General features: G+C 51.6%; 54 protein-coding genes (2 of these 54 cut by a window edge). 31 read left to right on the top strand and 23 right to left on the bottom strand.

Annotation, left to right across the window (positions count from 1 at the left end; all coding sequences use genetic code 11):
* Window positions 1–657: the 5' portion of a PTS fructose transporter subunit EIIC gene (locus FQ015_RS16140; protein ID WP_160524263.1), read on the bottom strand. 423 nt of this gene lie to the left of the window's left edge; the window shows 657 of its 1,080 coding nt (coding positions 1–657); its start codon is at window positions 655–657; its stop codon lies off the left edge, out of view.
* A 308-nt stretch (window positions 658–965) separates the two neighbouring features.
* On the opposite strand from FQ015_RS16140, the gene ptsP reads away from it, so the two are divergent.
* From ptsP to FQ015_RS16120, 4 genes are all read left to right on the top strand, one after another.
* A complete protein-coding gene (ptsP, locus tag FQ015_RS16135; protein ID WP_160524262.1) occupies window positions 966–3,467 on the top strand; it encodes a phosphoenolpyruvate--protein phosphotransferase in 2,502 nt (833 codons plus the stop codon).
* 11 nt (window positions 3,468–3,478) lie between these two features.
* Complete coding sequence (gene fsa, locus FQ015_RS16130; RefSeq protein ID WP_000424845.1) at window positions 3,479–4,141, top strand: fructose-6-phosphate aldolase; 663 nt, start codon at window positions 3,479–3,481, stop codon at window positions 4,139–4,141.
* A 10-nt stretch (window positions 4,142–4,151) separates the two neighbouring features.
* Window positions 4,152–5,255 carry a bifunctional L-1,2-propanediol dehydrogenase/glycerol dehydrogenase gene (gene gldA, locus FQ015_RS16125; RefSeq protein WP_160524261.1) on the top strand — a complete coding sequence of 368 codons (1,104 nt, stop codon included), beginning with the start codon at window positions 4,152–4,154 and terminating at the stop codon, window positions 5,253–5,255.
* Between the two features lie 271 nt (window positions 5,256–5,526).
* A complete protein-coding gene (locus FQ015_RS16120) occupies window positions 5,527–6,144 on the top strand; it encodes a DUF1287 domain-containing protein (protein WP_032185645.1) in 618 nt (205 codons plus the stop codon).
* Window positions 6,145–6,168: 24 nt separating this feature from the next.
* Here the strand turns inward: FQ015_RS16120 and yijE are convergent, their stop codons facing one another.
* The 4 genes from yijE to FQ015_RS16100 form a co-directional block, all read right to left on the bottom strand.
* Window positions 6,169–7,074, bottom strand: a complete 906-nt coding sequence (gene yijE, locus FQ015_RS16115; protein WP_001271249.1) for a cystine transporter YijE — start codon at window positions 7,072–7,074, stop codon at window positions 6,169–6,171.
* Between the two features lie 93 nt (window positions 7,075–7,167).
* Complete coding sequence (gene katG, locus FQ015_RS16110; RefSeq protein WP_001296626.1) at window positions 7,168–9,348, bottom strand: catalase/peroxidase HPI; 2,181 nt, start codon at window positions 9,346–9,348, stop codon at window positions 7,168–7,170.
* Between the two features lie 327 nt (window positions 9,349–9,675).
* On the bottom strand, window positions 9,676–10,566 hold the full coding sequence (gene metF / locus FQ015_RS16105) for a methylenetetrahydrofolate reductase (RefSeq protein WP_000007523.1): 891 nt from the start codon (window positions 10,564–10,566) through the stop codon (window positions 9,676–9,678).
* A 382-nt stretch (window positions 10,567–10,948) separates the two neighbouring features.
* On the bottom strand, window positions 10,949–12,502 hold the full coding sequence (locus tag FQ015_RS16100; protein ID WP_160524260.1) for a bifunctional metallophosphatase/5'-nucleotidase: 1,554 nt from the start codon (window positions 12,500–12,502) through the stop codon (window positions 10,949–10,951).
* Window positions 12,503–12,634: 132 nt separating this feature from the next.
* On the opposite strand from FQ015_RS16100, the gene FQ015_RS16095 reads away from it, so the two are divergent.
* Window positions 12,635–13,765 carry a hypothetical protein gene (locus tag FQ015_RS16095; RefSeq protein ID WP_039021495.1) on the top strand — a complete coding sequence of 377 codons (1,131 nt, stop codon included), beginning with the start codon at window positions 12,635–12,637 and terminating at the stop codon, window positions 13,763–13,765.
* On the opposite strand, the gene metL is transcribed toward FQ015_RS16095, so the two are convergent.
* Together metL and metB are read right to left on the bottom strand one after the other, a co-directional pair.
* Entirely contained in the window at window positions 13,729–16,161 is a 2,433-nt protein-coding gene (gene metL / locus FQ015_RS16090; RefSeq protein ID WP_160524259.1) for a bifunctional aspartate kinase/homoserine dehydrogenase II, read from the bottom strand. The two genes, FQ015_RS16095 and metL, sit on opposite strands and share 37 nt — an antisense overlap.
* A 2-nt stretch (window positions 16,162–16,163) precedes the next feature.
* Window positions 16,164–17,324, bottom strand: a complete 1,161-nt coding sequence (gene metB, locus FQ015_RS16085; protein ID WP_001295694.1) for a cystathionine gamma-synthase — start codon at window positions 17,322–17,324, stop codon at window positions 16,164–16,166.
* Between the two features lie 276 nt (window positions 17,325–17,600).
* On the opposite strand from metB, the gene metJ reads away from it, so the two are divergent.
* Entirely contained in the window at window positions 17,601–17,918 is a 318-nt protein-coding gene (gene metJ / locus FQ015_RS16080; protein ID WP_000852812.1) for a met regulon transcriptional regulator MetJ, read from the top strand.
* Window positions 17,919–17,977: 59 nt separating this feature from the next.
* A complete protein-coding gene (locus FQ015_RS16075; protein ID WP_105288456.1) occupies window positions 17,978–18,586 on the top strand; it encodes a YiiX family permuted papain-like enzyme in 609 nt (202 codons plus the stop codon).
* A 61-nt stretch (window positions 18,587–18,647) separates the two neighbouring features.
* Here FQ015_RS16075 and rpmE read toward each other — a convergent pair whose 3' ends face one another.
* Complete coding sequence (gene rpmE, locus FQ015_RS16070; RefSeq protein WP_000710769.1) at window positions 18,648–18,860, bottom strand: 50S ribosomal protein L31; 213 nt, start codon at window positions 18,858–18,860, stop codon at window positions 18,648–18,650.
* A gap of 202 nt (window positions 18,861–19,062) precedes the next feature.
* On the opposite strand from rpmE, the gene priA reads away from it, so the two are divergent.
* The 8 genes from priA (at window position 19,063) to FQ015_RS16030 (ending at window position 27,991) form a co-directional block, all read left to right on the top strand.
* Window positions 19,063–21,261: a primosomal protein N' gene (gene priA, locus FQ015_RS16065; protein WP_160524258.1), complete on the top strand. Its 2,199-nt coding sequence runs from the start codon at window positions 19,063–19,065 to the stop codon at window positions 21,259–21,261.
* Window positions 21,262–21,416: 155 nt separating this feature from the next.
* Window positions 21,417–22,442: a DNA-binding transcriptional regulator CytR gene (cytR, locus tag FQ015_RS16060; protein ID WP_000644900.1), complete on the top strand. Its 1,026-nt coding sequence runs from the start codon at window positions 21,417–21,419 to the stop codon at window positions 22,440–22,442.
* A gap of 91 nt (window positions 22,443–22,533) precedes the next feature.
* Window positions 22,534–23,481 (top strand): cell division protein FtsN, encoded by a 948-nt coding sequence (gene ftsN / locus FQ015_RS16055; RefSeq protein ID WP_001355352.1) that lies wholly within the window; start codon window positions 22,534–22,536, stop codon window positions 23,479–23,481.
* A gap of 92 nt (window positions 23,482–23,573) precedes the next feature.
* The gene (hslV, locus tag FQ015_RS16050; protein ID WP_000208242.1) at window positions 23,574–24,104 is read left to right on the top strand and encodes an ATP-dependent protease subunit HslV; all 531 of its coding nucleotides are present in this window, start codon (window positions 23,574–23,576) and stop codon (window positions 24,102–24,104) included.
* Between the two features lie 9 nt (window positions 24,105–24,113).
* Window positions 24,114–25,445: an HslU--HslV peptidase ATPase subunit gene (hslU, locus tag FQ015_RS16045; protein ID WP_001293344.1), complete on the top strand. Its 1,332-nt coding sequence runs from the start codon at window positions 24,114–24,116 to the stop codon at window positions 25,443–25,445.
* Between the two features lie 66 nt (window positions 25,446–25,511).
* On the top strand, window positions 25,512–26,438 hold the full coding sequence (menA, locus tag FQ015_RS16040) for a 1,4-dihydroxy-2-naphthoate polyprenyltransferase (protein ID WP_000139496.1): 927 nt from the start codon (window positions 25,512–25,514) through the stop codon (window positions 26,436–26,438).
* Between the two features lie 92 nt (window positions 26,439–26,530).
* Window positions 26,531–27,016 (top strand): ribonuclease E activity regulator RraA, encoded by a 486-nt coding sequence (gene rraA / locus FQ015_RS16035; RefSeq protein WP_000872908.1) that lies wholly within the window; start codon window positions 26,531–26,533, stop codon window positions 27,014–27,016.
* Window positions 27,017–27,364: 348 nt separating this feature from the next.
* On the top strand, window positions 27,365–27,991 hold the full coding sequence (locus FQ015_RS16030; RefSeq protein WP_123057342.1) for a hypothetical protein: 627 nt from the start codon (window positions 27,365–27,367) through the stop codon (window positions 27,989–27,991).
* A 38-nt stretch (window positions 27,992–28,029) separates the two neighbouring features.
* Here the strand turns inward: FQ015_RS16030 and zapB are convergent, their stop codons facing one another.
* Window positions 28,030–28,275, bottom strand: a complete 246-nt coding sequence (gene zapB / locus FQ015_RS16025) for a septal ring assembly protein ZapB (protein WP_001296623.1) — start codon at window positions 28,273–28,275, stop codon at window positions 28,030–28,032.
* Between the two features lie 424 nt (window positions 28,276–28,699).
* On the opposite strand from zapB, the gene glpF reads away from it, so the two are divergent.
* The 4 genes from glpF (at window position 28,700) to fpr (ending at window position 33,160) form a co-directional block, all read left to right on the top strand.
* The gene (gene glpF, locus FQ015_RS16020) at window positions 28,700–29,545 is read left to right on the top strand and encodes a glycerol uptake facilitator protein GlpF (RefSeq protein ID WP_000084268.1); all 846 of its coding nucleotides are present in this window, start codon (window positions 28,700–28,702) and stop codon (window positions 29,543–29,545) included.
* A gap of 22 nt (window positions 29,546–29,567) precedes the next feature.
* Entirely contained in the window at window positions 29,568–31,076 is a 1,509-nt protein-coding gene (gene glpK / locus FQ015_RS16015; protein WP_000136788.1) for a glycerol kinase GlpK, read from the top strand.
* Between the two features lie 230 nt (window positions 31,077–31,306).
* Entirely contained in the window at window positions 31,307–32,317 is a 1,011-nt protein-coding gene (gene glpX / locus FQ015_RS16010; protein WP_001250644.1) for a class II fructose-bisphosphatase, read from the top strand.
* Between the two features lie 96 nt (window positions 32,318–32,413).
* Complete coding sequence (gene fpr / locus FQ015_RS16005; protein ID WP_000796321.1) at window positions 32,414–33,160, top strand: ferredoxin--NADP(+) reductase; 747 nt, start codon at window positions 32,414–32,416, stop codon at window positions 33,158–33,160.
* A 4-nt stretch (window positions 33,161–33,164) separates the two neighbouring features.
* Here the strand turns inward: fpr and uspD are convergent, their stop codons facing one another.
* The 3 genes from uspD to FQ015_RS15990 form a co-directional block, all read right to left on the bottom strand.
* Complete coding sequence (gene uspD / locus FQ015_RS16000; protein ID WP_000323553.1) at window positions 33,165–33,593, bottom strand: universal stress protein UspD; 429 nt, start codon at window positions 33,591–33,593, stop codon at window positions 33,165–33,167.
* A 26-nt stretch (window positions 33,594–33,619) separates the two neighbouring features.
* On the bottom strand, window positions 33,620–33,919 hold the full coding sequence (locus tag FQ015_RS15995) for a DUF406 domain-containing protein (protein ID WP_000655986.1): 300 nt from the start codon (window positions 33,917–33,919) through the stop codon (window positions 33,620–33,622).
* A gap of 211 nt (window positions 33,920–34,130) precedes the next feature.
* On the bottom strand, window positions 34,131–34,571 hold the full coding sequence (locus FQ015_RS15990) for a DUF805 domain-containing protein (RefSeq protein WP_000155257.1): 441 nt from the start codon (window positions 34,569–34,571) through the stop codon (window positions 34,131–34,133).
* A gap of 100 nt (window positions 34,572–34,671) precedes the next feature.
* Between FQ015_RS15990 and FQ015_RS15985 the strand changes: the two genes are divergently transcribed.
* Window positions 34,672–35,271: a YiiQ family protein gene (locus FQ015_RS15985; RefSeq protein WP_000802214.1), complete on the top strand. Its 600-nt coding sequence runs from the start codon at window positions 34,672–34,674 to the stop codon at window positions 35,269–35,271.
* Window positions 35,272–35,378: 107 nt separating this feature from the next.
* The gene (gene tpiA, locus FQ015_RS15980; RefSeq protein WP_160524257.1) at window positions 35,379–36,146 is read left to right on the top strand and encodes a triose-phosphate isomerase; all 768 of its coding nucleotides are present in this window, start codon (window positions 35,379–35,381) and stop codon (window positions 36,144–36,146) included.
* 54 nt (window positions 36,147–36,200) lie between these two features.
* Here tpiA and cdh read toward each other — a convergent pair whose 3' ends face one another.
* The 5 genes from cdh to cpxP form a co-directional block, all read right to left on the bottom strand.
* Window positions 36,201–36,956 carry a CDP-diacylglycerol diphosphatase gene (gene cdh / locus FQ015_RS15975; protein WP_001355351.1) on the bottom strand — a complete coding sequence of 252 codons (756 nt, stop codon included), beginning with the start codon at window positions 36,954–36,956 and terminating at the stop codon, window positions 36,201–36,203.
* Window positions 36,957–37,061: 105 nt separating this feature from the next.
* A complete protein-coding gene (sbp, locus tag FQ015_RS15970) occupies window positions 37,062–38,051 on the bottom strand; it encodes a sulfate/thiosulfate ABC transporter substrate-binding protein Sbp (protein WP_001045689.1) in 990 nt (329 codons plus the stop codon).
* 319 nt (window positions 38,052–38,370) lie between these two features.
* Window positions 38,371–39,333 carry a 6-phosphofructokinase gene (gene pfkA, locus FQ015_RS15965; protein WP_001355350.1) on the bottom strand — a complete coding sequence of 321 codons (963 nt, stop codon included), beginning with the start codon at window positions 39,331–39,333 and terminating at the stop codon, window positions 38,371–38,373.
* Between the two features lie 180 nt (window positions 39,334–39,513).
* A complete protein-coding gene (fieF, locus tag FQ015_RS15960) occupies window positions 39,514–40,416 on the bottom strand; it encodes a CDF family cation-efflux transporter FieF (RefSeq protein WP_160524256.1) in 903 nt (300 codons plus the stop codon).
* Window positions 40,417–40,564: 148 nt separating this feature from the next.
* Window positions 40,565–41,065, bottom strand: a complete 501-nt coding sequence (gene cpxP, locus FQ015_RS15955) for a cell-envelope stress modulator CpxP (RefSeq protein WP_001223800.1) — start codon at window positions 41,063–41,065, stop codon at window positions 40,565–40,567.
* Window positions 41,066–41,214: 149 nt separating this feature from the next.
* Between cpxP and cpxR the strand changes: the two genes are divergently transcribed.
* Together cpxR and cpxA are read left to right on the top strand one after the other, a co-directional pair.
* Window positions 41,215–41,913: an envelope stress response regulator transcription factor CpxR gene (cpxR, locus tag FQ015_RS15950; RefSeq protein WP_001033722.1), complete on the top strand. Its 699-nt coding sequence runs from the start codon at window positions 41,215–41,217 to the stop codon at window positions 41,911–41,913.
* A complete protein-coding gene (gene cpxA, locus FQ015_RS15945) occupies window positions 41,910–43,283 on the top strand; it encodes an envelope stress sensor histidine kinase CpxA (protein WP_000580416.1) in 1,374 nt (457 codons plus the stop codon). Before cpxR ends, cpxA begins: the two co-directional genes overlap by 4 nt.
* A 104-nt stretch (window positions 43,284–43,387) precedes the next feature.
* On the opposite strand, the gene yiiM is transcribed toward cpxA, so the two are convergent.
* From yiiM to sodA, 3 genes are all read right to left on the bottom strand, one after another.
* Window positions 43,388–44,062 carry a 6-hydroxyaminopurine reductase gene (yiiM, locus tag FQ015_RS15940; protein WP_088542127.1) on the bottom strand — a complete coding sequence of 225 codons (675 nt, stop codon included), beginning with the start codon at window positions 44,060–44,062 and terminating at the stop codon, window positions 43,388–43,390.
* 148 nt (window positions 44,063–44,210) lie between these two features.
* Window positions 44,211–45,194 carry a 2-keto-3-deoxygluconate transporter gene (gene kdgT, locus FQ015_RS15935; protein WP_001166064.1) on the bottom strand — a complete coding sequence of 328 codons (984 nt, stop codon included), beginning with the start codon at window positions 45,192–45,194 and terminating at the stop codon, window positions 44,211–44,213.
* Window positions 45,195–45,453: 259 nt separating this feature from the next.
* Window positions 45,454–46,074 (bottom strand): superoxide dismutase [Mn], encoded by a 621-nt coding sequence (sodA, locus tag FQ015_RS15930; protein WP_160524255.1) that lies wholly within the window; start codon window positions 46,072–46,074, stop codon window positions 45,454–45,456.
* 284 nt (window positions 46,075–46,358) lie between these two features.
* On the opposite strand from sodA, the gene rhaT reads away from it, so the two are divergent.
* Window positions 46,359–47,393 (top strand): L-rhamnose/proton symporter RhaT, encoded by a 1,035-nt coding sequence (rhaT, locus tag FQ015_RS15925; RefSeq protein ID WP_000063508.1) that lies wholly within the window; start codon window positions 46,359–46,361, stop codon window positions 47,391–47,393.
* Here the strand turns inward: rhaT and rhaR are convergent.
* Both rhaR and rhaS read right to left on the bottom strand, forming a co-directional pair.
* Window positions 47,390–48,238 carry an HTH-type transcriptional activator RhaR gene (gene rhaR, locus FQ015_RS15920; protein ID WP_024180124.1) on the bottom strand — a complete coding sequence of 283 codons (849 nt, stop codon included), beginning with the start codon at window positions 48,236–48,238 and terminating at the stop codon, window positions 47,390–47,392. The genes rhaT and rhaR overlap by 4 nt on opposite strands.
* Before the next feature lie 73 nt (window positions 48,239–48,311).
* Window positions 48,312–49,148 (bottom strand): HTH-type transcriptional activator RhaS, encoded by an 837-nt coding sequence (gene rhaS / locus FQ015_RS15915; protein ID WP_160524254.1) that lies wholly within the window; start codon window positions 49,146–49,148, stop codon window positions 48,312–48,314.
* Between the two features lie 287 nt (window positions 49,149–49,435).
* On the opposite strand from rhaS, the gene rhaB reads away from it, so the two are divergent.
* The 4 genes from rhaB to rhaM all read left to right on the top strand — a co-directional run bounded on the left by rhaB (window position 49,436) and on the right by rhaM (window position 53,392).
* Complete coding sequence (gene rhaB / locus FQ015_RS15910; protein ID WP_039021502.1) at window positions 49,436–50,905, top strand: rhamnulokinase; 1,470 nt, start codon at window positions 49,436–49,438, stop codon at window positions 50,903–50,905.
* A complete protein-coding gene (gene rhaA / locus FQ015_RS15905) occupies window positions 50,902–52,161 on the top strand; it encodes an L-rhamnose isomerase (RefSeq protein WP_001330206.1) in 1,260 nt (419 codons plus the stop codon). The genes rhaB and rhaA overlap by 4 nt, the downstream gene beginning before the upstream one ends.
* Before the next feature lie 82 nt (window positions 52,162–52,243).
* Window positions 52,244–53,068 carry a rhamnulose-1-phosphate aldolase gene (gene rhaD / locus FQ015_RS15900; RefSeq protein ID WP_032304219.1) on the top strand — a complete coding sequence of 275 codons (825 nt, stop codon included), beginning with the start codon at window positions 52,244–52,246 and terminating at the stop codon, window positions 53,066–53,068.
* Window positions 53,069–53,077: 9 nt separating this feature from the next.
* Window positions 53,078–53,392, top strand: a complete 315-nt coding sequence (gene rhaM, locus FQ015_RS15895; RefSeq protein ID WP_000619493.1) for an L-rhamnose mutarotase — start codon at window positions 53,078–53,080, stop codon at window positions 53,390–53,392.
* Window positions 53,393–53,432: 40 nt separating this feature from the next.
* Here the strand turns inward: rhaM and FQ015_RS15890 are convergent, their stop codons facing one another.
* Window positions 53,433–54,827 (bottom strand): carbohydrate porin, encoded by a 1,395-nt coding sequence (locus FQ015_RS15890; RefSeq protein WP_039021503.1) that lies wholly within the window; start codon window positions 54,825–54,827, stop codon window positions 53,433–53,435.
* Between the two features lie 476 nt (window positions 54,828–55,303).
* Between FQ015_RS15890 and FQ015_RS15885 the strand changes: the two genes are divergently transcribed.
* The 3 genes in view from FQ015_RS15885 to FQ015_RS15875 are tightly spaced (at most 10 nt apart) and all read left to right on the top strand, a layout consistent with a single transcriptional unit that may run on beyond the window.
* Complete coding sequence (locus FQ015_RS15885) at window positions 55,304–55,750, top strand: PTS fructose transporter subunit IIA (RefSeq protein WP_039021504.1); 447 nt, start codon at window positions 55,304–55,306, stop codon at window positions 55,748–55,750.
* Between the two features lie 10 nt (window positions 55,751–55,760).
* Window positions 55,761–57,212 (top strand): PTS fructose-like transporter subunit IIBC, encoded by a 1,452-nt coding sequence (locus FQ015_RS15880; RefSeq protein ID WP_021574865.1) that lies wholly within the window; start codon window positions 55,761–55,763, stop codon window positions 57,210–57,212.
* Window positions 57,202–57,671, top strand: partial view of an aminopeptidase gene (locus FQ015_RS15875; protein WP_039021505.1) — the start only. The gene runs 601 nt beyond the window's last position; the window shows 470 of its 1,071 coding nt (coding positions 1–470); it begins with the start codon at window positions 57,202–57,204; its stop codon lies beyond the right edge, outside the window. Before FQ015_RS15880 ends, FQ015_RS15875 begins: the two co-directional genes overlap by 11 nt.

The raw sequence follows: 57,671 nt of genomic DNA, 5'->3' as shown, positions 1-57,671 counted from the left end.
GGCAATAGCCACCACGGTATAAACACCCTGAGCAACGCAAATCAGCATGAAGGCATAGGCCACTTTGTTAACCGGACCGCCCATATCGAACGCCAGCATCAGCCCCATGATCACCGCCAGCATAACAATGCTGCCCTGCTGCATCCCCTGTAGCCACTGAGTCAGGCTGTTGGTCAACGCACCCACCGGCTCGCCCAGTCCCCACATCATGACACCAGCGGTAATCAGTGTGCCGACGATCGGAATGATGAAGATTGGCATCACCGAGCGCAGAACTTTATGCACCGGAATTTTCTTCAGGTAATGCACCACGATGCCGCCGATAATCCCGGCGATCAGTGCACCAAAGAAGCCCGCACCAAAGCTGTTACCAACCCAGGCACCGATAGCGCACGGGGCCAGCGCAGAGCGTTCTGCAATGGAATAACCGATGTAAGCGGCGAGGAAAGGCACCATCAGCGTCAAACCTGCAACGCCGATATCAAACAGTTTTTTCAGATTCGGATCGGCTACGGCGTCCGGCACTGCGCCTTTGCCATACAACATGACGGAAACCGCCAGCAAAATACCGCCCGATACCACGAAGGGAATCATGTGTGAAACGCCCGTCATTAAATGCTGACGGGTATTTTTCAGGATCTGCACCAACTCATTCATAAGCTGCTCCCGGGCTTGTGAAAGCCCATGTCCATATTTTTGATGGAGGAAACAATAGGCAATCGCAGGCGGAGCAAACAGTGGATAAAAAGGCCATTTACTGGACTTTTGTAATATCAGTACAAAAATGCGATCCGCCTCATAACTTGCGATAACCCGGAAGCATGCCGCAGAACGGCGTCTTGTGAGACGCGTCGCAAATTGACGGTTACATTACATTTGTCCAGCTTTTGGCAGATTTGTCACATGGCAGGCCGTTGCCGTGCGCTCTTATCCTGTAAACAGAAAACCGTACCGGGAGAGAGGCAATGGCCCTGATTGTGGAATTTATTTGTGAGCTACCTAACGGCGTACATGCGCGTCCGGCAAGCCACGTTGAAACGCTGTGTAATACTTTTTCATCACAAATTGAGTGGCATAACCTGCGCACTGACCGCAAGGGCAACGCCAAAAGCGCCCTTGCGCTGATTGGCACCGATACGCTGGTGGGCGATAACTGCCAGTTACTGATTTCCGGGGCCGACGAACAGGAAGCGCACCAGCGTTTAAGCCAATGGCTGCGCGATGAATTCCCCCACTGCGACGCACCGCTGGCGGAAGTAAAATCTGACGAACTGGAGCCGCTGCCAGTTTCACTGACCAATCTGAATCCACGCATTATTCGCGCCCGTACCGTATGCAGTGGTAGCGCAGGCGGCATTCTGATGCCGATCTCTTCTTTAGATCTCAATGCGCTGGGTAATCTTCCCGCAACCAACGGCGTTGACGCCGAGCAATCCGCGCTGGAAAACGGCCTGACGCTGGTACTGAAAAACATTGAGTTTCGTCTGCTGGATAGCGACGGTGCTACCAGCGCGATTCTGGAAGCGCACCGATCCCTGGCTGGCGATACTTCCCTGCGCGAACATTTACTGGCAGGCGTCAGCGCCGGATTAAGCTGCGCCGAAGCGATTGTCGCCAGTGCGAATCACTTTTGCGAAGAGTTTTCCCGTTCCAGCAGCAGCTACCTGCAAGAACGCGCGCTGGATGTGCGCGATGTCTGCTTCCAGTTACTCCAGCAAATCTACGGCGAAAAACGCTTTCCGGCACCGGGCAAGCTGACGCAGCCCGCCATTTGTATGGCTGATGAACTGACCCCCAGCCAGTTCCTCGAACTGGATAAAAATCACCTCAAAGGTTTGTTACTGAAAAGTGGCGGCACTACGTCACATACGGTAATTCTTGCTCGTTCGTTCAACATTCCGACGCTGGTTGGTGTGGATATCGATGCCCTTACCCCGTGGCAGCAACAAACGATTTATATCGACGGTAACGCCGGGGCAACTGTGGTTGAGCCAGGGGAAGCCGTGGCCCGTTATTATCAGCAAGAAGCCCGCGTACAGGACGCCCTGCGTGAGCAACAGCGTGTCTGGCTGACCCAGCAAGCGCGTACCGCTGACGGTATCCGCATTGAAATTGCCGCTAACATCGCCCACTCGGTCGAAGCGCAGGCTGCGTTCGGCAATGGCGCGGAAGGCGTTGGCCTGTTCCGCACTGAAATGCTCTATATGGATCGCACCAGCGCACCGGGCGAAAGCGAGCTGTACAACATTTTTTGTCAGGCGCTGGAGTCCGCCAACGGACGCAGCATTATTGTCCGAACCATGGATATTGGCGGTGACAAACCCGTTGATTATCTAAACATTCCCGCAGAAGCAAACCCGTTCCTCGGTTATCGCGCCGTGCGTATTTATGAAGAGTACGCGTCGTTGTTTACCACGCAGCTACGATCGATCCTGCGCGCTTCTGCTCACGGCAGCCTGAAAATCATGATCCCGATGATCTCTTCAATGGAAGAGATCTTATGGGTGAAAGAAAAACTGGCAGAAGCTAAACAGCAGCTGCGTAACGAACACATTCCGTTTGATGAAAAGATCCAGCTCGGTATCATGCTTGAAGTGCCGTCAGTAATGTTCATCATCGATCAATGCTGTGAAGAGATTGATTTCTTTAGTATTGGTAGTAATGATCTGACGCAATATCTGCTGGCAGTGGATCGCGATAACGCTAAGGTAACTCGTCACTACAACAGCCTGAATCCGGCATTCTTGCGGGCGCTTGATTACGCCGTGCAGGCAGTGCATCGCCAGGGCAAATGGATTGGTCTGTGCGGTGAACTGGGGGCGAAAGGTTCCGTGCTGCCGTTGCTGGTCGGTTTAGGGCTGGATGAGTTGAGCATGAGTGCACCGTCAATTCCGGCGGCGAAAGCGCGGATGGCGCAACTTGATAGCCGCGAATGCCGCCAGTTACTCAACCAGGCAATGGCCTGCCGTACTTCGCTGGAAGTGGAACACCTGCTGGCACAATTCCGCATGACGCAACAGGACGCACCGCTGGTCACCGCCGAGTGCATCACGCTGGAAAGCGACTGGCGCAGCAAAGAAGAAGTGCTCAAAGGCATGACCGATAACCTGCTGCTGGCGGGCCGCTGCCGCTATCCGCGTAAACTGGAAGCCGACTTGTGGGCGCGCGAGGCCGTTTTCTCTACCGGTCTGGGCTTTAGTTTTGCCATTCCACACAGCAAATCAGAACACATTGAGCAGTCCACCATCAGCGTGGCGCGTCTGCAAGCGCCAGTGCGCTGGGGCGATGATGAAGCACAATTCATCATTATGTTAACCCTTAACAAACACGCTGCCGGCGATCAGCATATGCGCATTTTCTCGCGCCTCGCTCGCCGCATCATGCACGAAGAATTCCGTAACGCGCTGGTTAACGCCGCCTCTGCCGACGCTATCGCCAGCCTGCTGCAACATGAACTGGAACTGTAAAAGGAAACATCATGGAACTGTATCTGGACACCGCTAACGTCGCAGAAGTCGAACGTCTGGCACGCATATTCCCGATTGCCGGGGTAACAACTAACCCGAGCATTATCGCTGCCAGCAAGGAGTCCATCTGGGAAGTGCTGCCGCGTTTGCAAAAAGCGATTGGTGATGAGGGTATTCTGTTTGCTCAGACCATGAGTCGTGACGCACAGGGTATGGTGGAAGAAGCGAAGCGCCTGCGCGACGCCATTCCGGGCATTGTGGTGAAAATCCCGGTAACTTCCGAAGGTCTTGCCGCCATTAAAATGCTGAAAAAAGAGGGTATTACTACACTTGGCACCGCTGTATATAGCGCCGCACAAGGGTTATTAGCCGCGCTGGCAGGGGCAAAATATGTTGCTCCGTATGTTAACCGCGTCGACGCCCAGGGCGGTGACGGCATTCGTACGGTTCAGGAGCTGCAAGCGCTGTTGGAAATGCACGCGCCAGAAAGCATGGTGCTGGCTGCCAGCTTTAAAACACCGCGTCAGGCGCTGGATTGTTTGCTGGCAGGATGTGAGTCCATCACCCTACCCTTAGATGTAGCGCAACAAATGCTCAACACTCCTGCGGTAGAGTCAGCTATAGAGAAGTTTGAGCACGACTGGAATGCCGCATTTGGCACTACTCATCTCTAAAGGAGCAATTATGGACCGCATTATTCAATCACCGGGTAAATACATCCAGGGCGCAGATGTCATTAATCGTCTGGGCGAGTACCTGAAGCCGCTGGCAGAACGCTGGTTAGTGGTGGGTGACAAATTTGTTTTAGGTTTTGCTCAATCCACTGTCGAGAAAAGCTTTAAAGATGCTGGACTGGTAGTAGAAATTGCGCCGTTTGGCGGTGAATGTTCGCAAAATGAAATTGATCGTTTACGCAGTATCGCAGAAACAGCCCAGTGTGGGGCAATTCTCGGTATTGGTGGCGGAAAAACTCTTGATACCGCCAAAGCACTGGCACATTTCATGGGTGTTCCGGTAGCGATCGCACCGACTATCGCATCTACCGACGCACCGTGCAGCGCATTGTCTGTTATCTACACCGATGAGGGTGAGTTTGACCGCTATTTGCTGTTGCCAAATAACCCAAATATGGTCATTGTCGACACCAAAATCGTCGCGGGCGCACCTGCACGTCTGTTAGCGGCGGGTATCGGCGATGCGCTGGCGACCTGGTTTGAAGCGCGTGCTTGCTCTCGTAGCGGCGCGACCACCATGGCGGGCGGCAAGTGCACCCAGGCGGCGCTGGCACTGGCTGAACTGTGCTACAACACGCTGCTGGAAGAAGGCGAAAAAGCGATGCTAGCCGCCGAACAGCATGTAGTAACCCCTGCGCTGGAACGCGTGATTGAAGCGAACACCTATTTGAGCGGCGTTGGCTTTGAAAGCGGTGGGCTGGCGGCGGCGCACGCGGTGCATAACGGCCTGACTGCAATCCCTGATGCCCATCACTATTATCATGGTGAAAAAGTGGCATTCGGTACGCTGACGCAGCTGGTTCTGGAAAATGCGCCGGTGGAAGAAATCGAAACCGTAGCTGCACTTAGCCATGCGGTAGGTTTGCCAATAACCCTCGCTCAACTGGATATTAAAGAAGATGTCCCGGCGAAAATGCGGATTGTGGCAGAAGCGGCATGTGCAGAAGGTGAAACCATCCACAACATGCCTGGCGGCGCGACGCCAGATCAGGTTTACGCCGCACTGCTGGTAGCCGACCAGTACGGTCAGCGTTTCCTGCAAGAGTGGGAATAATCTATGCCAAACTCCCGGCTTGTCCGGGAGTTTGAACGCAAAATTGCCTGATGCGCTACGCTTATCTGGCCTACGAAATATCTGCAATACATTGAATTTACGTGCTTTTTATGTCTGACAAGGCGTTCACGCCGCATCCGGCACTCTGTGCCATTAATCTGATACTCCCACGTTGTTCGGGAGTTTTTATCCGCTTCTGGACATTTTCTCCACAGAACAATCGTTAGCCCGGAAGGTCGAATCTGTGAATATTTTTTCACGGACGAAACAGATGAAAGCTTCACTGGCGTTGTTCAGTCTTCTGACGGTATTTACCAGTTACTCCTTAAAATCTCCCGCTGTTCCACCAACCGTGGTACAAATCCAGGCCAACACCAATCTTGCCATCGCAGACGGTGCCAGACAGCAAATTGGCAGCACGCTATTTTACGATCCGGCGTATGTGCAGCTTACTTATCCTGGCGGTGATGTCCCACAAGAACGCGGTGTATGTTCCGATGTGGTGATCCGCGCCCTGCGCAGCCAGAAGGTCGATTTGCAAAAACTGGTTCACGAAGATATGGCGAAGAATTTTGCCGATTATCCGCAAAAGTGGAAGTTAAAGCGCCCGGACAGCAACATCGATCACCGTCGGGTGCCTAATCTGGAAACCTGGTTTACCCGCCACGATAAAACACGCCCCACCAGCAAAAACGCCAGTGACTACCAAGCGGGCGATATTGTCTCCTGGCGATTAGATAATGGGCTGGCGCATATCGGAGTGGTGTCAGATGGCTTTGCCCGCGACGGTACGCCGCTGGTGATACATAACATTGGCGCAGGCGCGCAGGAAGAAGACGTGCTGTTTAGCTGGCGGATGGTGGGGCATTATCGGTATTTTGCTAAATAAGCGCTCGCCCCACCTGTAAAAAATTCAGATCCTTTTTACGCTGACGGCTTCTTTTTTCTTACGGCTCACCAGCGCCAGTGCCAGCACAATCAGCACAATACCGCTGCCTTCAACCGCGCCGGGATTTTCACCGAGCAGCCACCAGGAAAAGAGTACGCCGCAAACGGGAACCGCCAGCGTACTTAAGCTGGCGATACTGGCGGGCAAGTTTTTCAGCACAAACAACCATAAGCTCCAGGCCAGCGCCGTCGCCAGAATCGCACTGTAGGCCAGCGCCCAGAATACGGTGGGCTGCCAGTCAATTTCACGTTGCGGCACCAGTAAAGCGACCGCACTCATCACCAGCGCCGCATACAACATCTGCCAGGATGTTAACGACAATAAATCTACGCGCGGATGACGGGCGTAAAGGCGTTTAGCGACAATGGCACTCGCCCCCCAACTGACACCAGAGAGGATCGCCAGCATGGCGCTTTTCATCGAAGAGAAATCGAGTTGCCACGGCTGCAACACCAAAAATAAGCCGAAAGCGGCAATCAGAATCGCCAAATATTGCCCGCGTCGCAGGCGTTCACCGAGAAACAACGCGGCGAAAATCACCACCCAGAATGGCATGGTATAGCTCAGGATCGCCACCTTCCCCGCTCCGCCGCTCACCAGCGCCCACTGCGCCAGGCCAACCATCCCGCAGGTTTGTAACAGGGCAATGGCTAAGGTGTATTTAAAGGGCGTCGGGCGCATTCCGCGACCACGTAATAAAAGGACGATGAATAAAACGAGAGCGCCAAAAATGCAGCGTAATGCGGTAAAGTCGAAGGCACCGATGTAGCTGGTGACTTGCTTCATGAAAATCCAGCTATAACTCCAGATAAGTGTGAGCACAACCAGGCCACTGATTGCCAGTGGGTTGCTCTTTCCTGCGGCAGACATGAGAGATCCAGTGTGTAGTTTTCCTGTGGACACTATACGCCGGTAAAGAAACTTCAGCGACTGCCTGAAAGACAGTCGCTGAAGAAGGTCAGATTACAGCAGGTCGAAACGGTCGAGGTTCATCACTTTCACCCATGCCGCCACGAAGTCTTTAACAAATTTCTCGTGGGCATCGCTGCTGGCGTAAACTTCCGCCACCGCACGCAGGACTGAGTTAGAACCAAAGACCAGATCCGCACGACTGGCCGTGTATTTCACTTCGCCGGTTTCACGGTCACGGCCTTCGAACAGCTCTTTCGATTCGTCAGTCGCTTTCCACTCGTAACGCATGTCCAGCAAGTTCACGAAGAAGTCATTGCTCAATACACCAACGCGGTCAGTGAAGACGCCGTTTTTGCTGCCATCGAAGTTGGCACCCAGTACACGCATCCCGCCCACCAGCGCGGTCATTTCCGGCGCGGTCAGCGTCAGTTGCTGTGCTTTATCAATCAGCAGTGACTCAGTGGTGGAAACATCCAGACGAGCGCGGTAGTTACGGAAACCGTCAGCAATCGGCTCCAACAGCTCAAACATTTCAATGTCAGTTTGATCCTGACGCGCATCAACGCGACCCGGCGCAAACGGGACATGAATGCTCAAACCTGCGGCGCTTGCGGCTTTCTCTACGCCAACCACACCAGCCAGCACAATGATATCCGCCAGCGAAGCTTTGCCAGACTCTTTCTGAATTTTCTCCAGAACTGGCAGAGCACGAACGGCTGCGGCGTTCACATCCCAGTCGCGCTGCGGCATTAATGCCAGACGCGCACCGTTGGCACCACCACGTTTGTCGCCACCACGGAAGGTTGAAGCAGACGCCCAGGCCACCGACACCAGCTCACTAACAGACAGACCAGAATCCGCAATCGCGAATTTCAGATCGATAATATCCTGCTCGGTCGGGTTGTAGATCGGCTGCGGCAGCGGATCTTGCCAGATCAGATCTTCTTTCGGTACTTCCGGTCCGATGTAACGAGATTTCGGCCCCATATCCCTGTGCGTCAGTTTGAACCAGGCACGGGCAAAGGCTTCGTTGAACGCCTGCGGATCATTAAGGAAGCGACGAGAGATCTTCTCGAACTCAGGATCAAAACGCAGCGTCAGGTCGGTGACCAGCATTGTCGGTTTACGTTTCTTCGACGGATCGAACGGATCCGGAATAATTTCCGGTGCGTCTACCGCTTCGAACTGGATTGCGCCAGCCGGGCTGCGGGTCTGTACCCACTCATATTTGAACAGGTTCTCGAAGAAATAGTTGCTCCACTGGGTCGGTGTCTGGGTCCAGACCACTTCCAGACCAGAGGTGATGGCATCTGCGCCAACGCCGCTGCCGTAAGTGCTCGCCCAGCCTAAACCTTGTTCTTCAATCGGTGCAGCTTCTGGATCAGGACCTACGTTAGAAGTCGGACCGGCACCGTGGGTTTTACCCAACGTATGACCACCCGCAATCAGCGCCACGGTTTCTTCGTCGTTCATGCCCATGTTGCCGAAGGTCGCGCGGATAGCTGCTGCCGCAGAAAGCGGTTCGCCGCTGTGATCCGGGCCTTCCGGGTTAACGTAAATCAGGCCCATCTCGGTTGCGCCCAGCGGTGCTTTCGCCAGTGCTTCCGGATGACGGTGAGTCAGCCAGGCTTTTTCATCACCCCAGTTAACGTCCAGATCCGGTTCCCATACGTCTTCACGACCAGCACCAAAACCGAAGGTACGGAAGCCCGAGTTTTCCAGCGCCACGTTACCCGCGAGGATAAACAGGTCGGCCCAAGAGATTTTCTGACCATATTTCTGTTTGATTGGCCACAACAGACGACGCGCTTTATCGAGGCTGACGTTATCCGGCCATGAATTCAGCGGTGCAAAACGTTGCTGACCACGACCCGCGCCGCCGCGTCCGTCGATGGAACGGTAAGTACCCGCACCGTGCCAGGCCATACGAATAAACAGACCGGCGTAGCTGCCCCAGTCGGCTGGCCACCACGGCTGAGATTCTGTCAGCAGGGCTTTCAGATCTTTTTTCAGGCCGTAGTAATCTAATTTGCTGAATTCTTTGCGGTAGTCAAAGTCCTCACCCAGCGGGTTAGAACGATTAGAATGTTGGTTTAACAGGTCAACACGGAGTTGATTTGGCCACCAGTCACGCGTGGTTGTGCCCCCACCTGCGCTCTGGTCGTGACCCCCCTGATGAAACGGGCATTTGCCAGTGGCTGTCGTGTTATGGATATCGTCTGACGTGCTCATCAATGTGCTCCCCTCTACAGTGTTACCGTTACGATACACAGCGTTAGAGAGAAGTTATAATTGAATTAATCCACGGATGCGATAGTTGAGATCTTACATATTGTTGGTTAAAGAGATGTAGATCAAATTGATCGTAATTAAGACTTTTTGATTATGTCCGATTTCGGACAAATGCTTTATAAAAAAGGTTTTAGCTTCGTAATCTTCAAGAAATGAGGGAGAAAACAAGGCTGACTACCTTATTTTCTCACTCGCATTTCGAGGCAGCATTTTGTGCTCTGTTTAAAATTTGTGATCACAGTGTGATTTTCACAAAAGGCACACTATTTATAAACCAGGTCGAACACCCAGCGTATGGCAAATCGCATAACTCATTTCAGCGCGGTTAAGCGTATAGAAGTGGAAATCTTTCACTCCTTCACGGCTTAAAATCTTCACCATATCCATGGCAATATTCGCGCCCACCAGCTTGCGGGTTTCAGCGTCGTCGTCCAGCCCGTCAAACATTTGCGCCATCCACGCCGGAATACGCACGTTGGTCATGTCAGCGAATTTCTTCGCCTGTTTAAAGTTAGATACCGGCAAAATTCCCGGAATAATTTCCACATCAATGCCCGCCGATACGCAGCGGTCACGAAAACGCAGGTAGCTTTCGACATCAAAGAAGAACTGAGTAATCGCGCGGTTGGCTCCGGCATCCACTTTTCGTTTCAGATTAAGCAAATCTGCCTGGGCGCTTTTCGCTTCCGGATGCACTTCCGGATACGCCGCCACGGAGATATCGAAATCTGCCACTTCTTTTAACAGCGTCACCAGGTCAGAAGCATACATTTCCGGCTTACCGCTTCCCGGCGGCAGGTCGCCACGCAGCGCCACGATATGACGAATACCGTTATTCCAGTAGTCGCGTGCAATGGTGCGCAGCTCGTCGGGCGTCGCATCAATGCAAGTAAGATGCGGCGCCGCTTCCAGACCAGTGCGATCTTTAATGCCTTTAATAATGCTGTGCGTACGGTCGCGCTCGCCGGAGTTCGCGCCATAGGTCACCGATACAAACTTCGGTTTCAGACTGCTAAGGCGATCGATGGAGTTCCACAGGGTCTGCTCCATTTCACTGGTACGCGGCGGGAAAAACTCGAACGAAACGTTAATCTGCCCCTGGACTTCTGCCAGACTCTGATTCAGGGCATCCCGCTGGCTGGCGTGAAAAAAGCTCATACCTTACCTCATCAATCGCTTGTAGTTATATGTTGTGTTGTGCACATCTATCCGTTTAGACGTCCAGATGTAAAGATGAAGGAAAAGCTGAAGGGCGTCAACCGAAAAATGACCAATGATGGTGAGGAAAAATCAGGGAAGATGAAAAAAACTCATCTTAATTAGAGGTAATAAAGAGATTTCTTTATAGCGCAATCAACCTCACTCGTTTTGACTGATATACAGGCAACACAACGGCACCTGTTCTCATTCGAAAAACAACGCCCTGCCACCGGATGGTGATGCTAAAGCATCTGATTCGGCCTGCGCTCTCGTGTAGGCCGAATACAGAATCTGCGAAATCAACTGGTAACAAACAGTAGAGTCAACTCAGTGCGTACTTTTATTTAATATCTTTCACGCGCATACCGTTGATCTGTTCATCCGTGATGGTATTACCCGCTTTAAAGTAATCAACCACCGCGTGATAAACGTAATAACCGCCCGTCGTATTGCGCGCTTTACCCTCGGTAAACGCGGTAAAACCATCTCCACCATCAGCAAGGAAACTCTGAGTAGCAATGTGGTAAACCGTCGCATCTTCAATCGGTTTGCCATTCAGCGTCAGCGAGATAACCCGCTGACCAACCGGCTTGCTGCTGTCGTACTTCATTTCCAGGCCTTTCGATACCTGTAAAACGCCATTACTTAAACTTGCGCCGTGTTCCATCAAACTGCGTAATTGTTTACCCGTGAGTTCCATCGTCACCAGTTCGTTGGGGAACGGGAAGGTACTGATGACGCCACCCATCGTAATTGCACCCGCCGGGATCTCATTGCGAATCCCACCAGAGTTGGTTAACGCCAACTGGGTATTTTTACCCGCCGCTGCCAGCAAAGCGTCTGCCGCCAGGTTCCCGAGAGAAGCTGATTCACCATAGGCACGTTTTAGTTCAACCGGCGATTGCGCCACCGTTTGCTGCACGACTTCATCCAGCTTTTTATTCCAACTATCAATCACCTGTTTTGTTTGCGGATCGGGCTTCCACTCGTCGGCGTAAAGGGTTTTAAGCTCGAAGTTTTTCACCGTAAAAGTGTGCGGCTTCTCTTTGTAGTCGAGAACCAGTTTACCCACATCAATCCCGCCGCTGTCAGTGGAGAGGATTAACGTATTGCCGACTTTAATCGGTTCCGGCGTACCCACATGTGCATGCCCGGTGATCAAAATATCCAGCCCTTTCACCTGACTTGCCGTCTGAATATCTTTATCCAGTGCGCGGCGCACATCTGTGCCCCCCATACTGGACTGGCGGGCCGGAACACCTTCGTGAATCAGCGCAACGGTCAAATCAACCTTGCCTTTGAGTTCATCGATATAACGTTGTAGCCATTTAATTTCATCACGCGCCTCAATACCCACTCGCGTTGCCGCAGATACCGTATCATTAAAGGCAAATACACCGTGCAAACCAATCACGCCAATTTTCACGCCGTCTTTTTCAATGATGGTATAGGGCTTATCCCAGAATGATTTACTGCTGTTCTGATAAAAAACATTACCCTGCACAATCGGGAATTTTGCCTGACTCAACTGTAATAACGTATTGTCCCAGCCGTGATCAAATTCATGATTACCTATAGTGACCGCATCGAATGGCATGGTATTCATAATATCGATAATCGCCTTGCCTTTAGTCAGGCTGCTGATATACGGCCCGGTAAAATAGTCACCCGCATCAAAAAACCAGGTCGCTTTGTTTTTAGCTTTTTCTTGTTTAACAAGCGTAGTAATATTTGCCCAGCCGCCAATATCCCGTTTACCGTCAGCAATCCACGGCACTTTATAAGGCTCTACATGTGCATGGAGGTCGTTGGTATAAATAATGGTGACATCTTTGGCGCAGGCCCAAAACGGCAGTGTTAATGCGATACCCGCAGCAAGCATTTTAATTTTCATAAACAATCCCTTCCAGTGAGATAAAGGATTGCTACATTACGTTCTGAAAGAGTTATTTATGTGAGAGAAATCACATCCACAGGGGAGCGTCGCCGGACAAAATCAACGACCTTGTGAAATCGTTGGTGATATATGTCGACTCTGTTTACGATTAATGCCTGCAAGTCGTTTGGTTGCCGTAATTTAGGGCAGCCAACATCTAAAGATTACAGCTGGCCCGACTATCGACTGGGTTATCCGGCATTGCACTGTCGGGCATGTGGCAGTTACCCGCCGTTGTTTGACGAGCAACAATTTCGTGACTGGCTGTCAGTTCACTTATCTACTTTTGCAACTGAGAAAGGCCATTTTTGCCCGGTATGTTATGGCACAGAGACGATTTGTTATGGTCACAATCCACAGGGATCGCAACGCATTCAATGTCGTAACTGCAAAAAAGTCTGGACACCCAAACAATATCAGAAAGAAATAACGCCTCCCGAAATAATCGAAACGGTTGCTCTTCTGGTGCCATTTCAGGGAGCCAGCGGCGGGCAAAAATTGTATGTTTTAATGAGTTTTGATGCTCTTCGCGGTAATATTCTTCATCTTTCTACTAATTACACGCTGCATCAGGCTGGAGAAAGTCTGCATTATCGATACAGAGGAAATGCAGAATCAGAGTTACACGACAATAATATTGTACAACGCGTTGATATGCGCGAAGCACAATTTCTACGCCGCAGTCAGTTTGATGAAATTCAGTATGGCAGCGCAGCGCTCAAGCGCAATGCTAAAGGCGCTATTCTGCGTCCGGTTATCTCGGCGCACGGGCATTTCAGGGTACTGAATATTCTCTTCCCTACGGTAAAAACGCATGTAATTTCACACGAGTGTTTTTTAAGAGGTGCGATTATTACGGCCTGGGCTGATCTGTTTCGCCAACAGCAAGGTGAAATCTGGTTTATTGAAGAGGAAATCGCTGACAGTACCGATAATACGCCCTGGTGCTTTCAGGGAACAACTTATCACGGCTGGTGGAAAAATCAGTGGCAACTCTGGGTACAGGGAAAAAATCGTAAAATGGTATGTGCATTAACGGGCGGAAAGAGTAGCAAAGCAGAAATGCTCTCTTTAGCAACCAGCAGACATTTTATCCACTGGCTACATAAACAAGCCGTATTTACTCACAGCACCCCGCTTTCAGCAGGGCGCGTTACGCAAATACTGCTTTCTCTGGCTCAGGATTACAACAACTGCGCCAGACGGTTAATATCCGACTGAATCGCCCCGGCGGTGACGTCGCGCCCTGCACCTGGCCCGCGGATCACCAGCGGGTTGTCGCGATACCAGCGGCTTTCGATGGCAAAGACGTTATCGCACGGTAGTAGTGATGCCAGCGGATGGTCTTCTCGCACCGCTTCCACGCCTACTCGCGCTTTGCCGTTGGCATCGAAACGCGCCACGTAGCGCAACACCAGCCCCATTTCACGGGCCGCTTCCAACCGTTGTACCATCTGCTCATTAAGTTCATCGCCATTTTCAAAGAAATGGTCGATGCTTCCACCTTCGCAATGGGTTGGCACCAGTGATTCAACACGCACCTGGTCCGGTTCAATGTTGTAACCCGCTTCACGCGCCAGAATCACCAGCTTGCGCATCACGTCTTTGCCGGAGAGGTCATCACGCGGGTCAGGTTCAGTTAAGCCCTGCTGCCACGCCTGATCCACCAGCTCGGTAAACGGCACGCTACCGTCGAATTGCAGGAACAGCCAGGAGAGTGTGCCGGAGAAGATCCCGCTGATCGACAAAATAGTGTCGCCGCTGTCGATCAGATCGCGCACGGTATGGTTGATCGGCAAACCTGCGCCGACGGTGGCGTTGTATAGCCAGTGACGCCCGGTTTTTTCGAACGCGTCGTGGATCTGGCGATATTTATTGCTGTCGCTCGCTCCCGCCAGTTTGTTGGCACTGATGACGTGGAAACCGTGGCTGGCGAAATCGAGGTATTGATCGGCCAGTTGCTGACTGGCGGTAACGTCCAGCACCACTAAATCATCATACGGATGGGCACGCATCCACAGGAATAGCGACTCTTCATCCTGCTCGACGGCTTCATCATTAAAGAAGGCTAGCGCGCGGCTGGCGTCCAGCCCGTCATAGCTCAACAGGCTACGGCGGCTGTCCACCACGCCTGCCAGCACAAATTCAAAGCCGGTGCGCGCCGAGAGCGTGCTCTGCTCACGGGCGAACAGTTCCAGCCAGCGGGAACCGATATTGCCCTTACCGAACAATACCAGGCCGATGCGTTTTTCTGCGCGGAAGACGGACTGATGCAGCCCCTGAATCAGGCTTTCGGTCGGCCCGGTGCGCAGTACTGCCACCAGGCTGATGCCGTCATCGGAGTGCCAGGTAAACTCGACCGGCTGGCCTTTCAGTTGCTGCCAGAAGCGGTGGCAATGCAGCGGGTTACGGGTGACGCCTGCACCAACCATCGCCACCAGCGCCAGCCCCTGACGCAGGCGCAGTTCGCCGGGTAATCCCGCTTCGTCGAGGATTTTCAGCGCACTGTCGGCCACTTCCGAGGTGTAGCAAAATTGCAGCAACTGGCGATCGTTATGCACGCCAACTGCCAGTGGGCGCACCTGAGCACGTTTCAGGATTTGGTCGATCTCTTTATGCGCCAGTTTAAAATCCTGACTGGCGGGCACCTGAAACTCAATCAAACAGACATCATCGTGGCTGGTGACAATACGCGCGCCAGTACCTGAGGCCAGCACGCGTTCAATGCGCGTGGAACCTTGATCCGGCGTGTAGCTACAGCGCAGCTGCAGGTCGATTTCGCTGCCAGAAACTGGCTGTAAAGTACGGGCGTGAAGAACGGGGGCCGCCAGACGCGCCAGTTCGCTGGCTTCATCCAGACGCAGCAACGGCAGCAGGCAGGCGTCTTTCACTTTACGCGGGTCGGCGCTATATACCCCGGCGACGTCGCTCCAGATGGTTACGCGGGAAACTCCCGCCAGCGCACCGATTTGTGTCGCGGAATAGTCGGAACCGTTACGCCCCAGCAGCACCGTTTCACCGGCGTTGTTACGGCTGATAAACCCGGTCACCACCAGACGTTTGCCCGGATGTTGTACCAGTAGCTGTTGCAGCAACGGGTAAGAAAGCCCTTCATCAACCTGCGGCTGCGCGGCGCGTTCAGCGCGTAAAAACTCGCGGGCATCAAGCCAGGCCGCTGGCAGCCCTTGTTGATTAAGTACCGCAGACATCAGGCGCGCCGACCACACTTCACCGTGGCCCACCACTTCCGCATACACCGCATCGTTAATACCGCTGTCGAGCAGCGCCGCCAGGCGTTCCAGATCGCTGACAAAAGCGCTAATGAGGCTATCGGCTTCTTCAGCGGGTAGCAGGCCGCTAATCAGATCGCACTGATAGCGACGCAGCGTTTGTTGAACCTGATGCGCAGAGAGACGATCGGTCTGGCTTAGTTTCAACCAGTTAATCAACTGGTTAGTGGTGCTACCGGCGGCGGAAACCACCATCATATCGTCAGGCTGAGAGTACTCCGCCATAATGCCCGCGACACGCAAATAACACTTCACATCAGCCAGACTACTGCCACCAAATTTATGCAGTTGACGACCTTTCGCCCCTGCCTGCGCAATCACACTCATTTTTACCCCTTGTTTGCAGCCCGGAAGCCATTTTCCAGGTCGGCAATTAAATCTTCGCCATCTTCAATACCGGTGGAGATACGCAGCAGCGTCTCGGAGATCCCGGCGGCAGCACGCGCTTCTGGTGCCATGCCTGCATGTGTCATGGTTGCGGCGTGAGAGATTAAACTTTCCACTCCCCCTAATGATTCCGCCAGCGTAAACAACGACAACCCGCCCAGGAAACGACGCAGCGTCTGCTCATCGCCATCCAGTTCAAAACTCAACATTGCGCCAAAGCCTTTTTGCTGGCGCGCAGCAATTTCATGCCCTTGATTTTCCGGCAGCGACGGGTGATACAGTTTTTTCACCAACGGCTGGGTTTGCAGATATTTCACAATCGCCTGCGCGTTGCGCTGGGCCAGCTCCATACGCGGCACCAGCGTTCGCAAACCGCGCAGCAACAAATAACTGTCAAACGCGCCGCCCGTCACGCCAATATTGTTTGCCCACCAGGCCAGTTCGGTGACAACGTCCGGGTCTTTAGCAATCACCACGCCAGCCACTACATCTGAGTGACCGTTCAGATATTTCGTGCATGAATGCAACACCAGATCGGCACCTAATGCCAGCGGATTTTGTAATGCCGGGCTTAAGAAGGTGTTATCCACCACGCTCACCGCCCCGACTTCCCTTGCCAGATGGCAGATTTTCGCAATATCCACGACGCGTAACAATGGATTACTTGGGCTTTCTACCAGTACCAGTTTGGGTTTTTCTGCCAGCGCTGCCCGTAATGCTTGTTCATCGCCTTGATCAACAAACAGCACGCGATAACAGCCGCGTTTCGCCAGGCTGTCGAACAGGCGATAGCTGCCGCCGTAGCAGTCGTGCGGCGCAACCAGCAAATCGCCAGGTTTCAAAAAGACGGTCGTTACCAGGTGGATGGCAGACATGCCGGTATTAGTCAGCACTGCACCAGCACCGCCTTCCAGTTCAGCCAGCGCACGCTGAACCACATCGCGCGTTGGGTTGCCGCGACGCGAGTAATCATGCGCGCGCGGTTCATTAAATCCGGTAAAGTTATAGGTGCTGGAAAGATGGATGGGAGGGACAACGCAACCATACTGTTCGTCGTCATTTAACCCGCTACGCACTGCAATGGTGGCCTGTTTACGCGTCATGTGATGAAGTTCCCTGGGCTTGGTCGGTGAAATGTCAGGCACCAGAGTAAACATTGTGTTAATGGACGTCAATACATCTGGACATCTAAACTTCTTTGCGTATAGATTGAGCAAATCCCAAATAGCCGTTAAAATTATATGCATTATCACGCCGACAGGTGCATTACACGATGTCACGGTAACGCCTGTACGGTAAACTATGCGGGTTTACGGTCAGTACCCACATAAATTGTGTGGTCTGGTCTCAATTTATTGACGAAGAGGATTAAGTATCTCATGGCTGAATGGAGCGGCGAATATATCAGCCCATACGCTGAGCACGGCAAGAAGAGTGAACAAGTCAAAAAGATTACGGTTTCCATTCCTCTTAAGGTGTTAAAAATCCTCACCGATGAACGCACGCGTCGTCAGGTGAACAACCTGCGTCACGCTACCAACAGCGAGCTGCTGTGCGAAGCGTTTCTGCATGCCTTTACCGGGCAACCTCTGCCGGATGATGCCGACCTGCGTAAAGAGCGCAGCGACGAGATCCCGGAAGCGGCAAAAGAGATCATGCGTGAGATGGGGATTAACCCGGAAACGTGGGAATACTAAAGCGGAAAAGAGCGGCGCGGAGTTAACCAGCCGCTTTTTTCATACATGGACGTTTAACTATGAAATACAGGCTACTGATCCTCAGCCTGCTGGTTTCTGTGCCTGCCCTTGCCTGGCAGCCGGAAACTGGCGACATCATCTTTCAGATCTCTCGCTCATCGCAAAGTAAAGCAATCCAACTGGCGACCCATTCTGATTACAGCCATACCGGTATGCTGGTGATGCGTAACAAAAAGCCCTACGTCTTTGAAGCAGTCGGCCCGGTGAAATACACCCCGCTCAAGCAGTGGATCGCCCATGGTGAAAAGGGCAAATACGTTGTTCGCCGCGTTGAAGGCGGACTGAGTGTTGAACAACAGCAAAAACTGGCGCAAACGGCAAAACGTTATCTCGGCAAACCGTACGATTTCAGCTTCTCGTGGAGTGATGATCGCCAGTACTGTTCGGAAGTAGTGTGGAAGGTTTACCAGAATGCGCTGGGGATGCGCGTAGGTGAACAGCAGAAGTTGAAAGAGTTCGATCTTAGTAACCCGCTGGTTCAGGCAAAACTCAAAGAACGTTACGGGAAAAATATTCCGCTTGAGGAAACGGTGGTCTCGCCACAAGCCGTTTTCGATGCGCCACAACTCACCACAGTCGCCAAAGAATGGCCGCTGTTTTCGTGGTAATACGACCAAAATTACAGGCACAAAAAAAGCGCCGTGCGGCGCTTTTTTCGGAAATCCGGTCTTATTTGCTGCCCGGGATGTTGAAACGCTTGTTGAAGCGGTCAACACGGCCACCGGTAGCAACATCACGCTGTTTGCCAGTGAAGAACGGGTGGCACTTGCTGCACACGTCGAGGTTCAGATCATGACCAACGGTGGAGCGGATTTTCATTACGTTACCGCAAGAGCAGCTAGCAGTAATTTCTTCGTATTTCGGGTGAATATCTTTTTTCATGGGAAAACCTCGGTTTAAGGCCGCGTCGCTCTTCCAGCCCTAACGCCAGACACCACGCGATGTTTAAAGTATAGTTTGACACGATCATTTCGTATCAAAGGCGCCGAATCATACAGAAATTAACCAGCGTATGCAAACTGATCCGCACTCCTCTACGGCAATGTGTATACTGTTCCACCGAATTTCAAGTCAGGATGATGCTATGCCCGTTGCTCACGTTGCCTTGCCCGTTCCGCTTCCTCGTACCTTTGACTATCTGCTGCCAGAAGGCATGACGGTTAAAGCCGGGTGTCGCGTGCGTGTGCCGTTTGGCAAACAGCAGGAGCGTATCGGGGTTGTGGTGTCAGTTAGCGACGTCAGCGAGCTGCCGCTCAACGAGCTGAAAGCGGTAGTAGAAGTGCTGGACGTTGAGCCGGTATTTACTCACTCCGTCTGGCGATTACTGCTATGGGCGGCAGATTACTATCATCATCCGATTGGCGATGTGCTGTTTCATGCCTTGCCGATTTTACTGCGCCAGGGGCGGCCTGCGGCGAACGCGCCGATGTGGTACTGGTTTGCCACTGAACAAGGTCAGGCGGTGGATCTGAACAGCCTGAAACGTTCGCCAAAGCAACAACAGGCGCTGGCAGCGTTACGGCAAGGCAAAATCTGGCGCGATCAGGTCGCGGAACTTGAATTTAATGATGCCGCATTGCAGGCGCTGCGCAAAAAAGGTCTGTGTGATTTAGCAAGTGAAACACCAGAGTTTAGCGACTGGCGCACGAACTATGCCGTTTCTGGTGAACGGTTGCGATTGAATACCGAACAGGCCACCGCCGTTGGCGCAATTCATAGTGCGGCAGATACTTTTTCTGCCTGGCTGCTGGCGGGTGTTACCGGTTCCGGTAAAACAGAAGTTTATTTGAGCGTACTGGAAAACGTGCTCGCTCAGGGCAAACAGGCGCTGGTGATGGTGCCGGAAATCGGCCTGACACCGCAAACTATTGCCCGTTTTCGTGAGCGGTTTAATGCGCCAGTGGAAGTTCTGCATTCCGGCCTGAACGACAGCGAGCGTCTTTCGGCGTGGTTGAAAGCGAAAAATGGTGAGGCGGCGATTGTGATCGGCACTCGCTCCGCACTGTTTACGCCGTTTAAAAATCTCGGTGTGATTGTCATTGATGAAGAGCACGACAGTTCCTATAAACAGCAGGAAGGCTGGCGCTACCATGCCCGCGACCTGGCGGTGTACCGTGCGCACAGCGAGCAAATCCCGATTATTCTTGGTTCCGCAACGCCCGCGCTGGAAACGTTGTGCAACGTGCAGCAGAAAAAATACCGCCTGCTGCGCCTGACCCGTCGGGCAGGCAATGCGCGCCCCGCAATTCAACATGTGCTGGATTTAAAAGGTCAGAAGGTGCAGGCGGGGCTGGCTCCGGCATTGATCACCCGAATGCGCCAACATTTACAGGCCGACAATCAGGTTATCCTCTTCCTTAACCGCCGGGGTTTTGCACCTGCCCTGCTGTGCCATGACTGCGGCTGGATAGCCGAATGCCCGCGTTGCGATCACTACTACACGCTACATCAGGCGCAACAGCATCTGCGCTGTCACCACTGTGACAGTCAGCGTCCGGTACCGCGCCAGTGCCCTTCCTGCGGCTCCACGCACCTGGTACCCGTGGGGCTGGGCACCGAACAGCTTGAGCAGACGCTCGCGCCCATGTTCCCTGGTGTGCCCATTTCTCGTATCGACCGCGATACCACCAGCCGCAAAGGCGCGCTGGAACAACAACTGGCGGAAGTGCATCGCGGCGGCGCGAGGATTTTGATCGGCACGCAAATGCTGGCGAAAGGTCACCACTTTCCGGATGTGACGCTGGTGGCGTTACTGGATGTGGACGGCGCGCTGTTTTCTGCCGATTTTCGTTCGGCGGAGCGTTTCGCCCAGCTTTACACCCAGGTCGCCGGTCGTGCAGGGCGTGCGGGTAAACAGGGCGAAGTGGTGCTGCAAACGCACCATCCGGAACATCCGCTATTGCAAACGTTGCTCTATAAAGGCTACGACGCTTTTGCCGAACAGGCGCTGGCTGAGCGGCGAATGATGCAACTGCCGCCGTGGACCAGCCATGTGATTGTGCGTGCGGAAGATCATAACAATCAGCACGCGCCATTGTTCCTGCAACAACTGCGTAATCTCATCCTCTCCAGCCCACTGGCGGACGACAAACTCTGGGTTCTCGGCCCAGTTCCGGCGCTGGCTCCGAAACGTGGCGGTCGCTGGCGCTGGCAAATTTTGTTGCAGCACCCTTCCCGCGTGCGCTTACAGCACATCATCAATGGTACGCTGGCGCTCATCAATACAATACCGGATTCCCGTAAAGTGAAATGGGTGCTGGATGTTGATCCGATTGAGGGTTAAACCGCTCACGATGCGAGGCGGATCGAAAAATTCAATATTCATCACACTTTTCATGAAAATTCTGTAACCGTTTTCACGCGCTATCTGCTAAAAATGTTGCCGATGTGAAGTAAACATGGAAGTAGTACGCCTGCCGTGCCGGGCGAGGAGTGAGTGTGAAAGCGAAGAAGCAGGAAACTGCCGCGACCATGAAAGACGTTGCCCTCAAGGCAAAAGTCTCTACAGCGACCGTCTCCCGAGCATTAATGAATCCCGATAAAGTCTCCCAGGCCACCCGTAATCGGGTTGAAAAAGCGGCCCGGGAAGTGGGTTATTTACCGCAGCCTATGGGGCGCAACGTCAAGCGTAATGAATCCCGCACCATTCTGGTGATTGTCCCGGATATCTGCGATCCCTTCTTTAGCGAAATTATTCGCGGTATCGAAGTTACGGCGGCAAATCACGGATATCTGGTGCTGATTGGCGACTGTGCGCATCAAAATCAGCAGGAAAAAACCTTTATCGATTTGATCATCACCAAGCAAATTGATGGCATGTTGCTGCTGGGTTCAAGGCTGCCGTTTGATGCCAGCATTGAGGAACAGCGTAATCTGCCGCCGATGGTGATGGCGAACGAATTTGCACCGGAACTGGAGCTACCTACAGTTCATATCGACAATCTGACCGCCGCATTTGATGCAGTAAATTATTTATATGAGCAAGGGCATAAACGGATTGGCTGTATAGCCGGTCCCGAAGAGATGCCGCTGTGTCACTACCGCCTGCAAGGCTACGTTCAGGCGCTGCGTCGCTGCGGCATTATGGTTGATCCGCAATACATCGCCCGGGGCGACTTCTCCTTTGAAGCCGGAAGCAAAGCAATGCAACAGCTGCTTGCTCTTCCGCAACCGCCTACTGCTGTCTTCTGCCATAGCGATGTAATGGCGCTCGGCGCACTTTCTCAGGCAAAACGTCAGGGGCTGAAAGTCCCGGAAGACCTTTCCATAATCGGTTTTGATAACATCGACCTGACGCAATTTTGTGATCCGCCGCTGACAACCATCGCGCAGCCGCGTTACGAAATCGGTCGGGAAGCTATGCTGTTATTGCTTGATCAAATGCAGGGGCAACACGTTGGCAGTGGCTCTCGTTTAATGGACTGCGAACTTATCATCCGGGGATCAACACGCGCGTTACCTTAAAGTAAACCTTTAAGACTGCCGTGACTGGTCAAAGGCCCGCCGCTTAAGTAACATGGCGGGCTGACGAACGAATAAATACAGCGAAACGATAGTGGCACAACGAGATTATGTACGCCGCAGCCAACCGGCACCTTCGCGGCGAAAAAAAAGCACCTCACGGAAAAAGCAACGAAATCTGCCTGCGGTTTCTCCCGCAATGGTCGCTATTGCTGCCGCCGTTCTTGTGACCTTTATCGGTGGTCTGTACTTCATTACGCATCACAAGAAAGAAGAGTCCGAGACGCTGCAAAGCCAGAAAGTGACCGGAAACGGATTACCACCGAAACCAGAAGAACGCTGGCGCTACATTAAAGAGCTGGAAAGTCGCCAGCCGGGTGTGCGTGCACCAACAGAACCTTCTGCCGGTGGTGAAGTGAAAACGCCGGAGCAACTGACACCAGAACAACGTCAGCTTCTTGAACAAATGCAGGCTGATATGCGCCAGCAGCCAACGCAGCTGGTTGAAGTTCCGTGGAATGAACAGACGCCGGAACAGCGTCAGCAAACGCTTCAACGTCAGGCACAACAGCGTCAGATTCAGGCGGCTCAACAGCAGCAGCGTCAGGCTGAGCAGGCATATCAACAACCGCGTACCGCGCAAGCGCAGCAACCACCGCGCCAGACGCAGCAGACTCGCCAGGCGGCTCAGCAGCCGTACCAGGATCTCCTGCAAACGCCAGCACACACTGCCGCGGCGCAGCCGAAGTCACAGCAAGTCGCGCCTGTTAGCCGGGCCGCTGACGCGCCAAAACCGACGGCGGAGAAAAAAGACGAACGCCGCTGGATGGTGCAGTGCGGTTCGTTCAGAGGCGCGGAACAGGCAGAGACGGTACGTGCTCAGCTGGCGTTTGAAGGCTTTGACTCGAAGATCACCACCAACAATGGCTGGAATCGTGTGGTCATTGGCCCGGTGAAAGGCAAAGAGAACGCAGACAGCACCCTCAATCGCCTGAAGATGGCGGGTCATACAAACTGTATTCGACTCGCTACCGGGGGTTGAAACCCTCAAAATCCCCCCCATCTATAATTGCATTATGCCCCGTACTTTTGTACGGGGTTTGTACTCTGTATTCGTAACCAAGGGGTCAGCTCGTGACAACTATAGTAAGCGTACGCCGTAACGGCCATGTGGTCATCGCTGGTGATGGTCAGGCCACGTTGGGCAATACCGTAATGAAAGGTAACGTGAAAAAGGTCCGCCGTCTGTACAACGACAAAGTCATCGCGGGCTTTGCGGGCGGTACTGCGGATGCTTTTACGCTGTTCGAACTGTTTGAACGTAAACTGGAAATGCATCAGGGCCATCTGGTCAAAGCCGCCGTTGAGCTGGCAAAAGACTGGCGTACCGATCGCATGTTACGCAAACTTGAAGCACTGCTGGCAGTCGCGGATGAAACCGCTTCACTGATCATCACCGGTAACGGTGACGTGGTGCAGCCAGAAAACGATCTTATTGCTATCGGCTCCGGCGGCCCTTACGCCCAGGCTGCGGCGCGCGCGCTGTTAGAAAACACTGAACTAAGCGCCCGTGAAATTGCTGAAAAGGCGTTGGATATTGCAGGCGACATTTGCATCTATACCAACCATTTCCACACCATCGAAGAATTAAGCTACAAAGCGTAAGGATCTCCCATGTCTGAAATGACCCCACGCGAAATCGTCAGCGAACTGGATAAGCACATCATCGGCCAGGATAACGCCAAGCGTTCCGTGGCGATTGCACTGCGTAACCGCTGGCGTCGCATGCAGCTTAACGAAGAGCTGCGCCATGAAGTGACCCCGAAAAATATCCTGATGATCGGCCCGACCGGTGTCGGTAAAACTGAAATCGCTCGTCGTCTGGCTAAGCTGGCGAATGCGCCGTTCATCAAAGTTGAAGCGACCAAATTCACCGAAGTGGGCTATGTAGGTAAGGAAGTGGATTCTATTATCCGCGATCTGACCGATGCCGCCGTGAAAATGGTACGCGTCCAGGCTATTGAGAAAAACCGTTATCGCGCTGAAGAACTGGCAGAAGAACGTATTCTCGACGTGCTGATCCCACCGGCTAAAAACAACTGGGGACAGACCGAACAACAGCAGGAACCGTCCGCTGCTCGTCAGGCATTCCGCAAAAAACTGCGTGAAGGCCAGCTCGATGACAAAGAAATCGAGATCGATCTTGCCGCAGCACCGATGGGCGTTGAAATTATGGCGCCTCCGGGAATGGAAGAGATGACCAGCCAGCTGCAGTCCATGTTCCAGAACCTGGGTGGTCAGAAACAAAAAGCGCGTAAGCTGAAAATCAAAGACGCCATGAAGCTGCTGATTGAAGAAGAAGCGGCGAAACTGGTGAATCCGGAAGAGCTGAAGCAAGACGCTATCGACGCCGTTGAACAGCACGGGATCGTGTTTATCGACGAAATCGACAAAATCTGTAAGCGCGGCGAGTCTTCCGGTCCGGATGTTTCTCGTGAAGGTGTTCAGCGTGACCTGCTGCCGCTGGTAGAAGGTTGCACCGTTTCCACCAAACACGGGATGGTCAAAACTGACCACATTCTGTTTATCGCTTCTGGCGCGTTCCAGATTGCGAAACCGTCTGACCTGATCCCGGAACTGCAAGGTCGTCTGCCAATCCGCGTTGAACTGCAGGCACTGACCACCAGCGACTTCGAGCGTATTCTGACCGAGCCGAATGCCTCTATCACCGTGCAGTACAAAGCACTGATGGCGACTGAAGGCGTAAATATCGAGTTCACCGACTCCGGTATTAAGCGGATCGCGGAAGCAGCATGGCAGGTGAACGAATCTACCGAAAACATCGGTGCTCGTCGTTTACATACTGTTCTGGAGCGTTTAATGGAAGAGATTTCCTACGACGCCAGCGATTTAAGCGGTCAAACCATCACTATTGACGCAGATTATGTGAGCAAACATCTGGATGCGTTGGTGGCAGATGAAGATCTGAGCCGTTTTATCCTATAATCGCGTTCAATCATTTTCATCATTGTTTGATGGGGCTGAAAGGCCCCATTTTTATTGGCGCGTATTATGACTGAACAACAAATTAGCCGAACTCAGGCGTGGCTGGAAAGTTTACGACCTAAAACCCTCCCCCTCGCCTTTGCTGCAATTATCGTCGGGACGGCGCTGGCATGGTGGCAAGGTCACTTCGATCCGCTGGTCGCCCTGCTGGCACTGATTACCGCCGGACTGCTTCAAATTCTCTCTAACCTCGCTAATGATTACGGTGATGCAGTAAAAGGCAGCGATAAACCTGACCGCATTGGCCCGCTACGTGGCATGCAAAAAGGGGTCATTACCCAGCAAGAGATGAAACGGGCGCTCATTATTACCGTCGTGCTCATCTGTCTCTCCGGGCTGGCACTGGTTGCAGTGGCGTGCCATACGCTGGCCGATTTTGTCGGCTTCCTGATTCTTGGCGGGTTGTCGATCATTGCCGCTATCACCTACACCGTGGGCAATCGTCCTTATGGTTATATCGGTCTGGGTGATATTTCCGTACTGGTTTTCTTTGGCTGGTTAAGCGTCATGGGCAGCTGGTATTTACAGGCTCATACGTTGATTCCGGCGTTGATCCTTCCGGCGACCGCCTGTGGCCTGCTGGCAACAGCGGTTCTGAACATTAATAACCTGCGTGATATCAATAGCGACCGCGAGAATGGCAAAAACACGCTGGTAGTGCGCTTAGGTGAAGTGAACGCGCGTCGTTACCATGCCTGCCTGCTGATGGGCTCTCTGGTGTGTCTGGCGCTGTTTAATCTCTTTTCACTGCATAGCCTGTGGGGCTGGCTGTTCCTGCTGGCGGCACCATTACTGGTGAAGCAAGCCCGTTATGTGATGCGGGAAATGGACCCGGTGGCGATGCGACCGATGCTGGAACGCACTGTCAAGGGAGCGTTACTGACTAACCTGCTGTTTGTTTTAGGGATATTCCTAAGCCAGTGGGCAGCATAACTGACAAATATCAATTAACAATTGATGATTTTGCCAACAGCCCACATAGCGCGATATACTGAAAATTCTCGCAGCAACTGAATGTTAAGCCTATGAAATACGATACTTCCGAGCTTTGTGACATCTATCAAGAAGATGTTAACGTCGTGGAACCGCTGTTCTCCAACTTTGGCGGACGGGCGTCGTTTGGCGGACAAATAATCACGGTAAAATGTTTCGAGGACAACGGGTTGCTGTACGATCTGCTCGAACAGAATGGCCGTGGTCGTGTTCTCGTCGTTGATGGCGGTGGTTCTGTTCGTCGCGCACTGGTCGATGCTGAGCTGGCGCGTCTGGCAGTACAAAATGAATGGGAAGGCCTGGTCATTTACGGCGCGGTGCGTCAGGTAGATGACCTGGAAGAGCTGGATATCGGCATCCAGGCGATGGCAGCAATTCCAGTCGGTGCCGCTGGCGAAGGCATTGGCGAAAGCGATGTCCGCGTTAATTTTGGCGGCGTCACCTTCTTCTCCGGTGACCATCTTTATGCCGACAATACCGGGATTATTCTTTCAGAAGATCCGCTGGATATTGAATAAGTACCTGCCATGCGTTAAAAGGGGAATTAAATTCCCCTTTTTTATATGCAAAATATTCATAAAGACTATCGTTTGTTTTTATTTAATTCATTTTAAATATCAATAGTTCACATCTGACAATATAAATTAATTATCGATAAATCATTTCATAAAAATATGCAGCATTAAAAATTAATGCTATATGGTAAATTAACTATTCTGGGAATAGGGATATGAATCATCGTTAGTAGCGAACGTATTATATAATAAGGGATTGATATGAGATACGTTATCTTATTAATACTATGGATAATAACTACTTTTCTTAGTCATCTTCAGCACAGCAACCTACTGTCTGGAGATCCTGGCATGGTTGGCGAGTATATCGGTTCAGTATTTCTGGGGCCGTTGTTACTTCCCGTGCTTGTGTCAGGTATTCTGTGCGCATTTATTAAAAAAAAACGTAACTTCGCCAGTTTTACTCGCGGGTGCTGTTGGGTATTGGGAATCCTGCTTTTATCCAAAGTCGGCAATACGTTTCGTATGTTTACCCCGTGGCAATATACCTTTGAGAATGCTGCGATAACCGTGACTATCCCGAACCGACACTGGAATACGGTTTCCATTAGTACTAATAAAACCATTGATATAAGAAGTGAGGATAATAGCGTCTTCATTTCTGCTTTCCGCCTGCCCGCAGGACGTAGCGCCGATGACCCGCTGGAAGCGTTAAAGAAGAAGCAGCGAGACAATCTCAAGGATCAATACAATGAGGAAGCCTTCCAGTTTCATGATTGTAATGCCAAACATTTCACCTGTAAGTATCAGGATGTGTTGATAAATTTTGATGGTCAGCAGAAAAGAACCATCAGTGTTTATCTTGAAGACACCCCCAGGGCTGTGGGGATCATTGCATTAATGGCGCCAGATACGGCAGATAAATATCGCCAACAGGCGATGGAGATTATGCTTTCCGCTAAAAATGCAGTGAAGTAAAAAATAAGGCGCCTTGCGGCGCCTCTGCGTGGAAGAGATTAAACCTCTTCCATGCGACCCAGCAGGGCCTGCAGACGTTCCTGCCAGCCGTTCTGCTGTTCTTTCAGATGGTTGTTCTCACGCTCCAGCTCTTCGCGCTGATGCTGGGCATTTTGAACTTCCTGCGACAGTGAGTTGTTTTTTTCTTTCAGCTCTTCGATTTCCATCTGCAACAGAGTGATGGTATCAATCGCCTGCTGTACTTTTGCTTCCAGTTTCTCAAACACTTCTAATGACATTGTCATACCTCTCCTGAATTGCAAGGCGTTGATGGATAAAAATCCTCGTCCCGATTACCGGTGACGCCTTAATAAATACGAGCGCACTTTAGTTAGCTCCGATTGTATGAAGCCGCGCCATCGCTGTCCAGCGGCACGCCTTGCAGATTACGGTTTGCCACACTTTTCATCCTTCTCCTGGAGACATAATCCACGCAAATCGAAAATGTTAATAAATTTGTTGCGCGAATGATCTAACAAACATGCATCATGTACAATCAGATGGAATAAATGGCGCGATAACGCTCATTTTATGACGAAGCACACACATTTTAAGTTCGATATTTCTCGTTTTTGCTCGTTAACGATAAGTTTACAGCATGCCTACAAGCATCGTGGAGGTCCGTGACTTTCACGCATACAACAAACATTAACTCTTCAGGATCCGATTATGAGTCAAACATCAACCTTGAAAGGCCAGTGCATTGCTGAATTCCTCGGTACCGGGTTGTTGATTTTTTTCGGTGTGGGTTGCGTTGCAGCACTAAAAGTCGCTGGTGCGTCTTTTGGTCAGTGGGAAATCAGTGTCATTTGGGGACTGGGGGTGGCAATGGCCATCTACCTGACCGCAGGGGTTTCCGGCGCGCATCTTAACCCCGCTGTTACCATTGCATTGTGGCTGTTTGCCTGTTTCGACAAGCGCAAAGTTATTCCTTTTATCGTTTCACAAGTTGCCGGCGCTTTCTGCGCTGCGGCTTTAGTTTACGGGCTTTACTACAATTTATTTTTCGACTTCGAGCAGACTCATCACATTGTTCGCGGCAGCGTTGAAAGTGTTGATCTGGCTGGCACTTTCTCTACTTACCCTAATCCTCATATCAATTTTGTGCAGGCTTTCGCAGTTGAGATGGTGATTACCGCTATTCTGATGGGGCTGATCCTGGCGTTAACGGACGATGGCAACGGTGTACCACGCGGCCCTTTGGCTCCCTTGCTGATTGGTCTACTGATTGCGGTCATTGGCGCATCTATGGGCCCATTGACGGGCTTTGCCATGAACCCAGCGCGTGACTTCGGTCCGAAAGTCTTTGCCTGGCTGGCGGGCTGGGGCAATGTCGCCTTTACCGGCGGCAGAGACATTCCTTACTTCCTGGTGCCGCTTTTTGGCCCTATCGTTGGCGCGATTGTAGGTGCATTTGCCTATCGCAAACTGATTGGTCGCCATTTGCCTTGCGATATCTGTGTTGTGGAAGAAAAGGAGACCACAACTCCTTCAGAACAAAAAGCTTCGCTGTAATATGACTACGGGACAATTAAACATGACTGAAAAAAAATATATCGTTGCGCTCGACCAGGGCACCACCAGCTCCCGCGCGGTCGTAATGGATCACGATGCCAATATCATTAGCGTGTCACAGCGCGAATTTGAGCAAATCTACCCAAAACCAGGCTGGGTAGAACACGACCCAATGGAAATCTGGGCCACCCAAAGCTCCACGCTGGTAGAAGTGCTGGCGAAAGCCGATATCAGTTCCGATCAAATTGCAGCTATCGGTATTACGAATCAGCGTGAAACCACTATTGTCTGGGAAAAAGAAACCGGCAAGCCTATCTATAACGCTATTGTCTGGCAGTGTCGTCGTACCGCAGAAATCTGCGAGCATTTAAAACGTGACGGTTTAGAAGATTATATCCGCAGCAATACCGGTCTGGTGATTGACCCGTACTTCTCTGGCACCAAAGTGAAGTGGATCCTCGACCATGTGGAAGGCTCTCGCGAGCGTGCACGTCGTGGTGAATTGCTGTTTGGTACGGTGGATACGTGGCTTATCTGGAAAATGACTCAGGGCCGTGTCCATGTGACCGATTACACCAACGCCTCTCGTACCATGTTGTTCAACATCCATACCCTGGACTGGGACGACAAAATGCTGGAAGTGCTGGATATTCCGCGCGAGATGCTGCCAGAAGTGCGTCGTTCTTCCGAAGTGTACGGTCAGACTAACATTGGCGGCAAAGGCGGCACGCGTATTCCAATCTCCGGGATCGCCGGTGACCAGCAGGCGGCGCTGTTTGGTCAGTTGTGCGTGAAAGAAGGGATGGCGAAGAATACCTACGGCACTGGCTGCTTTATGCTGATGAACACCGGCGAGAAAGCGGTGAAATCAGAAAACGGCCTGCTGACCACCATCGCCTGTGGCCCAACTGGCGAAGTAAACTATGCGCTGGAAGGTGCGGTGTTTATGGCGGGCGCATCCATTCAGTGGCTGCGTGATGAGATGAAGCTGATTAATGACGCCTACGATTCCGAATATTTCGCCACCAAAGTACAAAATACCAACGGTGTGTATGTGGTTCCGGCGTTTACCGGGCTGGGTGCGCCGTACTGGGATCCGTATGCGCGCGGGGCGATTTTCGGTCTGACTCGTGGAGTGAACGCTAACCACATTATACGCGCGACGCTGGAGTCTATTGCTTATCAGACGCGTGACGTGCTGGAAGCGATGCAGGCCGATTCTGGTATTCGTCTGCACGCCCTGCGCGTGGATGGCGGCGCAGTGGCGAACAATTTCCTGATGCAGTTCCAGTCCGATATTCTCGGCACGCGCGTTGAACGCCCGGAAGTACGCGAAGTCACCGCATTGGGTGCGGCCTATCTTGCCGGTCTGGCGGTAGGCTTCTGGCAGAATCTTGACGAGCTGCAAGAGAAAGCGGTGATTGAGCGCGAGTTCCGTCCTGGCATCGAAACCACCGAGCGTAATTACCGTTACGCTGGCTGGAAAAAAGCGGTCAAACGCGCGATGGCGTGGGAAGAACACGACGAGTAATATCAGGCATCTGAACCAATTGCCTGATACTGATCGCCTGATGCGACGCTTACGCGTCTTATCAGGCCTACGAGCCGATGCCATTTTGTGTAGGCCGGATAAGGCGTTCACGCCGCATCTGGCATGTCGTAGACTCTGAAATCGTGCGGGGGCAACCCCCGCACACATCAATAATCCTGCCCTTCCCCTGTGCTACACTTCGCGCCATTCCTTACTGCTTAGAGTTTGCTATGAGACGAGAACTTGCCATCGAATTTTCCCGCGTCACCGAATCTGCGGCGCTGGCTGGCTACAAATGGTTAGGACGCGGCGATAAAAACACCGCGGACGGCGCGGCGGTTAACGCCATGCGTATTATGCTCAACCAGGTCAACATTGACGGCACCATCGTCATTGGTGAAGGTGAAATCGACGAAGCACCGATGCTCTACATTGGTGAAAAAGTCGGTACCGGTCGCGGTGATGCGGTAGATATTGCTGTTGATCCGATTGAAGGCACGCGCATGACGGCGATGGGCCAGGCTAACGCGCTGGCGGTGCTGGCAGTAGGCGATAAAGGCTGCTTCCTCAACGCGCCAGATATGTATATGGAGAAGCTGATCGTCGGACCGGGAGCCAAAGGCACCATTGATCTGAACCTGCCGCTGGCGGATAACCTGCGCAATGTTGCGGCGGCGCTCGGCAAACCGTTGAGCGAACTGACGGTAACGATTCTGGCAAAACCGCGCCACGATGCCGTTATCGCAGAAATGCAGCAACTCGGCGTGCGCGTATTTGCTATTCCGGATGGCGATGTGGCAGCCTCAATTCTCACCTGTATGCCAGACAGCGAAGTTGACGTGCTGTACGGTATTGGTGGCGCGCCGGAAGGCGTGGTTTCTGCGGCGGTGATCCGCGCATTAGATGGTGACATGAATGGTCGTCTGCTGGCACGTCATGACGTTAAAGGCGACAACGAAGAAAATCGCCGCATTGGCGAGCAGGAGCTGGCGCGCTGCAAAGCGATGGGCATCGAAGCGGGTAAAGTGTTGCGTCTGGGCGATATGGCGCGCAGCGACAACGTCATCTTTTCTGCCACTGGCATCACCAAAGGTGATCTGCTGGAAGGTATTAGCCGCAAAGGCAATATCGCCACCACCGAAACACTGCTGATCCGCGGTAAATCACGCACCATTCGTCGCATTCAATCCATCCACTATCTGGATCGTAAAGACCCGGAAATGCAGGTGCACATTCTCTGAGTGATTTGATCGATTGAGCCTTCCAGTCCTTCGGGACTGGAATTTTTTTGTTCGGAGAACGAAGATAAGGCAAGTCAATCAAAACAGGAGAAAAACATGGCTGATTGGGTAACAGGCAAAGTCACTAAAGTGCAGAACTGGACCGACGCCCTGTTTAGTCTCACCGTTCACGCTCCCGTGCTTCCATTTACTGCCGGGCAATTCACCAAACTAGGCCTTGAAATTGACGGCGAACGCGTCCAGCGTGCCTATTCCTACGTTAACTCTCCTGATAATCCCGATCTGGAGTTTTACCTGGTGACCGTCCCCGATGGAAAATTAAGCCCACGATTAGCGGCACTGAAACCGGGCGATGAAGTACAGGTGGTTAGCGAAGCAGCTGGCTTCTTTGTGCTGGATGAGGTCCCTGACTGCGAAACACTGTGGATGCTGGCAACCGGTACAGCGATTGGCCCTTATTTATCAATTCTGCAACTGGGCAAAGATTTAGATCGCTTCAAAAATCTGGTTCTGGTTCACGCCGCACGTTATGCCGCCGACTTAAGTTATCTGCCACTGATGCAAGAACTGGAAAAACGCTACGAAGGGAAACTGCGCATTCAGACGGTGGTCAGTCGGGAAACGGCGGCGGGTTCGCTCACCGGGCGAATACCGGCGTTAATTGAAAGTGGTGAACTGGAAAGTGCGGTGGGCTTGCCGATGGATAAAGAAACCAGCCATGTGATGCTGTGCGGCAATCCACAGATGGTTCGCGATACGCAACAGTTGCTAAAAGAAACCCGGCAGATGACGAAACATTTACGTCGTCGACCGGGCCATATGACAGCGGAGCATTACTGGTAAGCGGTTACTTATCGATAAACGGCACGATGAGCAGATCCGCTTTCAACTTATTGATCATCCCGCGGTATGCCGGCATCAAACGGTTGATAAATGAGTGGTGATGACCACAGACAAGGAGGTCGCACTGCTCTTGTTGCATAATATCCAGCAGTGTTTCCGGCATTTCCCCACGTTCAATACGCAGTTTTGTCTTCGGCCATTGAATATTTTTCGTCAGTTTATACAGCTTGTTATCCGACTTATTCTTCAACAATTGAAGAATATCCTCTGTTGCAGGGAAGTAGATACCCGGATACAACTCGCTTAAGCCATCATCAATATGAATTAACGTCAGGTGAGCGTCATTATGTCTGGCGAGCTCCAGGGCTTTATTCACCAGTAAGGCATCTTCTTCATTCCCGGAAATTGCCACGCCAATGTGTTTATAAGCCATGTTTAACTCCTTCTAAAGCAACTCCATCAAGCTAACGAACGCAGTGATAACTCAAAAATAATCATCTCGGCCTGGCATGAGAAGGTGAAGGCCGCATCAAGCTCAACTTGCCCCTCCAGATCCTTAATCTTATAGGCCACGCTGGCCCCTTCATCCGCAGAGGATGCAGCGGCGGCAAGCTCTTTCAGTTTAGTCATAAAGGACTCTGCTTCTTCGCGGGTGGCAAAAAAGCGCGAAAACTTACTGGTACAGTTGTCGTTATCAATCACCGTACCGATATCAATCGCACATCCTTTAGTACTGCATTTATCTACGACATCTTTCATAGGGCACCTCTGTATATTCGCCTCTCTGTCGATTACGACTTAAGAATAATGCGCCGTTAAGGGAAGAACAAACAAGTAATGATCTTATGGATTACCATTTTTTTTGATATTGCTTAAGGTGAAGAGATCAGAAGGATTTTCCGGGCATTGTCATTTTCAACGTGTAAATAACAAACCCGGAAAAAAATAGCAGTAAGAGATATATTAAAGGTTAATTACTTGATTTATTGTCGGCTTTATACTTCACATCCTGAGTGTCTTTACCATATTTATTTTCGCCTTGTGTGCCAACAAACGCACCAAGATCGATAAGCATCATCACCAGAATCAACGTCGGGACAAAACGCCCCACCGCCCATTGCCAGACACCAGGTAAAATCGCCCAGTTACCCGCCAGCAGCATCCACGCCACAATCATCAGAAATGCCCATGCGCCGGAACGCCCGCGATCATGCAAGCGCTTAACGGTTACTGCCGCTGTTGGCCAAAGCAAGCACACAAGGCAAAACGCCGCGGTCTGAATATCGAGTAAATTTTTACCCGCTAGTGAGAAAAGCACCAGCATGCCTGCGAACCACAGGCCTATCCAAATCCAGAAATCACGGCGTCCAATACGCCCTTTAAATGAAAATAACCATTGCTGTATGGTCATGTAAGTTCCTTGATGGTTGTCTTTTCCAGGATTCTACCCTTTTGACAAGGGCGACAGATATCGTTTTAATCGGAGCCAGTCATAACAAAAGGTACTGTCAATGAAGCCAGGGTGTACGCTGTTTTTTCTCTTATGTTCTGCATTAACCGTTACAACAGCGGCGCATGCACAAACACCAGATACGGCAACGACCGCGCCTTATCTGCTGGCTGGAGCCCCTACTTTCGATCTCTCCATCAGCCAGTTTCGAGAAGACTTTAACAGCCAGAATCCCAGCCTGCCACTGAACGAATTTCGTGCCATCGACAGCAGTCCCGACAAAGCCAATCTCACTCGTGCTGCAAGTAAAATTAATGAGAACTTGTATGCTTCTACAGCGCTGGAGCGCGGTACCTTAAAAATCAAAAGCATTCAAATGACCTGGCTACCCATCCAGGGACCAGAGCAAAAAGCCGCGAAAGCGAAAGCTCAGGAATACATGGCAGCGGTGATCCGCACACTCACCCCATTAATGACCAAAACACAAAGCCAGAAAAAACTGCAGTCGCTACTAACGGCGGGGAAAAACAAACGTTATTACACCGAGACCGAAGGTGCACTGCGTTATGTTGTCGCGGACAACGGCGAAAAGGGGCTGACCTTCGCTGTTGAACCGATTAAGCTGGCGCTATCTGAATCGCTTGAAGGTTTGAATAAATGACAAAAAGCAAAGCCTTTGTGCCGATGAATCTCTATACTGTTTCACAGACCTGCTGCCCTGCGGGGCGGCCATCTTCCTTTATTCGCTTATAAGCGTGGAGAATTAAAATGCGACATCCTTTAGTGATGGGTAACTGGAAACTGAACGGCAGCCGCCACATGGTTCACGAGCTGGTTTCTAACCTGCGTAAAGAGCTGGCAGGTGTTGCTGGCTGTGCGGTTGCAATCGCACCACCGGAAATGTACATCGATATGGCGAAGCGCGAAGCTGAAGGCAGCCACATCATGCTGGGTGCGCAAAACGTGGACCTGAACCTGTCCGGCGCATTCACCGGTGAAACCTCTGCTGCTATGCTGAAAGACATCGGCGCACAGTACATCATCATCGGCCACTCTGAACGTCGTACTTACCACAAAGAGTCTGACGAACTGATCGCGAAAAAATTCGCGGTGCTGAAAGAGCAGGGTCTGACTCCGGTTCTGTGCATCGGTGAAACCGAAGCTGAAAACGAAGCGGGCAAAACTGAAGAAGTTTGTGCACGTCAGATCGACGCGGTACTGAAAACTCAGGGTGCTGCAGCATTCGAAGGTGCGGTTATCGCTTACGAACCTGTATGGGCAATCGGTACTGGCAAATCTGCAACTCCGGCTCAGGCACAGGCTGTTCACAAATTCATTCGTGACCACATCGCTAGAGTTGACGCTAACATCGCTGAACAAGTAATCATCCAGTACGGCGGCTCTGTAAACGCGTCTAACGCTGCAGAACTGTTTGCTCAGCCAGACATCGACGGCGCGCTGGTTGGCGGTGCGTCTCTGAAAGCTGACGCTTTCGCAGTGATCGTTAAAGCTGCAGAAGCGGCTAAACAGGCTTAAGTCTGACAGGTGCCGGATTTCATATCCGGCACTTACTTTCCTTAACTCCTCGCCTTAACGCAAAATCTCACACTGATGATCCTGGATTTCCTCGGCTGAAGCACGGTTCAGCGTCAGTAGATTTCGTTGTGTCGCCAGCAACACAAACGAATTATCACTCTGCCGCACCATCGCCAGCCCGTAGCTTCCCATATGTTCCCGCGCCTCAGGCACTTCTTCTGCAAGCATCATAAATGGGCTGCGTTGTACCAGTTCGCTTTCCGTTACCCGACGCGCCAGGTATTCATGCCCGTGCAAACCACCTGGCAGTGGCAACCAGCGGCTGCTGATGTTCGCCAGATTATTATCCAGCTGTTCGCGCACATCAGGGCGAATACAAGAGATATGAATATGAAAATGGTTTTGCGTACGTCCGGTGCGGGAGTTAATCGCTAAAGAAACCGCGCGATCGGGAACCGGCTGGCCGTATTTTTTACTCATAAAATCACGCGCCTGCCAGGCCAACCAAAAAAAGTTAGGCGTAGAAGGATCGGTCAACAAAGGGCTTTCAGTACCGTTAATACGATACGTTGGCATCAACAGATATTGCAGTGGACCATTGAGGTCTTTTAAAACCACATATCCGGCATTGGGTTTGACTTCCGCACATGGCGAAGGATTTTGATTTTGCTGCTGATTGGGCAAACATTCCTCAAGGACAATCTTACGTAATGTATCCGACTCTTCACCGGTTAATTTCCAGTAACCAATACCGGCAGCCACAACGGCGATAACTATCATCACCAAAAAAAGAAGACCCGCTTTTTTCATCTTTTTTCCCTGTACCTCAAAGAGATGCAAGGGTAACGCAAAATCGTGACAAATAAAAAACCCGGTCGCGAGAAACCACCGGGTTTGATAATTATCCTGGGGAAATCAGCGTTTGCTGATCTGATCGAACGTACCGCCGTTAGCAAAATGCTCTTTTTGCGCTTTCGTCCAGCCGCCGAACTCTTCATCAATGGTGAATAACTTCAATTTTGGAAACGCATTTTCGTACTTTTTCGCTACCTCAGCGTCGCGCGGACGGTAGTAGTTTTTCGCGGCAATTTCCTGACCTTCTGGCGAGTAGAGATATTTCAGGTAGGCTTCCGCCACCTCTTTAGTACCTTTTTTCTCAACCACTTTATCGACCACCGACACGGTTGGCTCTGCGAGGATAGACTCACTCGGCGTGACGATTTCGAATTTATCTTTCCCCAGTTCATTCGCTGCCAGCAGAGCTTCGTTTTCCCAGGCAATCAGTACATCGCCAATTCCGCGCTCGACAAAAGTGTTAGTGGAGCCGCGCGCGCCAGAATCCAGAACTTCGACGTTTTTATACAGTGCCCGAACAAAATCCTGCGCTTTTGCCTGATCGTTGTTGTTGTGGTGCAGCGCGTAGCCCCAGGCAGCCAGGTAGTTCCAGCGCGCGCCACCAGAGCTTTTCGGATTAGGCGTGATCACCGAAACACCCGGTTTAATCAGATCGTTCCAGTCATGGATCTGCTTCGGATTGCCCTTACGTACCAGGAAAACAATGGTGGAAGTGTACGGTGCGGAGTTATCCGGCAGACGTTTGATCCACTCTTTATCAATCCGCCCGCGTTCCGCAATTGCGTCCACGTCATAGGCCAGGGCCAGCGTGACAACATCAGCTTCTATGCCATTGATTACTGACGTCGCTTGTTTACCGGAACCACCATGAGACTGGCGGATTACCACGTTATCGCCAGTTTGCTGTTTCCAGTGGGCGCTGAATGCCTTGTTGTACTGTTCGTACAATTCGCGCGTTGGATCATATGAAACGTTAAGAAGCTGAATATCCTTTGCCATAACGCTGGTTGCCGCCAGCAAAAATGTTAACCCTACGCCCCACTTGTTCATCGCCCGACTCTCTTATGTTGTGTTGTGATGAGCAAAGCGTGCCAGAAGGTTAACCAAACATTAAAGAATAAAAAAAGATTGGCTATAACTTGCGGGTATATGTTGGGGGATTAAAAAGGCGGAAGAAATCCGCCTCATATTGCTGACAAAGTGCGCTTTGTCCATGCCATATGCGGCGCGAACGCCTTACACGGCCTACAAAAGTTTGCAAATTCAATAAATTGCAGAATTCATGTAGGCCTGATAAGCGAAGCGCATCAGGCATTTTTGCTTCTGTCATCGGTTTCAGGCTAAAGGAATCTGCCTTTTTCCGAAATCATTAATACAGTTTTTTCGCGCAGTCCAGCCAGTCGCCTTTGAACGGACGCTTCATGTTTTCGATAGCGTCGATGATGTCGTGGTGAACCAGCTGTTCGTTCTGGATACCTACACAACGACCGCCGTAACCTGCCAGCAGCAGTTCAATGGCGTAAGCACCCATACGGGAAGCCAGAATACGGTCGTAAGGCACCGGAGAACCACCACGCTGAATGTGGCCCAACACAGTTGCACGGGTTTCACGACCAGTTTCTTTCTCGATGAAATGCGCCAGTTCGTCAACATCACACATGTGTTCGGTAATTGCCACAATGGCGTGTTTCTTACCTTTCGCGATACCCGCTTTGATTTCATTTACCAGGTCATCACGGCTGAATTCAACTTCCGGAACCACAACGAATTCACAACCACCGGCGATGGCCGCAGCCAGCGTCAGATCGCCACAGTAACGCCCCATCACTTCCACCACGGAAATACGCTGGTGAGAAGAAGAGGTGTCACGCAGGCGGTCGATCGCTTCTACAACGGTGCTCAGCGCAGTGAAGAAACCGATAGTGTAGTCAGTGCCTTTGATGTCGTTGTCGATAGTGCCCGGCAGGCCGATGCACGGGAAGCCCATTTCGGTCAGACGCATTGCACCCATGTAGGAACCGTCACCGCCGATAACCACCAGCGCGTCGATACCACGTTTTTTCAGGTTTTCGATAGCCACGGCGCGGATGTTCTCGTCGCGGAATTCCGGGAAACGCGCAGAACCGAGGAACGTACCGCCACGGTTGATCATGTCAGACACGCTGTAACGGTCTAGCTGTACCATACGGTCTTCATACAGACCCAGATAGCCGTCATAAATACCCATTACTTCCAGACCTTCTGTCAGCGCAGAACGAACAACCCCGCGAATTGCGGCGTTCATGCCTGGCGCATCACCGCCGCTTGTCAACACACCGATTTTCTTAATCATGACTACCTCTGAACTTTGGAATGCAAAATGAAATCTGTTGCCGGAAGTCTTCTTGCACATCGAAGTGATCCAACGAATGTGCAAATAGTATAACAATCACTTCCTGCTGAATTGATTCAGGTCAGGCCAAATGGCGGTATTTTATACACAAAATGCGGGTCTGGCTCTCTTTTATACTGATTATGAAAGCATAGACCGTTTACCCTCCCTGGGTACGACGGAACAGGGGTCCTGATGGATAATCACATCCGATCCCGGAAAACGCCGAAAAATAGCCTGCTCTACCTGATCCGCCACCATATGTGCCTGAACCAAAGGCAGAGAGTCTTCCATTTCCAAATGAATCTGAATAAAGCGGGTCGGCCCTGACTGCCGCGTGCGAAGATCGTGAGCGCCGCTAACACCCGGCCAGGAAGTCACGATATCAATAATTTCTTGCCGTTCCTCATCAGGTAATGCGCGATCCAGTAATGACTGTACCGCCTCATATCCCATGCGTAACGCGCTATATAAAATATAGATGCCGATTCCCAATGCAAACAGAGCATCGGCGCGATGCCAGCCGTACCAGGACAACCCCAGCGCCAGCAGAATTGCGCCGTTCATCATAACATCAGACTGGTAATGTAGCATATCAGCCCGCACCGCCTGGCTTTGCGTCCGGCGCACCACCCACCGCTGAAACGAGACAAGGATAATCGTACAAATTAGCGCCACAATTGTCACGATAACCCCGACGCCTGGATCTGTCATCGGTGTTGGAGATACCAGATGTTGAATACCCGTCAAAAACAGGAATAGTGCCGAACCGGAGATAAACATACTTTGCGCCAGCGCCGCGAGGGACTCAGCTTTACCGTGACCAAACGAGTGATTATCGTCGGCAGGTTGCAGGGAATATCGCACCACCAGTAAATTCGTCAACGACGCGCCGATATCCACCAGCGAATCCACCAGCGCGGCGAGAATACTCACCGACCCGGTATACCACCATGCAAAAATTTTAATCAGCAATAGCAGCGAAGCCATCGCCGTTGCAGCAATCGCCGCCCGACTGACCAGCCGTCCATAAGATTGATTCATAAATACTCCCGCTATCAACTGACGGTAGTATAACGGAAGCAAATCATCTGCAATGCATTAAGCAGTAGGCAAATTGAGGATAAAAAAAACCCCCACATCATGTGGGGGAAGACAGGGATGGTGTCTATGGCAAGGAAAACAGGGTTTACTACTGGGAACGTGAGTTGCTACTACTCAATAGCTTCAACGATGAACTTTTTTGCCATTGCGTCACGTCGCGCAACTGCTCCATTCGTTGTTGATGTTTCTCGTTTAAAACCGCTTGCTGCTCCGGCGTTAACAGGCGATACATTTGGTTGCGGACTTTTGCCATCTCAACCTGACGAGCAATTTGCTCATTCGCCATTTTTTCTGCCTGTGCGCGCACAGCGTTTTCATCAAAATTTTCTGCGGTGACAAGGCGATGCATTGTCTCCAGTTCGCTAACATTAACAGGAGGCTGTTCGTGCCGGGCCTGTTGCATAAGATCTCGCATCTGCTGACGCTGATGTTCGGTTAAACTTATGCCGTCGAACATATGGCTCTGCGTACTGCGCTGCGTAAGTTCTTCACCCGGATGCCAGTTATCGCCTGAACCGACTTCAGCAGCGTGGCTTAATGAACTGACTGCCAGCGTTGAGGCCATGACGGCAGCGGTAACTATGCGCATCATTTGCTCCCAAAATCTTTCTGTCGCGATTCAACGATAGAGAGTTTACGATTCAGGCTGCAAACATGCGTCAGGGGGTGTAAAACAACGTAAAGTCATGGATTAGCGACGTCTGATGACGTAATTTCTGCCTCGGAGGTATTTAAACAATGAATAAAATCCTGTTAGTTGATGATGACCGAGAGCTGACTTCCCTGTTAAAGGAGCTGCTCGAGATGGAAGGCTTCAACGTGATTGTTGCCCACGATGGGGAGCAGGCGCTTGATCTTCTGGACGACAGCATTGATTTACTTTTGCTTGATGTCATGATGCCGAAGAAAAATGGTATCGACACATTAAAAGCACTTCGCCAGACACACCAGACGCCTGTCATTATGTTGACGGCGCGCGGCAGTGAACTTGATCGCGTTCTCGGCCTTGAGCTGGGCGCAGATGACTATCTCCCGAAACCGTTTAATGATCGTGAGCTGGTGGCACGTATTCGCGCGATCCTGCGCCGTTCGCACTGGAGCGAGCAACAGCAAAACAACGACAACGGTTCACCGACACTGGAAGTTGATGCCTTAGTGCTGAATCCAGGCCGTCAGGAAGCCAGCTTCGACGGGCAAACGCTGGAGTTAACCGGCACTGAGTTTACCCTGCTCTATTTGCTGGCACAGCATCTGGGTCAGGTGGTTTCCCGTGAGCATTTAAGCCAGGAAGTGCTGGGCAAACGCCTGACGCCTTTCGACCGCGCTATCGATATGCACATTTCCAACCTGCGTCGTAAACTGCCGGATCGTAAAGATGGTCACCCGTGGTTTAAAACCTTGCGTGGTCGCGGCTATCTGATGGTTTCTGCTTCATGATAGGCAGCTTAACTGCGCGCATCTTCGCCATCTTCTGGCTGACGCTGGCGCTGGTGTTGATGTTGGTTTTGATGTTACCCAAGCTCGATTCACGCCAGATGACCGAGCTTCTGGATAGCGAACAGCGTCAGGGGCTGATGATTGAGCAGCATGTCGAAGCGGAACTGGCGAACGATCCGCCCAACGATTTAATGTGGTGGCGGCGTCTGTTCCGGGCGATTGATAAGTGGGCACCGCCAGGACAGCGTTTGTTATTGGTGACCACCGAGGGCCGCGTGATCGGCGCTGAACGCAGCGAAATGCAGATCATTCGTAACTTTATTGGCCAGGCCGATAACGCCGATCATCCGCAGAAGAAAAAGTATGGCCGCGTGGAACTGGTCGGTCCGTTCTCAGTGCGTGATGGCGAAGATAATTACCAACTTTATCTGATTCGTCCAGCCAGCAGTTCTCAATCCGATTTCATTAACTTACTGTTTGACCGCCCGCTATTACTGCTGATTGTCACCATGCTGGTCAGTACGCCGCTGCTGTTGTGGTTGGCCTGGAGTCTGGCAAAACCGGCGCGTAAGCTGAAAAACGCGGCCGATGAAGTTGCCCAGGGAAACTTACGCCAGCACCCAGAACTTGAAGCGGGGCCACAGGAATTCCTTGCCGCTGGTGCCAGTTTTAACCAGATGGTCACCGCACTGGAACGTATGATGACCTCCCAGCAGCGCCTGCTTTCTGATATCTCTCACGAACTGCGCACGCCACTGACGCGCCTGCAACTGGGTACGGCGTTATTGCGCCGTCGTAGTGGTGAAAGCAAGGAACTGGAGCGTATTGAAACCGAAGCCCAGCGTCTGGACAGCATGATCAACGACCTGTTGGTGATGTCACGTAATCAGCAAAAAAACGCGCTGGTGAGCGAGACAATCAAAGCCAACCAGTTGTGGAGCGAAGTGCTGGATAACGCGGCGTTCGAAGCGGAACAGATGGGCAAGTCGTTTACAGTTAACTTCCCGCCGGGGCCGTGGCCGCTGTACGGCAACCCAAACGCCCTGGAAAGCGCGCTGGAAAACATTGTTCGTAATGCTCTGCGTTATTCCCATACGAAGATCGAAGTAGGCTTCGCGGTAGACAAAGACGGTATCACCATTACGGTGGATGATGATGGTCCTGGCGTTAGCCCGGAAGATCGCGAGCAGATTTTCCGTCCGTTCTATCGCACCGATGAAGCGCGCGATCGTGAATCTGGCGGTACGGGCTTAGGGCTGGCGATTGTCGAAACAGCTATCCAGCAGCACCGTGGTTGGGTGAAGGCAGAAGACAGCCCGCTGGGCGGTTTGCGGCTGGTGATTTGGCTGCCGCTGTATAAGCGGAGTTAAACTCCGCATTTGTAGGCAGGATAAGGCGTTACGCCGCATCCGGCGTTTGAGCAGAATGCCTGATGCGACGCTGATAGCGTCTTATCAGGCCTACTCTCCGGGGGTTATTTTCCCCACAACCGCCGTGAAAAATCTTCGATTTTGCCGCTCAGTCGGCGTTTCTGCATCGTCCGCGTCCAGCTTTTCGATAACCCGGCAGCGGAGAGTAAACGGTGATACTGCTCGTCATCAAACGGCATATGCCATGCGATGGCAGCAGCCTCCTGCACGGTCAAATCGCTGACACGGGAAACCAACTCCAGCGGCGCATCAGCAGATACCAACCCTGGCGCAATCACGCTATACAACCACCCCACTTTACCCGTGTTTTGCATCAACTGCGCTATATCGCTGATATCAAAATGGTAATTGAGTTTATAGCAAGGGGAGCGTGGCTGGCTGACCTGAATTAATGCCTCTCCCCAGCGGAAAATATCGCCAATATAAACATTGCTTTCCGTCAGACCGTCGGTTGAGAGATTTTCGCCAAACGCAGGCGCAACAAACAACTCCGCCTGTTCCGGAAATTCCCGCGCCCAGTAGAGATAATGCTCACGAGGATAATGACACAGCGCTCTGTCTGGCCCGCCGTGAACCTTCTTCTCCGCCTGCTCGTCACCTTCCAGCCCCAGCTCCGTCAGCATCAACTCACCATCGACCTGGATTTTGGCAATTGCGCTGGGTTTGCCTTCGGGATAAGCCTGAATCTTGCCTGTGTATACATCAACCGGATATCGCATCTGTTCCCTCTCCACGAGAAATTTCCCCATTAGACCATATTTATTTTATGTCAGGCGTGCTGTTTTCGCGGTATGTATCCAGGCAGGAGCTCAATCGCAAACCGGACGAACGTTAGTTCATCCGGCTGTGGGGATTAAGGAAGCAGGTTTATTTTACCGTGCCTAAAATTTCGATTTTCGCCACTCTGGCTTTGACTTTACGTGACCAGATAGAGGTAAGAATTGGCACCAGAATCGAAGTCACAATGACCGCCGTCGCGACCAGCGAAGTTGCTGCCGGAGCCATCGGTTTAAACGCAGGCACCATTTCAGCAATCAGCACAGGTGTCGCTACCGCGGCCCCTGCCGAACTGGAAGCGGCAATTCCGGCAGTGCCATCGCCACCGCCAATCAATTTATCGGCGATAATCAACGGAATACCGGTCACGATAATTACTGCCACACCCAACAGGATCCCCAGCAAACCTGTCTGGGCAATTACAGTCAAATCAATGGTATTGCCCAGCGCGAAGGCAAAGAATGGAATCAGCGTCTGCACCGCTTTGCTGAAAAATTCTCGTAATTCAGGGTCAAGGTTCCCAAGGGCAAAGCCCACCAGGAACGGTAATACTGCGCCGACGAAAACATGCGGTTCAAACGAGGCAATCCCGGCAGTGCCCAGAATAATCATCGTCATGAGCGGCCCGGACTCCAATGACATCAACACAAATGCCCCAGCTTCTTCTTTCGTACCGTACTGCTGCATGATGGAAGCGTAAAGTCCGCCGTTGGTCATATCCATCGCCGCCACCAGCGCCAGCGTTGAAAGTCCGGCAAAGAATCCAACTTCAACACCATGTTCCGGAATAATGCGCGAGGCAATTGCCGCAACCACCCACGCGACGGCAATTTTTGTTACCACCAGCGTACCGGATTTACGCAATACCGTTCCCGTCGCGCTTAATTTTATTGACGCCCCCATGCAAAAAAACCACACCGCCAGAATGGGCACCGTACCGGTAATCATCCCGTTGGTGAATGATCCAAAATATTTCCCCGCCCCCGGCGAGAAGGTGTGGCACAGTGCGCCAAGGAATAGCGGGACGAGCATCATCCCCCCCGGGATTTTCTCAATCGAGCGTTTTATCTGCATTTCCATCACCTGTCGGCATATTTTTAAGGGCTGATGCGTAATTCCTCAACGGAGCATCAGTGTTGATGAAAACGAAGATAGACATTCATTTAATCAATAAAAGTGATCAAAACCACATCAATTGAAACACTGTTTTATTTTTATCGGATCATTGTTTTTATTTTGAAATTGATCACAAAAAAACCACCGCCGTTGGCGATGGTTCATTTTTTAAGCTGATATGCGGCGTAAACGCCTCATTGCAGCAGGCGGCAAATGATTATTTTTTCGCCGCGAAACGTGCCGCTGCTTCGTCCCAGTTCACCACGTTCCAGAACTCTTTGATGTAGTCAGGACGGCGGTTCTGGAATTTCAGGTAGTAAGCATGTTCCCACACATCCAGGCCCAGAATCGGGAAGCCGGAAGCGCCAGAAATAGCTTCACCCATCAGCGGGGAGTCCTGGTTAGCAGTAGAAACCACCGCCAGTTTATCGCCTTTCAGCACCAGCCATGCCCAGCCGGAACCAAAGCGGGAAGCTGCCGCTTTCTCAAATTCTGCTTTGAAGTTATCAACGGAACCGAAGTCACGTTCGATAGCCGCTTTCAGGGCACCCTGTAAGGTGGTGCCTTTTTTCAGACCTTTCCAGAACAGGCTGTGGTTAGCGTGACCGCCAGCGTTGTTGCGCAGTACGGTTTTCTTGTCTGCTGGCAGCTGGTCCAGTTTGGTGATCAGCTCTTCAACCGGCAGGTTGGCAAATTCTGGCAGGCTTTCCAGCGCCGCGTTGGCGTTGTTGACGTAGGTCTGATGGTGTTTGGTGTGGTGGATTTCCATGGTCTGCTTATCGAAGTGCGGTTCCAGGGCATCGTAAGCATACGGCAGGGATGGCAGGGTATAGCTCATATTCATCTCCAGTATTGTCGGGCGGCCGATTGTTAATGCCGCGTAAGCAGTTGGTTCATTATAGTTAATTAAATGATATTGAAAATGATTATCAATGCCGTACTTTTCGTAAGGGTATGGTTTTGCAGAAAAATGCCCGAGATGTGAAGCAAATCACCCACTTAATGCCGTGATTGCCAGTAAATCGACAACGGCGGCAACAGGCGAAAGGTTAATCGACAGCACGATTTTTACACTCATCTCGTCGGAGATGTGACGCGGCGAAAAATGATGAGGATAAGAAGATGAGTAACGCGATTACGATGGGGATATTTTGGCATTTGATCGGCGCGGCCAGTGCAGCCTGTTTTTACGCGCCGTTCAAAAAAGTAAAGAAATGGTCATGGGAAACCATGTGGTCAGTCGGTGGGATTGTTTCGTGGATTATTCTGCCGTGGGCCATCAGCGCCCTGTTACTACCGAATTTCTGGGCGTATTACAGCTCGTTTAGTCTCTCTACGCTGCTGCCTGTTTTTCTGTTCGGCGCTATGTGGGGGATCGGTAATATCAACTACGGCCTGACCATGCGTTATCTCGGCATGTCGATGGGAATTGGCATCGCCATTGGCATTACGTTGATTGTCGGTACGCTGATGACGCCAATTATCAACGGCAATTTCGATGTTCTGATTAATACCGAAGGCGGACGCATGACGTTGCTCGGCGTTCTGGTAGCGCTGATTGGTGTAGGGATTGTGACCCGCGCCGGGCAGTTAAAAGAGCGCAAAATGGGCATTAAAGCCGAAGAGTTCAATCTGAAAAAAGGGCTGGTTCTGGCGGTAATGTGCGGCATTTTCTCTGCCGGGATGTCCTTTGCGATGAACGCCGCAAAACCGATGCATGAAGCAGCTGCCGCACTGGGCGTCGATCCACTGTATGTCGCTCTGCCAAGCTATGTTGTCATCATGGGAGGCGGCGCGATCATCAACCTCGGTTTCTGCTTCATTCGTCTGGCAAAAGTGAAGGATTTGTCGCTAAAAGCCGACTTTTCGCTGGCAAAACCGCTGATCATTCACAACGTGTTACTCTCGGCACTGGGCGGTTTGATGTGGTATCTGCAATTCTTTTTCTATGCCTGGGGCCACGCCCGCATTCCGGCGCAGTATGACTACATCAGCTGGATGCTGCATATGAGCTTCTATGTATTGTGCGGCGGTATCGTCGGGCTGGTGCTGAAAGAGTGGAACAATGCAGGTCGCCGTCCGGTAACGGTGTTGAGCCTCGGTTGTGTGGTGATTATTGTCGCCGCCAATATCGTCGGTATGGGCATGGCGAATTAATCTTTCTGCGAATTGAGATGACGCCACTGGCTGGGCGTCATCCCGGTTTCCCGGGTAAACACCACCGAAAAATAGTTACTATCTTCAAAGCCACATTCGGTTGAAATATCACTGATTAACAGGCGGCTATGCTGGAGAAGATATTGCGCATGACATACTCTGACCTGCCGCAGATATTGATTGATGGTCATTCCAGTCTGCTGGCGAAATTGCTGACGCAAAACGCGCTCACTGCACGATGCCTCATCACAAAATTTATCCAGCGCAAAGGGACTTTTCAGGCTGGCCGCCAGCCGGGTAATCAGCTTATCCAGCAACGTTTCGCTGGATGTTGGCGGCAACGAATCACTGGTGTAACGATGGCGATTCAGCAACATCACCAATTGCCCGAACAGCAACTCTGCCATTTCGTTAGCAAACGGCACATGCTGACTACTTTCATGCTCAAGCTGACCGATAATCTGCCGCGCCTGTGCCATCCCCATGCTACCTAAGCGCCAGTGTGGTTGCCCTGCGCTGGCGCTAAATCCCGGAATCGCCCCCTGCCAGTCAAGATTCAGCTTCAGCCGCTCCGGGCAATAAATAATATTCTGCAAAACCAGATCGTTAACGGAAGCGTAGGAGTGTTTATCGTCAGCATGAATGTAAAAGAGATCGCCACGGGTAATGCGATAAGGGCGATCGTTGAGTACATGCAGACCATTACCGCGCCAGACAATTACCAGCTCACAAAAATCATGTGTATGTTCAGCAAAGACATCTTGCGGATAACGGTCAGCCACAGCGACTGCCTGCTGGTCGCTGGCAAAAAAATCATCTTTGAGAAGTTTTAACTGATGCGCCACCGTGGCTACCTCGGCCAGAGAACGAAGTTGATTATTCGCAATATGGCGTACAAATACGTTGAGAAGATTCGCGTTATTGCAGAAAGCCATCCCGTCCCTGGCGAATATCACGCGGTGACCAGTTAAACTCTCGGCGAAAAAGCGTCGAAAAGTGGTTACTGTCACTAAATCCGCAGCGATAGGCGATGTCGGTAACGCTGGCCTCGCTGTGGCGTAGCAGATGTCGGGCTTTCATCAGTCGCAGGCGGTTCAGGTAACGCTGAGGCGTCAGTCCCGTTTTCTGCTTAAGCTGCCGATGTAGCGTACGCAGCGAAAGAGAAAATTGTTCCGCCACGGCATCCCAATTTACCTCATCGGCAAAATGGTCCTCCAGCCAGGCCAGAAGCAAGTTGAGACGTGATGCGCTGTTTTCCAGGTTCTCCTGCAAACTGCTTTTACGCAGCAAGAGCAGTAATTGCATAAACAAGATCTCGCGACTGGCGGTCGAGGGTAAATCATTTTCCCCTTCCTGCTGTTCCATCTGTGCAACCAGCTGTCGCACCTGCTGCAACACGCTGTGGTTAACGCGCCAGTGAGACGGATACTGCCCATCCTGCTCTTGTGGCAGCAACTGATTCAGCCCGGCGAGAAACTGAAATCGATCCGGCGAGCGATACAGCACATTGGTCAGACACAGATTATCGGTATGTTCATACAGATGCCGATCATGATCGCGTACGAAACAGACCGTCCCACCGGTGATGGTATAGGGCTGCCCATTAAACACATGAATACCCGTGCCATGTTCGACAATCACAATTTCATGAAAATCATGATGATGTTCAGGAAAATCCGCCTGCGGGAGCCGGGGTTCTATCGCCACGGACGCGTTACCAGACGGAAAAAAATCCACACTATGTAATACGGTCATACTGGCCTCCTGATGTCGTCAACACGGCGAAATAGTAATCACGAGGTCAGGTTCTTACCTTAAATTTTCGACGGAAAACCACGTAAAAAACGTCGATTTTTCAAGATACAGCGTGAATTTTCAGGAAATGCGGTAAGCATCACATCACCACAATTCAGCAAATTGTGAACATCATCACGTTCATCTTTCCCTGGTTGCCAATGGCCCATTTTCCTGTCAGTAACGAGAAGGTCGCGAATTCAGGCGCTTTTTAGACTGGTCGTAATGAAATTCAGCAGGATCACATTATGACCTTTCGCAATTGTGTCGCCGTCGATCTCGGCGCATCCAGTGGGCGCGTGATGCTGGCGCGTTACGAGTGTGAATGCCGCAGCCTGACGCTGCGCGAAATCCATCGTTTTAACAATGGCCTGCATAGCCAGAACGGTTATGTCACCTGGGATGTGGATAGCCTGGAAAGTGCCATTCGCCTTGGATTAAACAAGGTGTGCGAGCAAGGGATTCGTATCGATAGCATTGGGATTGATACCTGGGGCGTGGACTTTGTGCTGCTCGACCTACAGGGTAAGCGTGTGGGTCTGCCCGTTGCTTATCGCGATAGCCGCACCCATGGTCTGATGACGCAGGCACAACAGCAACTCGGCAAACGCGATATTTATCAGCGTAGCGGCATACAATTTCTACCCTTCAATACGCTTTATCAGTTGCGTGCGCTGACGGAGCAACAACCTGAGCTTATTCCACACATTGCTCACGCTCTGCTGATGCCGGATTACTTCAGTTATCGCCTGACCGGCAAGATGAACTGGGAATATACCAACGCCACCACCACGCAACTGGTCAATATCAATAGCGACGACTGGGACGAGTCGCTACTGGCGTGGAGCGGTGCCAACAAAGCCTGGTTTGGTTGCCCGACGCATCCGGGTAATGTCATTGGGCACTGGATTTGCCCGCAGGGTAATGAGATTCCGGTGGTCGCCGTTGCCAGCCATGATACCGCCAGCGCGGTTATCGCCTCGCCGTTAAACGGTTCCCGCGCTGCGTATCTCTCTTCTGGCACCTGGTCATTGATGGGCTTCGAAAGCCAGACACCATTCACCAATGACACGGCGCTGGCAGCCAACATCACCAATGAAGGCGGGGCGGAAGGTCGCTATCGGGTGCTGAAAAATATTATGGGCTTATGGCTGCTTCAGCGGGTGCTTCAGGAGCGGAAAATCAACGATCTTCCGGCGCTTATCGCCGCGACACAGGCACTGCCGGCTTGCCGCTTCACCATCAATCCCAATGACGATCGCTTTATTAATCCTGACGAGATGTGCAGCGAAATTCAGGCTGCGTGTCGGGAAACGGCGCAACCAATCCCGGAAAGTGATGCTGAACTGGCGCGCTGTATTTTCGACAGTCTGGCGCTGCTGTATGCCGATGTGTTGCATGAGCTGGCGCAACTGCGCGGTGAAGATTTCTCACAACTGCATATTGTCGGCGGTGGCTGCCAGAACGCGCTGCTCAACCAGTTATGTGCTGATGCCTGCGGTATTCGGGTGATCGCCGGGCCTGTTGAAGCCTCGACGCTCGGCAATATCGGCATCCAGTTAATGACGCTGGATGAACTCAACAATGTGGATGATTTCCGTCAGGTCGTCAGCACCACCGCGAATCTGACCACCTTTACCCCTAATCCTGACAGTGAAATTGCCCACTATGTGGCGCAGATTCACTCTACACGACAGACAAAGGAGCTTTGCGCATGACCACTCAACTGGAACAGGCCTGGGAGCTGGCGAAACAGCGTTTCGCGGCAGTAGGGATTGATGTCGAGGAGGCGCTGCGCCAACTTGATCGTTTACCCGTTTCAATGCACTGCTGGCAGGGCGATGATGTTTCCGGTTTTGAAAACCCGGAAGGTTCGCTGACCGGTGGGATTCAGGCTACTGGCAATTATCCGGGCAAAGCGCGTAATGCCAGCGAGCTACGTGCCGATCTGGAACAAGCTATGCGGCTGATTCCGGGTCCGAAACGGCTTAATTTACATGCCATCTATCTGGAATCAGATACGCCAGTCGCGCGCGACCAAATCAAACCAGAGCACTTCAAAAACTGGGTTGAATGGGCGAAAACCAATCAGCTCGGTCTGGATTTTAACCCCTCCTGTTTTTCGCATCCGCTAAGCGCCGATGGCTTTACGCTTTCCCATGCCGACGACAGCATTCGCCAGTTCTGGATTGATCACTGCAAAGCCAGCCGCCGTGTTTCAGCCTATTTTGGCGAGCAACTTGGCACACCGTCGGTGATGAACATCTGGATCCCGGATGGCATGAAAGATATCACCGTTGACCGTCTCGCCCCGCGTCAGCGTCTGCTGGCAGCTCTGGATGAGGTGATCAGCGAGAAGCTGGATCCTGCGCACCATATCGACGCCGTTGAGAGCAAATTGTTTGGTATTGGCGCGGAGAGCTACACGGTTGGCTCCAATGAGTTTTACATGGGGTATGCCACCAGCCGCCAGACGGCGCTGTGCCTGGATGCCGGACATTTCCACCCAACTGAAGTGATTTCCGACAAGATTTCCGCCGCCATGCTGTATGTGCCGCAGTTGCTGCTGCACGTCAGCCGTCCGGTTCGCTGGGACAGCGATCACGTAGTGCTGCTGGACGATGAAACCCAAGCGATTGCCAGTGAGATTGTCCGTCACGATCTTTTCGACCGTGTGCATATCGGCCTCGACTTCTTTGATGCCTCCATCAACCGTATTGCCGCGTGGGTCATTGGTACGCGCAATATGAAAAAAGCCCTGCTACGTGCGTTGCTGGAACCTACCACTGAACTGCGCAAGCTGGAAGCAGCGGGTGATTACACTGCGCGTCTGGCGCTACTGGAAGAACAAAAATCATTGCCATGGCAGGCAGTCTGGGAAATGTATTGCCAACGTCACGATACCCCAGTGGGTAGCGAATGGCTGGAAAGCGTGCGGGCTTATGAGAAAGCGATTTTGAGCCAGCGTGGGTAAACACTGCCGGATGCGGCGCGAGCGCCTTATCCGGCCTACGGGTCGTGCATCCGACAACACCGAATTTACAGGAACACAGAACATGCAAAACATTACCCAGTCCTGGTTTGTCCAGGGAATGATCAAAGCCACCACCGACGCCTGGCTGAAAGGCTGGGACGAGCGCAACGGCGGCAACCTGACGCTGCGCCTGGATGACGCCGATATCGCGCCTTATCACGACAACTTCCATGCACAACCGCGCTATATCCCGCTCAGCCAGCCCATGCCTTTACTGGCAAATACACCGTTTATTGTCACCGGCTCCGGCAAATTCTTTCGTAACGTCCAGCTTGATCCTGCGGCTAACTTAGGCGTCGTAAAAGTCGACAGCGACGGCGCGGGCTACCACATTCTCTGGGGGCTAACTCACGAAGCCGTTCCAACCTCTGAACTTCCGGCTCACTTCCTTTCCCACTGCGAACGCATCAAAGCCACCAACGGTAAAGATCGGGTGATCATGCACTGCCATGCCACCAACCTGATCGCCCTCACCTATGTGCTGGAAAACGACACCGCGCTCTTCACTCGCCAACTATGGGAAGGCAGCACCGAGTGTCTGGTGGTATTCCCGGATGGCGTTGGCATTCTGCCGTGGATGGTGCCCGGCACGGACGAAATCGGTCAGGCGACCGCACAGGAAATGCAAAAACATTCACTGGTGTTGTGGCCCTTCCACGGCGTCTTCGGCAGCGGTCCGACACTGGATGAAACATTCGGTTTAATCGACACCGCAGAAAAATCAGCACAAGTATTAGTGAAGGTTTATTCGATGGGCGGCATGAAACAGACCATCAGTCGTGAAGAGCTGATAGCACTCGGCCAGCGTTTCGGCGTTACACCACTTGCCAGTGCGCTGGCGCTGTAAGGAGCAAATATGATCCGCAAAGCCTTTGTCATGCAGGTTAACCCCGACGCCCACGAAGAGTATCAGCGTCGGCATAATCCAATCTGGCCGGAACTGGAAGCAGTGTTGAAATCTCACGGTGCGCATAACTACGCCATTTATCTCGACAAAGCGCGTAATCTGCTGTTTGCCATGGTAGAGATTGAATCTGAAGAACGGTGGAATGCGGTAGCCAGTACTGATGTTTGCCAACGTTGGTGGAAGTATATGACCGACGTTATGCCAGCTAACCCGGATAACAGCCCAGTCAGTAGCGAGCTGCAAGAAGTGTTTTACCTGCCTTAATGAGTTGCGGTGCCGGAAAATATCCAGCACCGCGCCTTCATCAGAAGAAGTATTTAAAGCGAACGCGTGCACCGTAACGGTCATCAGTATCATCACCGTGTTTTTTATCACCGTCGCTATCCAGAATGGAGTAATAAGTACCAAGGTAAATATTAAAGTTCTCCATATCCATCACATTAGCGAACTGATAAGACGCATGAATGGTGTGAATGGTGTACGTCCCTTCATCATCAATCCAGCAGTCGTTATCACAAACTACACCGCTGAATTCATCAATCTTATTGTGCGCGTAGATATAACCGAGCTCGAAACGTTTCCACAGCGCGTTAATCCCGGCAGTGAAATCTTTCTCATTATTAGCATCTAAATAGGCGGTATTAAGATTAACCACGACGCCATTTTCCGGATCCGTTTTCAGGCCATTCCAGGTCATGCTCATACCATAGCCGGTACGATCGGACTGATCGACAAAATTACCCTTGCTATCGGTATAACCATAAGCATTGTTTACCACGTTCGCTTCCATCGCTGCGGAAACGGTGAATTCTTCTGTCGGCGACCAGGCAATTACCGGACGCAGATAAGCAACATTTTTCTGCTGCTCCATATCGCGTCCATGATAATTACCGTCATTATATAAAGATGTTCCGTCTTCAAGTAACGTGTTTAATTCAAAATACCAGTTATCAAGTTGTTTGCTGACGAGGAAATTACCGCCAGCGTTAGAGCGCCCGCGGCCCTCTTTCATCATATAGATATAACCGCTGCCATCGTCATAAAGATCGTTCGCAGTATTACCGGAATGTTCAACAAAGGTATCCTGATTCAGCGGGAACATATCGTAGGCTTCAAAACGGCCTACTTTGACCTTCCAGTCGTTTTCTTTGCCAAAGAAGAATACCGCATCATCGATATTTACTGAACCGTGCATATCCCCCAGCGGTTGTGCGGAGAACCCGGCGAAATAACCATTATCCAGTTTTCGCATACCATCAAAACCTAACAGAATACGACCATTGAGATTCCACTGTTCATTAGTGGGATCGCTATTCACATCAGCGTTGGTCATTGCCAGAAGGCCATGATTACTTTCCGCATCCATATTAAATTCTACGTCGCCGTAGATTTTTAAATCGCCATAACCTGAAAGCAAAAGATTAGGTGAGGTGGCATTTTTCTTTGCAGATTCCGCCGTTGTCTGTCCATTTACCGGCGTATTGCCCTGGGCAGCCTTAATTTCGCGGATCTCAGCGGCTTGTTGTGTCTGCAGCTGTTTTACCTGCCCCTCTGCTTTTGCTGCCCGCATTTCTGCCGCTTCCAGGCGTTCTTCCAGCAATGCCATGCGTTGTTCCAGCGTTAAATGCTGTGTTTTTGCCATACCGGTACTACATGCCAATAATAAACCGATGGCTAAAGATAATGTCGATTTTTTCATTATTTACGTTCCCTGAAATAAAGGAGACCCTACGCTTTCCAAAAGGAATACGTATATAGAGAAATATAAGATGTGCACTTTCGAATTTTTAATCCAACTTCAGCAGGCCGATGGATAGTATCCCGCCGCATAATATGAGTAAATCCGCTGATTTCCTGGAACGTGAGGAATATAACAATAGTGCCGTTTTTAACTAAATATCGTAAAAAATATTAGATATAATTCACGCTGACTCATAAGCCACAAATATAAATAACCTTGCTGCAAAATATGTGCGACAGTTAAACATTCACAACATCATTAAATAATGATTTTTTATTCACTGCATTTATTTTTCCGATCAATATGTGCCTTACACCGCAAAATTTATCCTTCACTCTGCCTTATATTGTCACGACTTCACGACATATCCGCGCTCATCACAAAACCGCCCCGCCGTTACAATTAACTATAATATTTTTTCATGGAGTCCAATAATGGCAGCACTTACTGCAAGCTGTATTGACCTGAATATTCAGGGCAATGGCACTTATTCCGTTCTGAAGCAGTTGGCGACAATGGCGTTACAAAACGGTTTTATCACCGACTCACATCAATTCCTGCAAACCCTGCTGCTGCGCGAAAAAATGCACTCCACCGGTTTTGGTTCTGGTGTCGCCGTGCCGCACGGTAAAAGCGCCTGTGTTAAACAACCGTTCGTATTATTCGCTCGCAAAGCGCAGGCCATTGACTGGAAAGCCAGCGATGGCGAAGACGTCAATTGCTGGATCTGCCTCGGCGTGCCGCAAAGTGGCGAAGAGGATCAGGTCAAAATCATCGGCACACTGTGTCGCAAAATTATCCACCAGGATTTTATCAACCAACTGCGACAAGGCGACGCCGTCCAGGTGCTTGCTTTGTTAAATCAAACCCTCAGCTCATAAGGAAGTGGCGATGGAGTCATCCTTACGTATTGTCGCGATCACCAACTGCCCCGCCGGGATCGCTCACACCTACATGGTGGCGGAAGCCCTGGAACAGAAAGCCCGTTCTCTCGGTCATACCATTAAAGTTGAAACTCAAGGATCAAGCGGCGTCGAAAACCGCTTATCCAGCGAAGAGATTGCCGCTGCCGATTACGTGATTCTCGCTACCGGGCGTGGCCTGAGCGGTGATGATCGCGCGCGATTTGCCGGGAAAAAGGTTTATGAGATTGCCATCTCCCAGGCGCTGAAAAATATCGACCAGATTTTCAGTGAATTACCGACAAACTCACAACTTTTTGCCGCAGATAGCGGCGTGAAGCTCGGCAAACAGGAAGTGCAAAGTGGCAGCGTAATGAGCCATCTGATGGCGGGCGTCTCTGCGGCGCTGCCGTTTGTCATCGGTGGCGGTATCCTAGTGGCGCTTGCCAACATGCTGGTGCAGTTCGGTTTGCCGTATACCGATATGTCGAAAGGTGCGCCGTCGTTTACCTGGGTGGTTGAATCCATCGGTTATCTCGGTTTCACCTTTATGATCCCCATCATGGGCGCTTATATTGCCTCGTCGATAGCCGATAAACCCGCTTTCGCTCCGGCGTTTCTGGTTTGTTATCTGGCGAACGACAAAGCCCTGCTCGGCACCCAGTCTGGCGCGGGCTTCCTCGGTGCGGTGGTGCTTGGGCTGGCGATTGGCTATTTCGTCTTCTGGTTCCGTAAAGTGCGCCTTGGCAAAGCATTACAACCGCTGCTCGGTTCCATGCTGATCCCGTTCGTTACTCTGCTGGTTTTTGGCGTACTGACTTACTACGTTATCGGACCGGTGATGTCCGACCTCATGGGCGGGTTGCTGCACTTCCTGAACACCATTCCTCCGTCAATGAAGTTTGCGGCGGCGTTTCTGGTTGGTGCGATGCTGGCATTCGATATGGGCGGCCCCATCAACAAAACCGCCTGGTTCTTCTGCTTCTCTCTGCTGGAAAAACACATTTACGACTGGTACGCCATCGTCGGCGTTGTCGCGCTAATGCCGCCTGTCGCGGCGGGTCTTGCGACGTTCATTGCGCCCAAACTGTTTACTCAACAGGAAAAAGAAGCCGCCAGTAGCGCCATAGTGGTCGGTGCCACAGTCGCAACCGAACCGGCTATTCCTTACGCTCTGGCAGCCCCGTTGCCGATGATTACCGCCAATACGCTGGCGGGCGGTATTACCGGCGTGCTGGTGATCGCTTTCGGAATCAAACGTCTGGCACCGGGTTTGGGTATCTTTGACCCGCTGATCGGCCTGATGTCGCCGGTAGGTTCGTTTTATCTGGTGCTGGCGATCGGCCTCGCGCTGAACATTTCATTCATTATCGTCCTGAAAGGATTATGGTTACGCCGCAAAGCCAAAGCTGCGCAACAGGAGCTTGTCCATGAACATTGAGTTACTGCAACAGTTGTGCGAAGCCAGCGCCGTCAGCGGCGATGAACAGGAAGTTCGCGACATTCTGATGAGCACGCTGGAACCCTGCGTGAATGAGATCACCTTCGATGGTCTGGGCAGCTTTGTTGCCCGTAAGGGGAATAAAGGGCCGAAAGTTGCCGTTGTCGGGCATATGGATGAAGTCGGCTTTATGGTCACCCACATCGACGAGAGCGGTTTTCTGCGTTTTACCACCATTGGCGGCTGGTGGAATCAGTCGATGCTCAACCACCGGGTAACCATACGCACACACAAGGGAGTGAAAATCCCTGGTGTAATTGGCTCCGTCGCCCCACATGCGTTAACCGAAAAGCAAAAGCAACAACCGCTGTCATTTGATGAGATGTTCATTGATATTGGCGAAAACAGTCGCGAAGAAGCGGAAAAACGCGGCGTGGAAATTGGCAATTTTATTAGCCC

Source organism: Escherichia sp. HH26CH (assembly GCF_009820205.1).
Taxonomy (GTDB): Bacteria; Pseudomonadota; Gammaproteobacteria; order Enterobacterales; family Enterobacteriaceae; genus Escherichia; species Escherichia coli_F.
This window is presented reverse-complemented; position numbering and strand designations above follow the sequence as displayed.

What these genes read in the sequence shown, in the direction of transcription:
- ptsP (WP_160524262.1), top strand. Translation starts at nt 966, where the DNA reads ATGGCCCTGATTGTGGAATTTATTTGTGAGCTACCTAACGGCGTACAT.
- fsa (WP_000424845.1), top strand. Translation starts at nt 3,479, where the DNA reads ATGGAACTGTATCTGGACACCGCTAACGTCGCAGAAGTCGAACGTCTG.
- gldA (WP_160524261.1), top strand. Translation starts at nt 4,152, where the DNA reads ATGGACCGCATTATTCAATCACCGGGTAAATACATCCAGGGCGCAGAT.
- FQ015_RS16120 (WP_032185645.1), top strand. Translation starts at nt 5,527, where the DNA reads ATGAAAGCTTCACTGGCGTTGTTCAGTCTTCTGACGGTATTTACCAGT.
- yijE (WP_001271249.1), bottom strand. Translation starts at nt 7,074, where the DNA reads ATGTCTGCCGCAGGAAAGAGCAACCCACTGGCAATCAGTGGCCTGGTT.
- katG (WP_001296626.1), bottom strand. Translation starts at nt 9,348, where the DNA reads ATGAGCACGTCAGACGATATCCATAACACGACAGCCACTGGCAAATGC.
- metF (WP_000007523.1), bottom strand. Translation starts at nt 10,566, where the DNA reads ATGAGCTTTTTTCACGCCAGCCAGCGGGATGCCCTGAATCAGAGTCTG.
- FQ015_RS16100 (WP_160524260.1), bottom strand. Translation starts at nt 12,502, where the DNA reads ATGAAAATTAAAATGCTTGCTGCGGGTATCGCATTAACACTGCCGTTT.
- FQ015_RS16095 (WP_039021495.1), top strand. Translation starts at nt 12,635, where the DNA reads ATGTCGACTCTGTTTACGATTAATGCCTGCAAGTCGTTTGGTTGCCGT.
- metL (WP_160524259.1), bottom strand. Translation starts at nt 16,161, where the DNA reads ATGAGTGTGATTGCGCAGGCAGGGGCGAAAGGTCGTCAACTGCATAAA.
- metB (WP_001295694.1), bottom strand. Translation starts at nt 17,324, where the DNA reads ATGACGCGTAAACAGGCCACCATTGCAGTGCGTAGCGGGTTAAATGAC.
- metJ (WP_000852812.1), top strand. Translation starts at nt 17,601, where the DNA reads ATGGCTGAATGGAGCGGCGAATATATCAGCCCATACGCTGAGCACGGC.
- FQ015_RS16075 (WP_105288456.1), top strand. Translation starts at nt 17,978, where the DNA reads ATGAAATACAGGCTACTGATCCTCAGCCTGCTGGTTTCTGTGCCTGCC.
- rpmE (WP_000710769.1), bottom strand. Translation starts at nt 18,860, where the DNA reads ATGAAAAAAGATATTCACCCGAAATACGAAGAAATTACTGCTAGCTGC.
- priA (WP_160524258.1), top strand. Translation starts at nt 19,063, where the DNA reads ATGCCCGTTGCTCACGTTGCCTTGCCCGTTCCGCTTCCTCGTACCTTT.
- hslU (WP_001293344.1), top strand. Translation starts at nt 24,114, where the DNA reads ATGTCTGAAATGACCCCACGCGAAATCGTCAGCGAACTGGATAAGCAC.
- menA (WP_000139496.1), top strand. Translation starts at nt 25,512, where the DNA reads ATGACTGAACAACAAATTAGCCGAACTCAGGCGTGGCTGGAAAGTTTA.
- rraA (WP_000872908.1), top strand. Translation starts at nt 26,531, where the DNA reads ATGAAATACGATACTTCCGAGCTTTGTGACATCTATCAAGAAGATGTT.
- FQ015_RS16030 (WP_123057342.1), top strand. Translation starts at nt 27,365, where the DNA reads ATGGTTGGCGAGTATATCGGTTCAGTATTTCTGGGGCCGTTGTTACTT.
- zapB (WP_001296623.1), bottom strand. Translation starts at nt 28,275, where the DNA reads ATGACAATGTCATTAGAAGTGTTTGAGAAACTGGAAGCAAAAGTACAG.
- glpF (WP_000084268.1), top strand. Translation starts at nt 28,700, where the DNA reads ATGAGTCAAACATCAACCTTGAAAGGCCAGTGCATTGCTGAATTCCTC.
- glpK (WP_000136788.1), top strand. Translation starts at nt 29,568, where the DNA reads ATGACTGAAAAAAAATATATCGTTGCGCTCGACCAGGGCACCACCAGC.
- glpX (WP_001250644.1), top strand. Translation starts at nt 31,307, where the DNA reads ATGAGACGAGAACTTGCCATCGAATTTTCCCGCGTCACCGAATCTGCG.
- fpr (WP_000796321.1), top strand. Translation starts at nt 32,414, where the DNA reads ATGGCTGATTGGGTAACAGGCAAAGTCACTAAAGTGCAGAACTGGACC.
- uspD (WP_000323553.1), bottom strand. Translation starts at nt 33,593, where the DNA reads ATGGCTTATAAACACATTGGCGTGGCAATTTCCGGGAATGAAGAAGAT.
- FQ015_RS15995 (WP_000655986.1), bottom strand. Translation starts at nt 33,919, where the DNA reads ATGAAAGATGTCGTAGATAAATGCAGTACTAAAGGATGTGCGATTGAT.
- FQ015_RS15990 (WP_000155257.1), bottom strand. Translation starts at nt 34,571, where the DNA reads ATGACCATACAGCAATGGTTATTTTCATTTAAAGGGCGTATTGGACGC.
- FQ015_RS15985 (WP_000802214.1), top strand. Translation starts at nt 34,672, where the DNA reads ATGAAGCCAGGGTGTACGCTGTTTTTTCTCTTATGTTCTGCATTAACC.
- tpiA (WP_160524257.1), top strand. Translation starts at nt 35,379, where the DNA reads ATGCGACATCCTTTAGTGATGGGTAACTGGAAACTGAACGGCAGCCGC.
- cdh (WP_001355351.1), bottom strand. Translation starts at nt 36,956, where the DNA reads ATGAAAAAAGCGGGTCTTCTTTTTTTGGTGATGATAGTTATCGCCGTT.
- sbp (WP_001045689.1), bottom strand. Translation starts at nt 38,051, where the DNA reads ATGAACAAGTGGGGCGTAGGGTTAACATTTTTGCTGGCGGCAACCAGC.
- pfkA (WP_001355350.1), bottom strand. Translation starts at nt 39,333, where the DNA reads ATGATTAAGAAAATCGGTGTGTTGACAAGCGGCGGTGATGCGCCAGGC.
- fieF (WP_160524256.1), bottom strand. Translation starts at nt 40,416, where the DNA reads ATGAATCAATCTTATGGACGGCTGGTCAGTCGGGCGGCGATTGCTGCA.
- cpxP (WP_001223800.1), bottom strand. Translation starts at nt 41,065, where the DNA reads ATGCGCATAGTTACCGCTGCCGTCATGGCCTCAACGCTGGCAGTCAGT.
- cpxR (WP_001033722.1), top strand. Translation starts at nt 41,215, where the DNA reads ATGAATAAAATCCTGTTAGTTGATGATGACCGAGAGCTGACTTCCCTG.
- cpxA (WP_000580416.1), top strand. Translation starts at nt 41,910, where the DNA reads ATGATAGGCAGCTTAACTGCGCGCATCTTCGCCATCTTCTGGCTGACG.
- yiiM (WP_088542127.1), bottom strand. Translation starts at nt 44,062, where the DNA reads ATGCGATATCCGGTTGATGTATACACAGGCAAGATTCAGGCTTATCCC.
- kdgT (WP_001166064.1), bottom strand. Translation starts at nt 45,194, where the DNA reads ATGCAGATAAAACGCTCGATTGAGAAAATCCCGGGGGGGATGATGCTC.
- sodA (WP_160524255.1), bottom strand. Translation starts at nt 46,074, where the DNA reads ATGAGCTATACCCTGCCATCCCTGCCGTATGCTTACGATGCCCTGGAA.
- rhaT (WP_000063508.1), top strand. Translation starts at nt 46,359, where the DNA reads ATGAGTAACGCGATTACGATGGGGATATTTTGGCATTTGATCGGCGCG.
- rhaS (WP_160524254.1), bottom strand. Translation starts at nt 49,148, where the DNA reads ATGACCGTATTACATAGTGTGGATTTTTTTCCGTCTGGTAACGCGTCC.
- rhaB (WP_039021502.1), top strand. Translation starts at nt 49,436, where the DNA reads ATGACCTTTCGCAATTGTGTCGCCGTCGATCTCGGCGCATCCAGTGGG.
- rhaA (WP_001330206.1), top strand. Translation starts at nt 50,902, where the DNA reads ATGACCACTCAACTGGAACAGGCCTGGGAGCTGGCGAAACAGCGTTTC.
- rhaD (WP_032304219.1), top strand. Translation starts at nt 52,244, where the DNA reads ATGCAAAACATTACCCAGTCCTGGTTTGTCCAGGGAATGATCAAAGCC.
- rhaM (WP_000619493.1), top strand. Translation starts at nt 53,078, where the DNA reads ATGATCCGCAAAGCCTTTGTCATGCAGGTTAACCCCGACGCCCACGAA.
- FQ015_RS15890 (WP_039021503.1), bottom strand. Translation starts at nt 54,827, where the DNA reads ATGAAAAAATCGACATTATCTTTAGCCATCGGTTTATTATTGGCATGT.
- FQ015_RS15885 (WP_039021504.1), top strand. Translation starts at nt 55,304, where the DNA reads ATGGCAGCACTTACTGCAAGCTGTATTGACCTGAATATTCAGGGCAAT.
- FQ015_RS15880 (WP_021574865.1), top strand. Translation starts at nt 55,761, where the DNA reads ATGGAGTCATCCTTACGTATTGTCGCGATCACCAACTGCCCCGCCGGG.